General features: G+C 47.6%; 54 protein-coding genes (2 of these 54 cut by a window edge). 23 read left to right on the plus strand and 31 right to left on the minus strand.

The features are described 5' to 3' along the window. The 9 genes from ACY2RR_RS22575 to ACY2RR_RS22615 form a co-directional block, all read right to left on the minus strand. Positions 1 to 830: the 5' end (the start) of a cadherin-like domain-containing protein gene (locus ACY2RR_RS22575; protein ID WP_490110458.1), read on the minus strand. 1,993 nt of this gene lie to the left of the window's left edge; 830 of the gene's 2,823 nt are visible here — the first part of the coding sequence; it begins with the start codon at positions 828 to 830; the stop codon falls past the left edge of the window. Between the two features lie 177 nt (positions 831 to 1,007). Then, a complete protein-coding gene (locus ACY2RR_RS22580; RefSeq protein ID WP_490110459.1) occupies positions 1,008 to 2,456 on the minus strand; it encodes an HlyD family type I secretion periplasmic adaptor subunit in 1,449 nt (482 codons plus the stop codon). After that, positions 2,456 to 4,624 carry a type I secretion system permease/ATPase gene (locus ACY2RR_RS22585; protein ID WP_490110460.1) on the minus strand — a complete coding sequence of 723 codons (2,169 nt, stop codon included), beginning with the start codon at positions 4,622 to 4,624 and terminating at the stop codon, positions 2,456 to 2,458. The genes ACY2RR_RS22580 and ACY2RR_RS22585 overlap by 1 nt, the downstream gene beginning before the upstream one ends. A 160-nt stretch (positions 4,625 to 4,784) precedes the next feature. Further along, positions 4,785 to 5,339 carry a pilin gene (locus ACY2RR_RS22590; protein ID WP_490110461.1) on the minus strand — a complete coding sequence of 185 codons (555 nt, stop codon included), beginning with the start codon at positions 5,337 to 5,339 and terminating at the stop codon, positions 4,785 to 4,787. 59 nt (positions 5,340 to 5,398) lie between these two features. Continuing rightward, a complete protein-coding gene (locus ACY2RR_RS22595) occupies positions 5,399 to 6,241 on the minus strand; it encodes a prephenate dehydratase domain-containing protein (RefSeq protein ID WP_490110462.1) in 843 nt (280 codons plus the stop codon). A gap of 140 nt (positions 6,242 to 6,381) precedes the next feature. Then, the gene (phoU, locus tag ACY2RR_RS22600) at positions 6,382 to 7,122 is read right to left on the minus strand and encodes a phosphate signaling complex protein PhoU (RefSeq protein WP_490110463.1); all 741 of its coding nucleotides are present in this window, start codon (positions 7,120 to 7,122) and stop codon (positions 6,382 to 6,384) included. Between the two features lie 12 nt (positions 7,123 to 7,134). After that, positions 7,135 to 7,980, minus strand: coding sequence for a phosphate ABC transporter ATP-binding protein PstB (gene pstB, locus ACY2RR_RS22605; protein WP_490110525.1), 846 nt, complete (start codon positions 7,978 to 7,980; stop codon positions 7,135 to 7,137). A 160-nt stretch (positions 7,981 to 8,140) separates the two neighbouring features. Next, complete coding sequence (gene pstA, locus ACY2RR_RS22610; RefSeq protein WP_490110464.1) at positions 8,141 to 9,805, minus strand: phosphate ABC transporter permease PstA; 1,665 nt, start codon at positions 9,803 to 9,805, stop codon at positions 8,141 to 8,143. A 33-nt stretch (positions 9,806 to 9,838) separates the two neighbouring features. After that, positions 9,839 to 12,103: an ABC transporter permease subunit gene (locus tag ACY2RR_RS22615; protein ID WP_490110465.1), complete on the minus strand. Its 2,265-nt coding sequence runs from the start codon at positions 12,101 to 12,103 to the stop codon at positions 9,839 to 9,841. Between the two features lie 201 nt (positions 12,104 to 12,304). On the opposite strand from ACY2RR_RS22615, the gene ACY2RR_RS22620 reads away from it, so the two are divergent. Beyond that, positions 12,305 to 12,991: a DeoR/GlpR family DNA-binding transcription regulator gene (locus tag ACY2RR_RS22620; RefSeq protein ID WP_490110466.1), complete on the plus strand. Its 687-nt coding sequence runs from the start codon at positions 12,305 to 12,307 to the stop codon at positions 12,989 to 12,991. Here the strand turns inward: ACY2RR_RS22620 and ACY2RR_RS22625 are convergent. Next, the gene (locus ACY2RR_RS22625) at positions 12,988 to 13,584 is read right to left on the minus strand and encodes a glutathione S-transferase family protein (protein ID WP_490110467.1); all 597 of its coding nucleotides are present in this window, start codon (positions 13,582 to 13,584) and stop codon (positions 12,988 to 12,990) included. The two genes, ACY2RR_RS22620 and ACY2RR_RS22625, sit on opposite strands and share 4 nt — an antisense overlap. A 216-nt stretch (positions 13,585 to 13,800) precedes the next feature. On the opposite strand from ACY2RR_RS22625, the gene ACY2RR_RS22630 reads away from it, so the two are divergent. Beyond that, complete coding sequence (locus ACY2RR_RS22630) at positions 13,801 to 14,472, plus strand: hypothetical protein (RefSeq protein ID WP_490110468.1); 672 nt, start codon at positions 13,801 to 13,803, stop codon at positions 14,470 to 14,472. 9 nt (positions 14,473 to 14,481) lie between these two features. Here the strand turns inward: ACY2RR_RS22630 and ACY2RR_RS22635 are convergent, their stop codons facing one another. The 3 genes from ACY2RR_RS22635 to ACY2RR_RS22645 form a co-directional block, all read right to left on the minus strand. Then, a complete protein-coding gene (locus ACY2RR_RS22635; protein WP_490110469.1) occupies positions 14,482 to 15,087 on the minus strand; it encodes a hypothetical protein in 606 nt (201 codons plus the stop codon). Continuing rightward, positions 15,084 to 16,415, minus strand: a complete 1,332-nt coding sequence (locus ACY2RR_RS22640; protein ID WP_490110470.1) for a peptidylprolyl isomerase — start codon at positions 16,413 to 16,415, stop codon at positions 15,084 to 15,086. Before ACY2RR_RS22640 ends, ACY2RR_RS22635 begins: the two co-directional genes overlap by 4 nt. Before the next feature lie 82 nt (positions 16,416 to 16,497). After that, positions 16,498 to 17,517, minus strand: coding sequence for a phospholipase (locus tag ACY2RR_RS22645; protein ID WP_490110471.1), 1,020 nt, complete (start codon positions 17,515 to 17,517; stop codon positions 16,498 to 16,500). Positions 17,518 to 17,696: 179 nt separating this feature from the next. On the opposite strand from ACY2RR_RS22645, the gene ACY2RR_RS22650 reads away from it, so the two are divergent. Together ACY2RR_RS22650 and ACY2RR_RS22655 are read left to right on the plus strand one after the other, a co-directional pair. After that, positions 17,697 to 18,497: a MipA/OmpV family protein gene (locus tag ACY2RR_RS22650; protein WP_490110472.1), complete on the plus strand. Its 801-nt coding sequence runs from the start codon at positions 17,697 to 17,699 to the stop codon at positions 18,495 to 18,497. Positions 18,498 to 18,593: 96 nt separating this feature from the next. Beyond that, positions 18,594 to 19,763: a hypothetical protein gene (locus ACY2RR_RS22655; RefSeq protein ID WP_490110473.1), complete on the plus strand. Its 1,170-nt coding sequence runs from the start codon at positions 18,594 to 18,596 to the stop codon at positions 19,761 to 19,763. A 57-nt stretch (positions 19,764 to 19,820) separates the two neighbouring features. On the opposite strand, the gene ACY2RR_RS22660 is transcribed toward ACY2RR_RS22655, so the two are convergent. After that, complete coding sequence (locus tag ACY2RR_RS22660; RefSeq protein WP_490110526.1) at positions 19,821 to 20,801, minus strand: PstS family phosphate ABC transporter substrate-binding protein; 981 nt, start codon at positions 20,799 to 20,801, stop codon at positions 19,821 to 19,823. A gap of 325 nt (positions 20,802 to 21,126) precedes the next feature. On the opposite strand from ACY2RR_RS22660, the gene ACY2RR_RS22665 reads away from it, so the two are divergent. From ACY2RR_RS22665 to ACY2RR_RS22675, 3 genes are read left to right on the plus strand one after another with little or no spacing between them, the layout of a single operon-like run. Then, a complete protein-coding gene (locus ACY2RR_RS22665; RefSeq protein ID WP_490110474.1) occupies positions 21,127 to 21,588 on the plus strand; it encodes a TRAP transporter small permease subunit in 462 nt (153 codons plus the stop codon). Then, the gene (locus ACY2RR_RS22670) at positions 21,585 to 22,955 is read left to right on the plus strand and encodes a TRAP transporter large permease (protein WP_490110475.1); all 1,371 of its coding nucleotides are present in this window, start codon (positions 21,585 to 21,587) and stop codon (positions 22,953 to 22,955) included. The genes ACY2RR_RS22665 and ACY2RR_RS22670 overlap by 4 nt, the downstream gene beginning before the upstream one ends. Before the next feature lie 51 nt (positions 22,956 to 23,006). Next, the gene (locus tag ACY2RR_RS22675) at positions 23,007 to 23,438 is read left to right on the plus strand and encodes an acyl-CoA thioesterase (RefSeq protein ID WP_490110476.1); all 432 of its coding nucleotides are present in this window, start codon (positions 23,007 to 23,009) and stop codon (positions 23,436 to 23,438) included. Positions 23,439 to 23,473: 35 nt separating this feature from the next. Here ACY2RR_RS22675 and ACY2RR_RS22680 read toward each other — a convergent pair whose 3' ends face one another. Next, positions 23,474 to 24,133, minus strand: coding sequence for a fumarylacetoacetate hydrolase family protein (locus ACY2RR_RS22680; RefSeq protein WP_490110477.1), 660 nt, complete (start codon positions 24,131 to 24,133; stop codon positions 23,474 to 23,476). 87 nt (positions 24,134 to 24,220) lie between these two features. On the opposite strand from ACY2RR_RS22680, the gene ACY2RR_RS22685 reads away from it, so the two are divergent. From ACY2RR_RS22685 to ACY2RR_RS22695, 3 genes are all read left to right on the plus strand, one after another. Further along, positions 24,221 to 25,591 (plus strand): histidine-type phosphatase, encoded by a 1,371-nt coding sequence (locus ACY2RR_RS22685; protein ID WP_490110478.1) that lies wholly within the window; start codon positions 24,221 to 24,223, stop codon positions 25,589 to 25,591. Positions 25,592 to 25,636: 45 nt separating this feature from the next. Next, on the plus strand, positions 25,637 to 25,897 hold the full coding sequence (locus ACY2RR_RS22690) for a DUF4404 family protein (RefSeq protein ID WP_490110479.1): 261 nt from the start codon (positions 25,637 to 25,639) through the stop codon (positions 25,895 to 25,897). A 73-nt stretch (positions 25,898 to 25,970) separates the two neighbouring features. Then, complete coding sequence (locus tag ACY2RR_RS22695; RefSeq protein ID WP_490110480.1) at positions 25,971 to 26,282, plus strand: hypothetical protein; 312 nt, start codon at positions 25,971 to 25,973, stop codon at positions 26,280 to 26,282. A gap of 21 nt (positions 26,283 to 26,303) precedes the next feature. Here ACY2RR_RS22695 and ACY2RR_RS22700 read toward each other — a convergent pair whose 3' ends face one another. Then, positions 26,304 to 27,716, minus strand: coding sequence for an FAD-binding oxidoreductase (locus tag ACY2RR_RS22700; protein WP_490110481.1), 1,413 nt, complete (start codon positions 27,714 to 27,716; stop codon positions 26,304 to 26,306). Positions 27,717 to 27,890: 174 nt separating this feature from the next. On the opposite strand from ACY2RR_RS22700, the gene serA reads away from it, so the two are divergent. After that, on the plus strand, positions 27,891 to 29,120 hold the full coding sequence (gene serA / locus ACY2RR_RS22705; protein ID WP_490110482.1) for a phosphoglycerate dehydrogenase: 1,230 nt from the start codon (positions 27,891 to 27,893) through the stop codon (positions 29,118 to 29,120). Between the two features lie 79 nt (positions 29,121 to 29,199). Here the strand turns inward: serA and ACY2RR_RS22710 are convergent, their stop codons facing one another. From ACY2RR_RS22710 to nfo, 3 genes are all read right to left on the minus strand, one after another. Further along, complete coding sequence (locus tag ACY2RR_RS22710; protein WP_490110483.1) at positions 29,200 to 30,060, minus strand: GGDEF domain-containing protein; 861 nt, start codon at positions 30,058 to 30,060, stop codon at positions 29,200 to 29,202. 258 nt (positions 30,061 to 30,318) lie between these two features. Continuing rightward, positions 30,319 to 30,795: a YHS domain-containing (seleno)protein gene (locus ACY2RR_RS22715; RefSeq protein ID WP_490110484.1), complete on the minus strand. Its 477-nt coding sequence runs from the start codon at positions 30,793 to 30,795 to the stop codon at positions 30,319 to 30,321. Positions 30,796 to 30,851: 56 nt separating this feature from the next. After that, on the minus strand, positions 30,852 to 31,688 hold the full coding sequence (gene nfo / locus ACY2RR_RS22720) for a deoxyribonuclease IV (protein ID WP_490110485.1): 837 nt from the start codon (positions 31,686 to 31,688) through the stop codon (positions 30,852 to 30,854). A gap of 127 nt (positions 31,689 to 31,815) precedes the next feature. Between nfo and ACY2RR_RS22725 the strand changes: the two genes are divergently transcribed. After that, on the plus strand, positions 31,816 to 32,589 hold the full coding sequence (locus tag ACY2RR_RS22725; protein ID WP_490110486.1) for an SDR family NAD(P)-dependent oxidoreductase: 774 nt from the start codon (positions 31,816 to 31,818) through the stop codon (positions 32,587 to 32,589). Between the two features lie 96 nt (positions 32,590 to 32,685). On the opposite strand, the gene ACY2RR_RS22730 is transcribed toward ACY2RR_RS22725, so the two are convergent. The 3 genes from ACY2RR_RS22730 to ACY2RR_RS22740 form a co-directional block, all read right to left on the minus strand. Further along, positions 32,686 to 33,897, minus strand: a complete 1,212-nt coding sequence (locus ACY2RR_RS22730; RefSeq protein WP_490110487.1) for a hypothetical protein — start codon at positions 33,895 to 33,897, stop codon at positions 32,686 to 32,688. A gap of 123 nt (positions 33,898 to 34,020) precedes the next feature. Then, positions 34,021 to 34,371, minus strand: a complete 351-nt coding sequence (locus ACY2RR_RS22735) for a J domain-containing protein (protein WP_490110527.1) — start codon at positions 34,369 to 34,371, stop codon at positions 34,021 to 34,023. 87 nt (positions 34,372 to 34,458) lie between these two features. Beyond that, the gene (locus ACY2RR_RS22740) at positions 34,459 to 35,439 is read right to left on the minus strand and encodes a YbgA family protein (protein ID WP_490110488.1); all 981 of its coding nucleotides are present in this window, start codon (positions 35,437 to 35,439) and stop codon (positions 34,459 to 34,461) included. A gap of 535 nt (positions 35,440 to 35,974) precedes the next feature. Between ACY2RR_RS22740 and ACY2RR_RS22745 the strand changes: the two genes are divergently transcribed. Together ACY2RR_RS22745 and ACY2RR_RS22750 are read left to right on the plus strand one after the other, a co-directional pair. Next, on the plus strand, positions 35,975 to 36,994 hold the full coding sequence (locus ACY2RR_RS22745) for a hypothetical protein (protein WP_490110489.1): 1,020 nt from the start codon (positions 35,975 to 35,977) through the stop codon (positions 36,992 to 36,994). Positions 36,995 to 37,295: 301 nt separating this feature from the next. After that, positions 37,296 to 38,684: a tryptophanase gene (locus tag ACY2RR_RS22750; protein ID WP_490110490.1), complete on the plus strand. Its 1,389-nt coding sequence runs from the start codon at positions 37,296 to 37,298 to the stop codon at positions 38,682 to 38,684. Between the two features lie 63 nt (positions 38,685 to 38,747). On the opposite strand, the gene ACY2RR_RS22755 is transcribed toward ACY2RR_RS22750, so the two are convergent. Then, positions 38,748 to 39,488 (minus strand): class I SAM-dependent methyltransferase, encoded by a 741-nt coding sequence (locus ACY2RR_RS22755; protein ID WP_490110491.1) that lies wholly within the window; start codon positions 39,486 to 39,488, stop codon positions 38,748 to 38,750. Positions 39,489 to 39,598: 110 nt separating this feature from the next. Between ACY2RR_RS22755 and ACY2RR_RS22760 the strand changes: the two genes are divergently transcribed. Beyond that, positions 39,599 to 41,419, plus strand: a complete 1,821-nt coding sequence (locus ACY2RR_RS22760) for a diguanylate cyclase domain-containing protein (protein WP_490110492.1) — start codon at positions 39,599 to 39,601, stop codon at positions 41,417 to 41,419. A gap of 188 nt (positions 41,420 to 41,607) precedes the next feature. On the opposite strand, the gene ACY2RR_RS22765 is transcribed toward ACY2RR_RS22760, so the two are convergent. After that, complete coding sequence (locus tag ACY2RR_RS22765; RefSeq protein ID WP_490110493.1) at positions 41,608 to 42,495, minus strand: LysR family transcriptional regulator; 888 nt, start codon at positions 42,493 to 42,495, stop codon at positions 41,608 to 41,610. A gap of 104 nt (positions 42,496 to 42,599) precedes the next feature. Between ACY2RR_RS22765 and ACY2RR_RS22770 the strand changes: the two genes are divergently transcribed. Beyond that, positions 42,600 to 43,499, plus strand: coding sequence for an MBL fold metallo-hydrolase (locus ACY2RR_RS22770; protein WP_490110494.1), 900 nt, complete (start codon positions 42,600 to 42,602; stop codon positions 43,497 to 43,499). 84 nt (positions 43,500 to 43,583) lie between these two features. Here the strand turns inward: ACY2RR_RS22770 and pflB are convergent, their stop codons facing one another. The 3 genes from pflB to ACY2RR_RS22785 form a co-directional block, all read right to left on the minus strand. Beyond that, on the minus strand, positions 43,584 to 45,857 hold the full coding sequence (gene pflB / locus ACY2RR_RS22775; protein ID WP_490110495.1) for a formate C-acetyltransferase: 2,274 nt from the start codon (positions 45,855 to 45,857) through the stop codon (positions 43,584 to 43,586). Positions 45,858 to 45,979: 122 nt separating this feature from the next. Further along, positions 45,980 to 48,139 (minus strand): phosphate acetyltransferase, encoded by a 2,160-nt coding sequence (gene pta, locus ACY2RR_RS22780; RefSeq protein ID WP_490110528.1) that lies wholly within the window; start codon positions 48,137 to 48,139, stop codon positions 45,980 to 45,982. Positions 48,140 to 48,182: 43 nt separating this feature from the next. Then, positions 48,183 to 48,887 carry a helix-turn-helix transcriptional regulator gene (locus ACY2RR_RS22785; protein WP_490110496.1) on the minus strand — a complete coding sequence of 235 codons (705 nt, stop codon included), beginning with the start codon at positions 48,885 to 48,887 and terminating at the stop codon, positions 48,183 to 48,185. A gap of 447 nt (positions 48,888 to 49,334) precedes the next feature. On the opposite strand from ACY2RR_RS22785, the gene ACY2RR_RS22790 reads away from it, so the two are divergent. From ACY2RR_RS22790 to ACY2RR_RS22810, 5 genes are all read left to right on the plus strand, one after another. Then, positions 49,335 to 49,952 (plus strand): YigZ family protein, encoded by a 618-nt coding sequence (locus ACY2RR_RS22790; protein ID WP_490110497.1) that lies wholly within the window; start codon positions 49,335 to 49,337, stop codon positions 49,950 to 49,952. Positions 49,953 to 50,187: 235 nt separating this feature from the next. Then, positions 50,188 to 51,057 carry a hypothetical protein gene (locus ACY2RR_RS22795; RefSeq protein ID WP_490110498.1) on the plus strand — a complete coding sequence of 290 codons (870 nt, stop codon included), beginning with the start codon at positions 50,188 to 50,190 and terminating at the stop codon, positions 51,055 to 51,057. Then, a complete protein-coding gene (locus tag ACY2RR_RS22800) occupies positions 51,054 to 52,247 on the plus strand; it encodes a DUF4785 domain-containing protein (protein ID WP_490110499.1) in 1,194 nt (397 codons plus the stop codon). The genes ACY2RR_RS22795 and ACY2RR_RS22800 overlap by 4 nt, the downstream gene beginning before the upstream one ends. A 228-nt stretch (positions 52,248 to 52,475) precedes the next feature. Continuing rightward, complete coding sequence (locus ACY2RR_RS22805; protein ID WP_490110500.1) at positions 52,476 to 53,345, plus strand: hypothetical protein; 870 nt, start codon at positions 52,476 to 52,478, stop codon at positions 53,343 to 53,345. Beyond that, a complete protein-coding gene (locus tag ACY2RR_RS22810; RefSeq protein WP_490110501.1) occupies positions 53,342 to 54,538 on the plus strand; it encodes a DUF4785 domain-containing protein in 1,197 nt (398 codons plus the stop codon). Before ACY2RR_RS22805 ends, ACY2RR_RS22810 begins: the two co-directional genes overlap by 4 nt. Before the next feature lie 46 nt (positions 54,539 to 54,584). On the opposite strand, the gene ACY2RR_RS22815 is transcribed toward ACY2RR_RS22810, so the two are convergent. Beyond that, complete coding sequence (locus ACY2RR_RS22815; protein WP_490110530.1) at positions 54,585 to 54,752, minus strand: hypothetical protein; 168 nt, start codon at positions 54,750 to 54,752, stop codon at positions 54,585 to 54,587. On the opposite strand from ACY2RR_RS22815, the gene ACY2RR_RS22820 reads away from it, so the two are divergent. Further along, positions 54,694 to 54,894, plus strand: a complete 201-nt coding sequence (locus tag ACY2RR_RS22820) for a PAAR domain-containing protein (RefSeq protein ID WP_490110529.1) — start codon at positions 54,694 to 54,696, stop codon at positions 54,892 to 54,894. The genes ACY2RR_RS22815 and ACY2RR_RS22820 overlap by 59 nt on opposite strands. Here ACY2RR_RS22820 and ACY2RR_RS22825 read toward each other — a convergent pair. Continuing rightward, positions 54,832 to 55,203 (minus strand): hypothetical protein, encoded by a 372-nt coding sequence (locus tag ACY2RR_RS22825; protein WP_490110531.1) that lies wholly within the window; start codon positions 55,201 to 55,203, stop codon positions 54,832 to 54,834. The two genes, ACY2RR_RS22820 and ACY2RR_RS22825, sit on opposite strands and share 63 nt — an antisense overlap. Positions 55,204 to 55,680: 477 nt before the next feature. Between ACY2RR_RS22825 and ACY2RR_RS22830 the strand changes: the two genes are divergently transcribed. Continuing rightward, the gene (locus ACY2RR_RS22830) at positions 55,681 to 56,379 is read left to right on the plus strand and encodes a hypothetical protein (protein ID WP_490110502.1); all 699 of its coding nucleotides are present in this window, start codon (positions 55,681 to 55,683) and stop codon (positions 56,377 to 56,379) included. 12 nt (positions 56,380 to 56,391) lie between these two features. Here ACY2RR_RS22830 and ACY2RR_RS22835 read toward each other — a convergent pair whose 3' ends face one another. Both ACY2RR_RS22835 and ACY2RR_RS22840 read right to left on the minus strand, forming a co-directional pair. Then, a complete protein-coding gene (locus ACY2RR_RS22835) occupies positions 56,392 to 57,363 on the minus strand; it encodes an alpha/beta hydrolase (RefSeq protein ID WP_490110503.1) in 972 nt (323 codons plus the stop codon). Positions 57,364 to 57,443: 80 nt separating this feature from the next. Beyond that, positions 57,444 to 57,671 carry the 3' portion of a YgdI/YgdR family lipoprotein gene (locus ACY2RR_RS22840; protein ID WP_490110504.1) on the minus strand. The gene runs 6 nt beyond the window's last position, so the window shows 228 of its 234 coding nt (coding positions 7-234); the start codon falls outside the window, past its right edge; the stop codon is at positions 57,444 to 57,446.

Below are 57,671 nucleotides of genomic sequence, written 5' to 3' on the forward strand. Positions count from 1 at the left end.
GTTATGCCTGTTGCGCCAACAGCTGCTCCATTAATAGAAGTCACTGTTACGTTATTACTGCCAGCGTTGGCTACATCGCTAATCAAGCCCAAGGTTTCTGTAGAAATCGTTGCTGTATTTTCATCCAGAGCAACATTCAAAGTCTGCCCTTCAACAGTAAATTCTGGTTCGGGAGGAGGCGCTGAATATAAAGCCGTCTGCACAGGAGCAATAGGTCTGCCAGCAGGAACTTCGGCAGGAGTTTCTGTTTGAGGCTCGCTCTGCTGGTCAGCTGTTCTGCCACTCACACTTCGGCTGGCGCTGGCGCTGAAATCTCCAGATAAAGGCGTAGGCTTTATAACCCGAGGTTGGACTGCAGCAGTTTGTTCAGGAAAACTCTCAATAGGTGTCAGAAAATCTACTGCCGGGCTAAGAACGGGGGTTGAGCCGGAACCCTGCAACTCCAGAGTTCCACCTCCAGCATTAGCATCTCCTGAAGGCTGAGGGCTCGCCGTGTGACTCTCTCCATCACCATATTCATGGGGAGCCTGTTCCTGCTCATCAAAGGATTCCACAGGCTCTTCCGAATTATCAGGAGCGACCTCATTATCAGAGGATGATTCGAAAGAGGAATAAGGCGTTTGAAATGAGGTATTACTGCCTACAGTTGTCAGTTCACCATTCGCCATACGAACCTGAACCTGACTACCATCAACGGTTCTCACTGTTTCACCGGGAGCCAGAGTTGCTCCTGGCTCAAGCGGTACAAGGTTTCCGTCAGCAGTCTCAATAAAGGCTGCACCTTCTAAGCTGACAACAACTGCAGCATCACCGGAAGATTGTTGAGACATTTCTTCCCACCCCCTAACATCGAGAAGACTCCCTGCCAGACAGAACACTACGTTCTCTTCAAGCAGAGCCTATTTTCAGCCTAGAAGGTGGGGATACCTCTCTTAGTAGAGAAATAAAATTAATAAGTGCGGGGATATTTCTTCTGGTTATCAAAAACCTGAGCAGTCACGTTCAGCTCATCTCTCCGTCAGCGCGTTGTCGCGGGCTTTAAGAATGGGTTTTAACAGATATGAGAGTATGGTTTTCTTGCCTGTCACAATATCCGCCTGAGCGTGCATACCGGGGATGATTTCCAGCGGTTTTTCTTCTGTTCCAAGGTGATTACTCTTGGTACGAATCAGCACCTGATAGAAGCTTTCGCCTTCTTCGTCGGTAATCGTATCTGCGCTGATATGATCAACAACACCTTCCAGACCACCGTAAATCGCAAAGTCGTAAGCCGTAAGCTTCACAATCGCCCTGTCTCCTACCTGAAGAAAGGCAACATCCTTAGGATTGATCTTTGCTTCCACCAGCAAGGCTTCTTCTACTGGAACAATCTCAATCAAATCCATACCGGGCTGTACAACACCGCCAACTGTGGTGACATGGATTTTCTTGATAATACCCGTTAGCGGCGCACGCACTTCACGACGAGCCACCTGATCCACAAGCGACTTCCTAGACTCCGTAAGCTGGGCCAGTTTCACTTCCTGATCACGCAATTCTTCTTGAGCTTCTTCCCGGAACTTCAGCTCTGCTTCTCTTTCACGGCCTTTTTGCTCCTGCAATGTGGATTGCAAACGGGGGAGGCTTAACTCCGCTTCGTTAAGCTCTGAAAGAAGATCGTTCACCCGCTGCTCCAGCTGAATCATTTCAACTTCAGAGACAACGCCTTTTAAAGCCAGCGGCCGGGTCATGGAAAGTTCTTTCATGCCCAGGTCATAACTTCTTTGCAGGTGATCCCGGCGGGTTTCCATAGCCCGCACTTCCTGCTCACTCTGGCGGACCTTTTCCTTAACAATGTCGATTTCGGCTTCCAGACCTGCACGACGACTGTTGTAAAGTTTTAATTCACGTCGTTGTACTTTGGGGTATTCAGAAATTTCGTTGGGAAAAACCAGCTCTTTATCTTCTGCCAATGCCCTGAGGCGAGCGATAGAAGCCAGAACGCTCAGGTATTCAATTTCCGATTCCTGATAGGTCGAGTTGAAGCTGGTGTCATCAAGCATCATCAATGTCTGACCTTTCTGAACTCTTTCACCTTCCCGAACCAGGAGTTTTTCTAAAATTCCCCCTTCAAGGTTCTGTACAACCTGTAAACGGGATGAGGGAACGACCTTTCCTTCGCCTCTGGTTATTTCATCGATTTCTGCCCAGGCCGCCCACATAATGGCTATGGCCAGCGCAAGAAAACAAATAAAGATGAGTAATCGCCCCCCCTTCGGGGATTTCAGCAGCATCGCGGCCGAGGCGTCAGACATATATTCCAACTCAACTGCCGAAGCCTTTCGGGGAGGGCGACCACCCTTTGGAAACTGGGTTACAGGAGCTTTTTGCCCCTTGGGAACAGGTGGGCGTTTTTTCTTGCGCCCTCGTTTCGGGTCAAGCGGTATGGTGTTCTTATCAGATTTCTTGTCCGCCATCAGGAAATCCTCAACTTGCCTTCACGCAGAGCAGCAAATACCTGCTCTTTCGGACCATCGGCCACAACTCGCCCCTGATCCATAACTATCAGTCGGTCAACAAGCTCCAACATAGACGCTTTATGGGTGACCAGCAGCAGTGTTCTGTGCTCACAATACTTGCGCAAACTTTCCCGCAACCTTGTTTCTGTTGTGTTGTCCATTGAGCTACAGGGCTCATCGAGCACAATAATAGGCGCATCCATTAACATTGCCCGTGCCAGTGCCACACTTTGGCGCTGCCCGCCGGACAAATTCGCGCCACGCTCACCAACCTGCATATCCAGACCATCAGGGTGCCGATTAGCGAATTCCTTAACTCCCGAAAGTTCAGCGGCCTGCAGAATAGCGTTGTCATCCATATAGCTCACCCCAAGGGCGATATTCTCTTTCAGGGTTCCATACATCAGAGTTGAGTCCTGCAGAGCGCAACCGATGTTATGGCGAAGATCAGAAGGGTTAATCTGTCGAAGATCCACGCCATCAACCCGAACCGCTCCCTGTGCTGGCTGATATAGCCCAAGCAACATTTTCTCGACGGTAGTTTTGCCAGAACCAATACGCCCGATAATCCCGACTTTCTCACCAGCCTTAATGCGCAGGCAGACATTATTGAGAGCTTTAAATTCCTGCCCTGGATAGGAGAAGTTGACCTGATCAAATTCAATATCGCCCTTAAGAGTAGGGCGATGGGCAAATGCTTTACCTTCAGGGCGGTCTGAAGGCATTTTCATAATATCGTTCAGGGCATCCAGAGCGACCTTGCTCTGGTTATAGCGGGTGGAAAGGCCAGCAACCTGCCCCATAGGAGCAAGAGCACGGCCAGAGAGCATCACTGTGGCAATCAGTCCGCCCATACTGAGTTCACCGGCAGTTATCAGGTAAACCCCGCCAACAACCATTGCGATGGTTACTAGTTGCTGAACAAAGGCTGCGATTGTTCCGGCAGATGAAGAGAGCATCTTGCTCTTGATGCCCCATTTGGCGATATGACCAACATTCTTTTCCCAGCGAGCCTGCATATCACTCTCTGCCCGCGCTACCTTGAGGCTTTCAATGTTAGTAAGTACTTCTATCAGGGTGGCGTTCTTCTGGGCTGATGAGCGAACGGTTTTATCCACAGACCGCCTTAAAGGCCCTTGCAGGGCAAAGCCGTAGGCAGCAATCAACAGTGCGCCAATGGCAGGAACAACCGCCAGCGGGCCTCCAATAAAGCCAATAACCAGCAAAATAAACAGGGTGAATGGCAGGTCGACTAGAGCTGTCACGGTTGAGGATGTTATGAAATCCCTGATGCTCTCGAACTCCTGGATATTTCTTGAAAAAGAGCCCACAGACTGAGGGCGAGATGCCATGGACAAGCCCATAACTTTTTCGAAGATTCGAGAAGATAAAAGAATATCTGACTTTTTACCGGCAAGATCGATGAAATAACTGCGCATTAGTTTCAACACAGTATCAAAGGTAAATAAAATCAGAGCGCCAAAGGCAAGAACCCACAGGGTTTCTATCGCATTATTGGGAACAACCCGGTCGTAAACGTTCATCACAAACAATGGGCTGGCGACTGCGAATACATTGATAAGGAATGAAGCCAACAAAACATCCCGGTAAATTCGCCAGGATTGAGTAATTGTTCCCCAGAACCAGTGTCTGGAGCGGACTTTCAATGTTTCTGGAGTTCTGTCGTCGTACTGATACTTCTCTTTGATAAAGAATGTGTGGCCTTCATATTCTTTGGCCAGCATATGCAGTGAGACTTCTCGGGTACCGGTTCCAGCCTCCGGCATGATGACCCGGGCCTGGCCGCTTTTCTTGTCCAGAGCAGTCATTACGCAGGCTTTACGCCCTTTAAGAAGCAAAACTGCAGGTAGTACCAGAGGTGAAATACGTTTCAGAGAGGTTTTTACCAGCCGGGCAGAAAAACCACCACGGGAAGCGGCCCGCATAAACAGTTCAGCCGTTAAGCGCCCATCCTGAAGTGGCAATCCGTGCTTGAGGGCATCAGCACTGCTGGGACGCCCATGAATACGGGTAACCGTGACTAGACAGTCAAGTAAAGGGTCGAGATGGGTGGAACCATCCTTGGGAACAGACCAGTTGTTTTGAGCATCGGCTGAAGCAGACATAAGACCGATGAAACCTTTCCTGAGTACTCTAAAGGAAGACTAGGGGGATATATGCAAGAGAGGGGGAGATGGTGGAAATCACGTCATAAAGCAGTCATCGCTGCGGCAACCAACTGGCTGCCACTTCTGATTCAGCCGCAGCCGTTGACACTGTATACACTTAACTTCCAGGAACAGCCTGGGCAGTCACATCCACTCCGTCTACAAAAATGCGTACACCGCCTGTTCCGATGAGATAGTTATTCCTGCAGTTCGCTGGCAGGTATTTAGGATCGATCCTGATACTGGCATCGTGGTGGTAACCGCAGTGCCACTGCAGGCTGGTGCCATCATAGGTTGGGAAGAAAAGTACCCTTGTGCCGGGCTGCATGTCGGAGGGGAAACGGCTGGGTTCAAGCATAACCTGTAGATGGAATGCTGCGGCAGTTTCGGAGCACAGGACTCGATCTACATACTGATTGGTTATATTTTCAAAATCCACCCCAACATCACTGTCGCAAAAGCCAACCAGGGTATTGTTAACACTGTGATACTCCGTGGCATCGTTCACGCCTTTTTTGAGGATGGGGATAAGCTCTCCGGCAATTGCAGATCGTGCTGTGTAATCCTGATAAGCGGGAATGGCTATCGCAGCAAGAATCCCGATAATCGCCACAACGATCATTAACTCAATGAGAGTAAATCCCGTCTGTTTCACGGCATCTCTGTTATTCATAAGCCCCTCGTCCATGTTCGGCTACCAATCCAATATAGCAGCCATATATCACAGGGCTCTTACAGGGCCACAATCGCCTTTTCTTCAGCTTTGGAGATAACAGAACGAAGTTCAGCCTTTGCCTGCTCTTCTGATATAGGCACTGGACGTTCCTTTACCAACAACCGGCCAAACAAAGTCGTATTCTCAGAGCTGTCTTCAAGATTTCGCTCGGTAACCCGCAACCCTGGATAAATCTGTGCCAGCAGGCATGAGCCAACTGCCCCTGCACTCTCAGGCAGTTCACCCGAAGAAACCTTTGCCGCAGCTGATGATGTGCCGATTTCATCTGGAATTTCTTCCACCTTGTTTGCCTTAACCCATTGTTGAATCTGCAAAAGCGCAGACGGGTGTGACGAGACAGCCTTAAGCGGAACATTATTCTTTACTGCTGAAGTCGATCGCATCAGGCACATATGAATAGGCATTCTCACTGCGCCTGTTACTTCATCAACCTCAAAGCGAGTCATGGCTTGAACTGTCTGACCAATCAGGTGCCCAGGAACCAGGTCATTACGCAGAGCCACAAACGCTTCACTGTTATTTGCTACGGCTTTTTCAAAAGTGTCTGTTGGCTTACCTGAGAAACTCAGTTCTACATCCATTCGACCTTCAACCTTATTTAAATAACTGATCGCCTGATGATTAAAGCTTCCCTTCGATGTTTGAACGTAAACAACATTACGCTCTGCAAGTGCCTTTGAGGGCTGGCTGGCATAAAGAAAAGCACTGCCGGTAAGCAACACAGCGCATGCGACAGGCCAAACTCTGACTTTGCTATTTTGGTGAGCAGCTGGGCGCAACGCTTTAAAGCCGAAATACCTGCCCGTTACTGACTTCCCCAGAGAAACTACCTGTCTCATACGATTTTCCTCGTTTTATCCATAAAACGTAGAGGACACAGCGCTTTATTTCTCTGGCAAATGTGAGAGTACTGCTAACAACCTGTTTCCTGAAATAGAAAAGCCGGAACAAGTCCGGCTTTCAAGAAGTGCTGAAATGATCAGGCTTCAGTAGAAGAGCGGTCAAACACTTCAGCTTTCATACGCTTCAAACCGATATGGCGAACATCCGTACCCTTCACCAGATAGATCACATACTCGGCAATATTGCGGGCATGGTCACCAATCCGCTCAAGAGAGCGCAGAACCCACATAATGTTCAACACCCGGCTGATCGCACGAGGATCTTCCATCATATAGGTCACCAGTTCACGCATGGCGGAACGGTATTCACGGTCTACGTTCTTGTCTTCCTGAGCAACCGCCAGAGCCATATCCGCATCAAAACGGGCAAACGCATTCAAAGCATCCTGCACCATACGACGAACATGTGTACCGATATGCCGCGCTTCTACATAACCACGGGGCGCTTCACCATGTTCGGCAAGCTCCATAGAGAATCGGGCAATCTTGGCCGCTTCATCACCAATACGCTCAAGGTCAGTTGAAGCTTTGGTACAGGCGATAACCAAACGTAAATCAGACGCCGCAGGCTGACGGCGAGCCAGAATACGCGCCGCTTCTTCATCGATGGAAACTTCCATAAAGTTAACATCGTCGTCTTTTGCCCGAACGCTGAGAGCAAGATCACTGTCTGCTTCAATCAGTGATTCAATCGCATCAGAAACCTGCTTTTCAACCGCACCGCCCATAGCCAGAAGCTGGCTACGCAGCTCTTCCAGCTCAGAGTTAAACTGCTGGGATATGTGCTGATTCAGCTCGGAATTCATATCTACTGGCATTTTCGTTTCCTTTTAGCCGTAACGGCCAGTGATGTAATCCTCAGTCTTCTTCTCACGAGGATTGGTAAAGATGGTATCCGTGTCACCAAACTCAATCAGCTGCCCCATATACATAAAGGCCGTGTAATCAGAAACCCGCGCAGCCTGCTGCATGTTGTGGGTAACAATCACAATGGTGAAACGCTCTTTCAGTTCATTAATCAACTCTTCAATTTTCAAAGTAGAGATAGGATCAAGCGCTGAGGCAGGTTCATCAAGAAGCAGAACTTCTGGCTTTACCGCAATTGTTCGGGCAATAACCAAACGCTGCTGCTGACCACCAGAAAGCCCCAGTGCACTTTCGTGCAAGCGATCTTTTACTTCTTCCCACAGAGCTGCACCTTTCAGTGCCCACTCAACAGTTTCATCCAGAACACGTTTCTTATTAATACCCTGAATACGCAAACCGTAAGCTACGTTCTCGTAGATGCTTTTAGGGAATGGGTTTGGCTTCTGGAACACCATGCCAATACGACGACGCAGGTCTGATACATCCACTTTCTTGTGGTAGATATCCTGATCATCGTGCATCACCTGACCTTCTATACGACAGGAGTCCACCAGGTCATTCATCCGGTTCAAGCTACGCAGCAAAGTAGATTTACCGCAACCTGACGGCCCAATGAAAGCTGTTACACGTTTTTTAGGGATCGGCATATTGATGCCAAACAGCGCCTGCTTCTCACCGTAGTAGAGGTTCAGGTCTTTAATATCCAGGCAGGTTTCTTCCTGCTCCAGAGAAAGCTTCTGGCGGCCACGACCAAGATGGTCAAGGCTGATACCGTGGGTACGTGAGTCTGTTTCGGTCTCGGTTGTCATATCCGTGCTCTCTGGAATGGCCGTGTCCACTACAGCGATTTCTTCTTCCTGGGGCGCTTCTTCTCGAGCAATAGCTGCTTCAGTCATTATTCGCCTTCCTCTCAGATTCTGTTGTTATGACAGGCAGATGTCCACTACACACTGCCTGCCGTTTTCATTCTTAAACTTCTAATGCTTTGTATTTTTCGCGAAGGTGGTTACGAATTCCCACCGCCGAAAGGTTCAGTGCAGCAATGACAATCACCAGCAGCAGAGCGGTGGCATAAACAAGAGGCCGCGCTGCTTCAACGTTAGGGCTTTGGAAACCAACGTCGTAAATATGGAAGCCCAGATGCATGAACTTCTGGTCCAGATGCAGGAAGGGATAGTTTCCATCCAGAGGCAGGCTTGGGGCCAGTTTCACCACCCCCACCAGCATCAATGGAGCAACCTCACCAGCAGCACGGGCAACCGCCAGAATCAAACCAGTCATCATTGCCGGACTGGCCATAGGAAGAACTACGCGCCACAGAGTTTCTGCTTTGGTTGCACCAAGCGCGAGGCTGCCTTCACGCACTGAGCTTGGAATACGGGACAAACCTTCTTCCGTTGCCACAATAACAACTGGCAGAGTCAATAGAGCCAGTGTTATAGAGGCCCACATCAAACCGGGAGTACCAAAGGTCGGGGCTGGCAGAGCTTCCGGAAAGAACAGAGCGTCCATCTGTCCGCCAAGGAAGTAAACAAAGAAGCCAAGGCCAAACACACCGTAAACAATGGAAGGTACACCGGCGAGGTTGTTTACCGCGATGCGAATCACCCGGGTCACAAAACCCTGCTTGGCGTATTCACGCAGGTAAACAGCTGCGATAACACCGAAAGGAGTTACGATCACAGACATGATAATAACCATCATTACGGTACCGAAGATGGCTGGGAAAATGCCGCCCTCAGTATTTGCTTCACGAGGATCGTCAGCAATAAATTCCCAAACCTTGCTTCCATAGAATGCAATCTTGCCGCCTATACCCATGGCATTTGGCTGATAAGCGCGCACAATTTTGGAAACGTTAATATCTACGGTTTGCCCATCAAGGGTTTCAACCAGAACGTTATCGCGAGTAAACGACACATAAAGGTCACCAAGCTGCTTCTCCAGCACCTTGTATTCAGCGTCCAGTTCAGCGCGCTGACTGGCAATATCTGCAAGCGCAACAGGTGTTGCTTCATTACGCAGTTCCAAACCACGCTCTTCCAGACGCAGGCGCTCAAGCTTGCTGTTAATCGCACCAATATCTTTCTTTTCAATCTTATGGATTTCATCGTAGATATTCAGGGCACGATCCATACTGGCATTCAGTGCAGCCCAGGCTTCGGAGCCGGAAGCTACGACAGATTCACCTTCACGCACTTCTTTCAGGAACCCGTAGAAGTTACCCCATTCACGACGCTCAAGAGCAATGGCATCTTCCGGATACTGAACATTCTCCAGCCAAGGCTGAACAACCCAGGCAAAGTCACTGCCGGTCACATCACGGTTACCAACTTTCAGAAGCTGTCGTGTGACAAGTTCCTGGTTATCCAGTCCAGTAAAGCCCGCGTCTATAAGACGCTGAACAGGAATCTCTTCATCATCTGCCAACTGTCCCATAACTACACGACTGCTCTGGCCAGGCACCATGTAATCGGCAGTCATGATGGAAGAAGGCCAGAAGTGCCCTAAACCACGCGCTGCAATCAACGCTAGCAAACCAATGACCATAACGAGGCTGATAGATACAGCGCCAGCGTTCATCCAAACCCACGGTGAACCACTTTTAAACCAGCTTTTGACAGTTATTTTCATATCTTTATTACCGTCGTTCATTCTTACCGCAGATTAAAGGGAGCTGTACTTTTGACGCAGCCGGTGACGAACCAGCTCGGCCATTGTGTTCACAACAAAGGTGAAGACAAACAGCACCAGCGCGGCCAGGAACAGAATACGATAGTGAGAACTGCCCACTTCAGATTCCGGCATTTCTACAGCGATGTTCGCTGCCAGAGTGCGCATACCTTCAAAAATATTGGCATCCATAATTGGTGTATTACCGGTTGCCATCAGTACGATCATGGTTTCACCCACAGCGCGGCCCATGCCGATCATTACTGCTGAGAAAATACCGGGGCTGGCTGTCAGCAGAACGACCTTGGTCAGGGTTTGCCAGGGAGTTGCTCCCAGAGCCAGAGAGCCATAACTTAAATGTTTGGGCACACTGAAGATGGCGTCTTCAGCAATAGAGAAAATTGTGGGAATAACGGCGAAGCCCATCGCCAGACCGACTACCAGAGCATTCCGCTGGTCGTAGCTGATACCGAGATCGTGGGTAATCCAGGTACGCATATCGCCGGCAAAGAAAACACCCTCCAGAGTTCCGCTCATTGCCAGACACAACCAGCCAACACCCAGAACAACAGGGATCAACAAACCAGCCTGCCAACCATCAGGTACACGACCACGAATACTCAATGGCAAACGATCCCAGAAGAATGCAAACAGCAGCACACCAACAGGCATTAATAACAGCAGACTGAATATGGCGGGCAGATTATTTTCTATAAAAGGGGCCAGCCACAAACCAGCAAGGAAACCGAGAATTACAGTTGGCAGGGCTTCCATCAATTCGATAACCGGCTTCACCTTGCGGCGCATGGCTGGAGCCATAAAGTAAGCGGTGTATATCGCACCACAAATTGCCAGTGGTGCTGCCAGCAACATGGCGTAGAAAGCAGCCTTCAAAGTACCAAAGGCCAGAGGCATCAAACTCATCTTTGGTTCGAAATCATTGTTTGATGCTGAGGACTGCCAGATGTACTCAGGCTCATCGTAGGATTCGTACCAGACTTCTTCCCACAAAGCGCTCCAGGATACTTCCGGATGCTCATTATCCATGGAGAAGAAGGTCATGCCAGAAGAGGTTCCCAGCAACAGTGCATCAGCACGGGGAGCAACGCCAATGGAAGTCACAGCATCTTCGGCCACATCAACAGTCAGAACCTTGCGGCTGGCTGTGGTGTTATAAAGGCCGATAACGCCATCGCTATCCAGAGCAATAAAACCTTTACGACGATGTTCAGGAACAATCTGAACAATGGCGGCACTGCCTTGCTCAAAGCTGCGAATCTGAGTCAGCTTCTTTTTACCGGCTTCATTGCGCGCCATAAACCATTGGGTGATACGACCCTCACTGTCACCTGCCAACAGGGAAATACCACCCAGCAGGAATGTGAGATCGTTTACTGTGGCAGCATCCTGAGTTAACTCAATCACCTGCTCCACGGAAGGCAAGCCGGAACGGATATCAATCTGGGTCAGCGTATCTTTGCCAGACAACACATAAAGCCAGTGCAGATCTGGCTCCAGCAACAGGCTTCGTGCGCTTTCACTCACATATGGCAGAGTGACATCTTCACGCTCAAGGGTTACTTCCTCAGTAAGGAAGTCTTCTTCTTTGGTGAAACGCACCATGTAAAGCTCAGTTCCGCGAGAACCGGCCAGAATCAGTTGTTCTTCCGAATCTCTTACAGCGATCTGCTCAAGTGGCTTACCTTCAGCCAGAACAATAGCTTCAGCTCCGTAAGGATAAACAAGAGATGGAGTGATCAGGCGCTTGTCGTTTGGCCATGTAGTTTTGTAGTCGTGTTTGAAAATAATGGCCGAGCCATCTGACAATCCTGCCACCAGCAAACTTTCACCAGGAGCAGCGGCAGAAACAGAAACCACCTTTACACCAGCAGGAACTGGCAGTTGGCTTTTCAGTCTCTCAGAACCATTGATGGCATCGAAGAATAAAGCCTGACCATTGCTGTCGATTTGAAGACCAATCTCCGCCTGCTCTTCAGTCGTCAGATACAGGCTCTTTGCAGACGTTGCTGGCAGCACATAGCTGTGCTCAACCTTAACTTCCGCTGACTGGAAGAGTGGCATCACTTCATAAAGCAGATAGAAAAAGATCAGGAGAATTGCCGCAATAACGCCAAGGCCGCCCGTGGCAATGCCATAACGGGCGGTACGATCTTTCAATTTGCGCATGTTGCGATAACGCAGAATAGCCGGCGTGTCGAAGCTGACATCTGGTGCCGATTGCATACTTTGTTCGCTCATAGATTCTTGTTTTAGCCGGTTGAATCCTTTGTATGGGCGAACATTAACCGGCTTATATGACATTTATGTTACAGGGTTGTCACATTTCAACGTGATTCCTGTTACCGAAATGCTTCAGAGCAAAAACTAAACAAGGCAGTTGCCATATGATGTCTTTAATTTCAGGGAGTTATCCTGCAACCACCTTACGAGTTTTCTGTTTTGAACAGCCGCCAAAAGAATATTCTGAATCGTGTTGATCACCTTGGCTCCGCGAATATTAATGATCTTGCTGAACAGTTTGATGTGTCTATTGAAACCGTTCGCCGGGATTTGCGTCTGCTGGAAAAACAGGAACTACTGAAACGTTGCCACGGTGGTGCGGTCTCTCTTGCCGGGGAAGATATGGGGCGGGCTTTTGGTCATCGTCAGCACGAGAACGTAAAAGAAAAAACAGTTATTGCCCGTAAAACGCTGAAACATATCAACCGGGGAGACGTGATTATGATGGATGCCAGTAGCAGCAGCTGGTATCTGGCTAAAGAACTTCCCAATCAAATGCTGACTGTTATCACAAATTCCGTACGCATCTCATTTGAGTTGGTATCCAAGCCGGAAATCAGAACCATCACCATTGGTGGTATCTATTCAGAGAAATACGGTGCTTACCTTGGTTCTCTGGCTGTTGAGCAGATCTCCAACTTTCAGGCGAAGACATTTTTCTTCTCCTGTAATGGATTCCATGAAGAGAACGGCGTGTGGGACAGTAATGATATGAACACAGCCACAAAAAGGATGATGATGAAATCCTCTGAACAGTCTGTGCTGCTATGTGATAAATCAAAGTACGGCAAGACAGGGTTCGCAAGAATCTGCCATGCCGATGATATTGATCATATAGTCAGTTAATTCATACCGGTATAGCCGGGGAGCGCCTGAACTCTTTTTACCCAGGCTTGAATAGCAGGGTATTTATTCAGATCAAAGCCGCCTTCATGGGCAACATGGGTGTAGCCGTAAAGGGAAATATCAGCCGTAGAGATTTTTTCACCAGCCAGAAATGGTGTCTGCTGCAATTGCTGCTCCATAACACTCAAGGCTTTGTTACCACCTTCCTGAAGGTTCTCATATTCATCTTTTCGGTCTTCAGGCATACCAAGGTAAACATTGATGTAGCGCGCAACAGCAATATAGGGTTCATGGCTGTACTGTTCAAAGAATTGCCACTGCTGCACTTTAGCCAAAACAAATGGATCCTGCGGCAGGAAGTCTGAGCCATGAGCCAAATAATTAAGGATGGCATTTGATTCTGACAGACAACGCTCGTCTTCCAATTCAAGAAGTGGAATTTTTCCTGATGATGTTTTCCCCAAAAACTCCGGCGTGCGGGTTTCACCCTTCATAATATCAAGGGCAACCCACTCGTGGCGGATATCCAGAAATGAAGTCAGGAGCTTGATTTTGTAACAGTTGCCGGACTTGATATCGCCGTAAATTTTCATATTTCGCTCCACTTCTTAGTTTTATTGCCCTGTCACAGTGCCAGAGACATGCCTGTTAGTAAAACCAACTTTCTCCTGCAGTCTCAATCTTTTTGCTGTCAATCCCATTCAATATTCACAGTTATAGATTGCAGGGCTATGAACATATTTTCCCGATCGAACGGCACATCATTCTTCTCCTCTTCGAGACCTCCAGTTGAAAAAGAGATGGGAGATATGAGTACCACCAAAGAGCTAAACCCTGAAGAAGTCTTCCAAACAATGTCTGCACGGATTGTCGATGGTTCATTCTCTAACGGTGTCAGTCGGGCAATGTTCCAATCTGCTCACGATATAGTTCGTCTCGAAGATTCATCGCCATCAGAAACCGAAAAGGCTCTTATTCCCACTCTCACAGAAGTGCTCACAATAAATGGAGAGCGAGTAGCACCTCCTCAAGGTTTTTTCGGTTACATTCGAGGCTGGAGCGGCGCATTTAAAGATGCAATAAAGAAACAGTTCCCTGATTTGCCAGACAGCGTTGTAAATGCGGCTGTAGATAATTTAGTGCATCAATACCCTATCAAGGTAAATGACCATATATGCCGCTGGTGTGAACAGAATATTTTACAGGTGCTTCTTCCTACAAACCGAAAGACACTTATCCCAAACGCTCTGATTAAAGAAGTTAAACTGAACCTGGATCCTAAAAGGCCTGATCGCTTGCTTATACAGCATGAGTTGCACTTTATGCCTTTATTGCAAGGCTCACGACGAGCACAGAAAATATGCGATCAGCAATGGGTGAAGGCTATGTGCACTCTGGGTATCTCAGAACGGGATAACACTGTATGTTTCGAAGCAGTCGCTGCAGCCAGCATAGATTCAAAAGGTTCTCCTGAGCAATAGCTCCCCGCTTTATCCATCCTTTTGCTCAGGGTCTAACTTTCCGAGTAATAGTTGCTGTGCTGCTTTCAACTTCTCAAGCTTCTCTATCCCCTCTTGCAGTTGCTCTTCGTCTAACCCAAGCTCCTTGGCTTCTTCAATCGCTTTTTCAATTTCAGGAATACGTTGAGCCGCAGCCGCAACAAATGCTCTTTGCACCTGCTCTTCATTCTGCTGTTCGTAGGACTGATAAAGTTTCGGGTCAGCCAACTCTTCAGCAGTGGGCAACTCTCGCTCCCATTCATCTTCGTAAATACTTGGTGAGCGACTGTCGCCGTTCAGGCGAGTGAACTGCAGAGAAGATACAGCCTGTTGATCAAAGCTGTAGACAGGCTCCTGTGTTAAGGCAGGGGAAGGAACATCTTCAGGCTTCTGATTTACAGCCTTCTTAGGTTCAACCTTAGCTGATGTAGGTGTGTCTGAAGGAAGCTCGGTATCAACAACCTCAATATTATGACTTTGCTCGTTATGCACTGATGCAAAAGTTTCTGGAAGCTCTGGCTCCGTTGATACGTTCAAAGCTACAGCCAAAGTCACGATTAAAGCAGCACCTCCTGACAAGAGGATTACCCGACTCATAAGCTGCTGCCCTTAATTGCTGGATTTATCTGAACAGAATTTTTCTGTCTTAATTCAGCTATCAACTGACGATAGTGTTGTTGTGCTTTTTCCAAAGCAATTGCACGGCTGGCTATATAACGAACCGTTTCACTCTCAGGGTTGTGGAAGCCTGTTTTCTGCTCATCAATCAACATGATTTCCCAGAATGGTTCTTCCCCAGGGCTGCGAACTGGGCGGGAGACTTTGCCTGGGGTTTGCATAAAGGCCATGCTTTCCAGCCAGTCCGGCGACTTATTGCTGCGTTTCAACCAGCCCATATCACCCGCTATGTCTTCGCCTTTATCTTTTGCCTGTGAATACTTTTTCACAGCAGCAGAAAAATCCAATCCATCTTTTAGCTGTGCATACACGTCATCTGCTTGCTCCTGGCTTGTCAGGCGAATATGCCTGCCTTTTACTGCGGTAAGGTGTTCAAACTCAGTTTTATTTTTCCCGTAATAATCTTTGATCTCATCAGTTGTTACTGAATCAACCCAGCGCTGCAGACCTTTGTTATCGCTGTGCATTACGTTGTAAAGGCCAAGCTCTTTCTGCAGTTCTACTTTTGCCAGCCGATCACGTGCAGCATTCTCCAGGGTCTGAATATCCTGAGTTGTCATGCCAGACTTTTGATGCAACCACCACAGGCTAAATCGTTCTGCCAGCTCCAATCTGGTTTGCCTGCTCAAATAAGCCGCTGTGTTTTTGGTAAGAGCAATTTTTCCCTGAATATTGAGTGATTGATAAATATCGAAGAGGCTAATCTTGCCTGCGATATCAGCAAACTGGTAATCCACAACCGCAACAGCTTTCATCTGCTCCAGCTGTTCCTTTGAAGCGCTATACCCCAGAAGAGACTGATTACTCAGAATTGTTTTTGTCTGATTTGCAGCATCCTTGTAGTGAGCTGTTATCAGACTTTCAAATCCGTCCGGCTGTTGTTCCAGCCATGTTTCCATATCCTTACCAAACAACTGTCTGGCAAGGCCGGCCATACTGTTCTTGATAGTTTCCTCAGCGAGAAAGCCTACCGTTTCATTCGTTTCTGCTGGCTGACTATTTCTCGACAGCGTAATCAGACGATTATCAATCAGCTGATCAAGCATCTTCTCCCGAGTCAGGGTGAAGTCTTTCTTTTTAATACGATCGTAGAGAATTGAGAAACTACGTGAGGATATCGGGCTACCTTCTACAACAGCAACAAGCTCTGGTGTCTGAAGGTCGTACGTTACACTGCCAAACGTCTGCAGGGGCAGGGCAGTCAAACATACGGCAATTGTTGTTCTTATTATTTTCGGGTACTTCATACATCATTCCCAATCACAATGCTCTAAAGGAGAAGGACAGGGCCATATTACCTGTCCTTCTATAACTTTAAAGAAGCAGAGTTTAGAAACGCTCAGCAGCGTGATTAAGAAGGTGCACGGTCATTGCTATAGCATGGGGAACAACTTGTTTCGCCACATTCACACGATCTCCGTGATCCTTGCTGCTAAGAACAATTCCACCATTCTGGTAGGAGTACTCACCGCCTTGAGTGAGCATGGGTCGAATCTCAGGATTACCCGGCACCGGAGGAGTAATATCCAGCAGTGCATCTTTTACCAACTCGAAATCCCAGAGGTTCTCTTTATCGTAGTAATCCATTACCCAGCTTTCCCAGCCAGCATGGTTATGGGCAGAAGTCACCCAGGTATGGTGTGGCTGTAGGAGATCCGTTGTGTGCAGAGCAAAGCCAAGGGTTTGCGCTGAAGGACGTTGCCAAAACTGGTTGTACCAGTACTGGCCAAGGTTATCGAGAGGTTGGAAGGCGGCCTCATCAAAATCCTCGTACATATCTTTGTTAGAATAACTTTCCAGACGATAGTTAGCCTCAGTAATGCCATAGCTGTTGTATTCGGAATCTTCCCGTCCGAACCAGCCACGCATTCCGCCTTTACCATCATCCAGGTGATCGTTATTCAGCCAGCCTGCCAGCATATGATCTTCAAACCCGGGGTTTGGCATCAGGCTGTAGTTATAGCCACCACGGTCGTTACCGTGAACATCCTGCCCGCGTGAAAAGTTCTGGAAATGCCACCAGGCCGTGTAGGTAGCAACAAAGGAACCAATTCCCCAGACTGGGGCCTGCACACAGTCGCCAGTAATAGCGCCACAGATGTAGGTATCTTCAAAGTTATCCACATCGAAGGCACCCTGGCCAACAGCATCAGCGAACTGATCTATCGAATAGCCTGCCGCATTCGCAGCAGCTTTCAGCCTGTTGTAATTGGTTGTGTCCGGGTTTGCCGCCATATAGTTAACGGCATCAATAACAATGCGCTTATGGGTTTCTTTCTTGAAAGCTAAAGCACTTGAGGAGCTAACGGCCAAGGTGATAGCCGCAGCAGCGAGGGTAAGACTCTTCATGAACAACACCCTGTTTTTTGTATTTATAGGTCAAGGTCTATTCGATTATACAAACTTCAGCGTTTATTGTTATTGACTGATATGACGCAGAAGCTGGGGTAATCAGCTCAGCAGCTCCCGGTCCCAAAAGCTCCTTCTGCTAGACTCCCGTCTTCACTTTCCCTACAAGGGCTCTCGCTTTGAAATCGGTTTGCAGTCGGTTCCTGTTGTTAGCATCTGTAGTTTCCGGGTCATCTTTTGCCGCAGATCTTACAAATGGCGTTGAGGTGATTTCGTCACCAGCCTATGAAGAAGATAAAGGGCGTTGGGCTCTGGGGCTTGGGCTGATCAACATCGACTGGGCTTACAAAGATGTTGATGACGAGCTGACACCTGCTCCAATTGTTCAATATGAAGGTGGCAAACTGTTCGTTCGGGGCTTCCGGATTGGTTATGAGTTGTTTAACCAGGAAAACTTCTACCTTGCACTGCTTGGTGAACGTGGGCTTCATACTTTTGATGATAAAGATTCACATGAGCTGAGAGGCCTTGATGATCGCCGCTACAGTTACAACGTTGGGTTGCATGGTGGGTGGAAAACACCATTCGGAAACCATATCCAGCTCGCAGTGCTAACCGATGTCAGCAACACCCACAACGGTTCCTATGCCAATCTCAGTTACGGACATATGTTCGGATCATTAAAACAAGGGTGGACACTCACACCTGAGATTGGCGTGAACTGGATGAGCAACAATTACACAAATTATTATTTTGGTGTCAGTGCCAAAGAACACGCCAAAACAGGTATTAAAGAGTACAACGCTGGCAGTGAATACAATCCTTACGTCCGCTTAAGCGCAAGTTATCGAATCACTAAAAAAATCGGAATTATCGGTTATGTGGCATACCGCCGGTTAAGCGATGAAATTTACGACAGCCCAATGGTGGGTGAACGCCACACTGTAACCACCTTCATTGGCGGCATCTATCACTTCTGAGTGAACTCCCAATAGTGTTAGAACAGCAAACAGTGTTGTCATAGATATCACACCAGCCCTTAGACAAGATGGACGATTTCAATCTGAGGGCTTCCCATGGAAACCGAATCTGTAGCGGGATACAGAAGCAGCAGTAACCCGCAACTATCCAATCCGACAAAGCAGGAAGCTCGCTACAATTTCTGGGAGGCGGCTACCTGCCCGGGTAATTGCCATATACAACAGGGTGACCAGCATTCTCATACTCCCCACAGACCATGGAAGTCTGCCAGCCAGTTTGTAGTCGGCAACCTCAATGAAAGGTTAGGGCTTATAGACACGCTGAGTAGCTCTTTAACAGACACGGTTCTAGTTACAGACCTCTCAGGACCAGAAGATGTTGAACCTTTGCTTGATGATCTTATGCTGCAGATATCTGACTTGCAGGATGCACTGCAGTCACAGTACCCCGACGATGCAGAGCGAATTGCCATTCTGGAAAACTGTTTAATAAATTGGCAAAAGAACATTATTCAAACACTTGAGGAGAAGTATTCCCCCGAACTGTTAGAACAGCTGGATAACTGCCTTGAAGAGAACTTCCAAATTCTGATTCTCAGTATGAAGGAAACAAAGCACGAACCTTCGGAGGATTCAGACGAAAGAGTCCACTCTAGTGAAAATCATAAGCATAAATCCAAGCGCCGTCACCACAGATCAAGAACCCACCGAACGCCAAGGTTTTATATCCAGCCACAAGAAAGTGTTCAGTGCAGTCGTCACGCGATCAATGCGTTTCATCAAGAAAGCATTCTTCCGTATCACGAGCAGTATGAAAATATGGAAGCGCTTAAGATGTATAACGTTATGCAAGGACTTGAAGCACAAACTGGAAAAAACCGCCCTCTGGTTATGTTCCAATACGCTTTGACTGCCATTGACCGAGATGAGCAACACGCACCACTTCCCTATAACAGACCCAACCCTACATGCTTCGATGATATGCCTGTTAAACGTCTAGTGCTGTCTATAACTGGCCATCATGTCTGCTTTGTCAGAGGGGAGAACGATGAGTGGTACTTGCTGAATAGCTTGAGAAAGCGGGCCAAGAAAATGAACCCATCCGCATACATAGCAAAGCATCGGGAGTTCTATTCTGAGGAAGAGATCTTAAGAATGAGCACTACAGAACAGGGGAATAACCCCGCTGTTGCTGTTATATGTGAAGACATCGGACAGCCCTACGATGAAGGTGAAGGTGTACGTATAGGGCGCCCCACCCAATAAAAACAAAAGGCCGATGTCAGAGACACCGGCCTTTTGCCTTCAACTGTTTGAACCTAATTACAGACCCAGAGCAGCCATTTGCTTTTCAACAACCTTGGAAGGCAGTGGGATGTAACCATCCTTCACAACAACTTCCTGACCTTGCTGAGAGAGAACCAGCTTAAGGAACTCACGCTCGATTGGAGCCAGAGGCTTGTTAGGCTGCTTGTTCACGTACACGTACAGGAAACGAGACAGTGGGTAAGAGCCGTTTACAGCGTTGTCTGGATTAGCTTCTACGAAAGGAGTACCAGCTTTCTTGGTCAGAGGTACAGTACGAACGCTGGAAGTCTTGTAACCGATGCCAGAGTAACCGATACCGTTCAGGGAAGCGGATACAGACTGAACAACAGAAGCAGAACCAGGCTGCTCGTTTACGTTGTTCTTGTAGTCGCCCTTACACAGAGCTTTCTTCTTAAAGTAACCGTAAGTACCGGATACAGAGTTACGACCGTACAGCTGAACGTCACGACCAGCCCATGGCCCACTCAGACCAGCATCGCCCCAGGAATTGATAGCTTTGTCGTTGCCACACTTCAGAGTTGAAGAGAAGATCGCGTCAACCTGAGCCATGGTCAGACCCTTGATGGGGTTATCCTTGTTTACGAATACTGCCAGAGCATCGATAGCAACAGGAACGGCAGTAGGCTTGTAGCCAAACTTCTTCTCGAATGCAGCCAGTTCCTTGTCCTTCATCTTACGGCTCATTGGGCCGAGGTTAGAAGTACCTTCAGTCAGGGCAGGTGGTGCAGTAGAAGAACCAGCAGCCTGAATCTGGATGTTTACGTTAGGGTAAGTGCGCTTGAAGTCTTCAGCCCACAGAGTCATCAGGTTAGCCAGAGTATCTGAACCAACGCTGGACAGGTTACCGGAAACACCGCTGGCCTTAGTGTAAGTTGGGATGTCTGCATCCACCTTACTGGCTTGGGCGTTGAAAGAGACGCTGGCAGCTGCCAGAGTCAGAGCAGTCGCCATACTCTTCAGAGAGAGTGACTTCATAATCATTGTTAGCTCCCAGTGTGTTTGTCTGTTTTTATGTACATCTTGATACGGGAATCAGTATCAGCACCTTTGATGACAAATATATGAATGGTTTGTTACAGAAATACTACAGCGGAAAAATTGCGAGAGTTGAGGGCACTTATTCTTCCAATTCACCTTAAACACTCTGGTAACTAGCAGTATACTGCGCCCCATAATAATAACGAACATGCGGAGCGTTTACGTGTCAGCGTTTTCACACGGTGCCCGACAAATCATAAGATCTATTGATAATTTTACAGAAACGACCGGCCGCCTTCTTTCCTGGTTAAACATCGCACTTATGATCACAATCTGCGCCGTGGTCTTTATTCGTTATGTGCTGAATCTCGGTTCCATCGCTCTTCAGGAACTGGCTGTTTATATCCATGCAACCATCTTCCTCGGAGCCTGTGCCTACACATTGCGGCACGATGGCCATGTACGTGTCGATATTTTTTACAGAAAATTCAGCCCTCGTACCAAAGGCTTGATTGATGCCAGTGGCTCAATCCTGTTTCTGATACCAGTTTGCCTGTTTATCGGGTTTATGAGTTGGGAATATGTTGAAAGATCCTGGGCTTTAAAAGAAACCTCTCACGATCCGGGCGGCCTACCGGCAGTGTTTCTTCTGAAGAGTTTGATTCTGTTTCTGGCTGGCACGCTTCTTATTCAAGGTGTCGCCGAGTTCCTGCGCGGTTTGCTGGCTTTTACCAATCACAAAACACCTGAACACCCTGAAAAACATCTGAAGGAGGCAGCATGATGGAATACATGCCTCTGTTTATGTTTGCCGCCATCTGCCTTGTTTTGATGGCAGGTTATCCGGTTGCTTTTTCTCTGGCAGGTACAGCTCTCGCTTTTGCCGGATTCGGAGTCTTAACCGGTACCTTTGAAGCGACTTTCTTCAATGCTCTACCCAGCCGTTTGTTTGGGGTAATGACAAACCAGACTTTAATGGCTGTTCCGTTGTTCGTACTTATGGGCGTGATGCTGGAAAAGTCCAGAGTTGCAGAAGACCTTCTGGATAATATGGCCCGCCTGTTTGGACGCCTCCGTGGTGGGCTGGGGGTTTCTGTAACTCTGGTGGGAATGCTGCTGGCCGCCAGTACCGGTATTGTTGGTGCCACAGTTGTGACCATGGGACTGCTTTCTCTGCCAACAATGTTGCGCAGAGGGTACGACCCTGCTTTAGCGACCGGAACAATTTGTGCAACCGGTACACTCGGGCAAATCATTCCTCCATCAATTGCACTGGTTCTGCTGGGAGATGTTCTCTCCAGTGCTTATCAGCAGGCTCAACTGAAGCAGGGTATCTTTTCTCCCGACACAGTATCCGTTGGTGACCTGTTTGTTGGTGCCCTGATTCCCGGGCTGATTCTGGTAGCGATGTACATTACGTATCTACTTGTTATCAGTTTCTTGAGGCCTGAAAAGTGCCCGCCAGTGGATGAGAGTGATCTGGAGGTTTCACTGTCTGGCCTGCTGAAAAGCCTTGCTCCACCGATGGGTCTGATTGCTGCAGTACTGGGTTCAATTCTCACAGGTATTGCGACTCCCACCGAAGCTGCTGGTGTAGGTGCATTGGGCGCCAGTCTTCTAGCTCTTATTAAACGTCAGATTTCGTTTGCCCAACTTTCTGATGTTGTCACCAGCACCACACGCATTACCTGTATGGTGTTTATGATTCTGATTGGAGCCTCTATTTTCTCACTGGTATTCCGAGGATATGGCGGCGAAGAACTCATTCATTCTCTCTTTGAAAGCCTGCCCGGTGGTGTGTTTGGCGCCACTCTGGTTGTTATGCTGGTGATCTTCGCACTTGGTTTTATTCTCGACTTTATTGAGATTACTTTTGTAGTAGTTCCCATTGTTGGCCCTGTATTACTGGCAATGGGGCTTGACCCTGTATGGCTTGGCATTATGATTGCCATAAACTTGCAGACATCATTTTTGACACCACCCTTCGGGTTTGCGCTGTTTTATCTGCGAGGCGTCGCCCCGGAGACAATAAAAACAACAGATATTTATCGTGGCGTGGCTCCGTTCATTGTCATTCAGCTGATCCTACTGGGACTACTGGCTGGCTGGCCGGAGCTGGCAACATGGTTGCCAGACAAATTGTATGGGTAACCCTGCGGGGTTCCCGTAAAGGTATGAATAATTACAAGAATGAGCCTGCCTATGCTTGCAACAGAATCAAAAGAGTTAGAGCTCGACCTCCTTTCCGATGAGGAAGATATTAATCCTGGCCCAACCGGCGAGCTGACACTACAAATCCCGGCTATGCCTCGGGATACCAACCCAGACAATGATATTTTTGGTGGCTGGGTAGTTTCTCAGATGGATATGGCTGCCGAGATTACAGCCCGTACTGTGGCTAAAGGTAGGGTAACCACAGTAGCAATACATCAGCTGACATTCCTTCGTCCCATTGAAGTGGGAGACATGGTTAGCTGCTATACCACCGTCACCAATGTTGGCAGCAGCTCGATTCATATAGAGGTGTGTGTGTGGGTTCGCACGGCTAAAGAGCAAGAGCCACAAAAGGTGACTGAAGGCACTTTTGTATTCGTGGCTATCGACGAAAACCGTAGAACCCGACGCATTTCTTAAAGCACTAAAGGCTTACTGCTCATTCTCCACGCACATTAGTTAATGCGCGTGGAACACTCCAGCAATCCCGGAATTGAAGCCTGAAGCTGCATACCAGACTCCAGCGTTCCTACTCCAGCCGGAGTACCAGTGATCACCACATCACCAGACTCCAAAGTAAAGTAGGTACTGATATAGCTAATCAGTGGGGCAACTCTGGTCAACATCTGAGCACTGCTACCATCCTGGCGAAGCTCTCCATTGATATGCAGCTGCACAGGAATATCATTCCAATCTTTGATTGTTTCTACTGAAGCGAATGGCGAAATAGGGCAGGAACCATCGAACGCCTTAGCTTTTTCCCAAGGATGTCCCTTTTCCTTTAGCTTGCTTTGAAGCTCACGCAAAGTCAGATCAAGGGCAACACCAACTCCTGCAATTCCAGATACAGCATCGTCTTCAGATACAGAAGTCAGCTTTTTACCAATCAGAATCGCAATTTCCGTTTCATAGTGAACGCTGCCAAAGCCAGTTTTAAGAGTAATGTCCTGCTCCAGAGGAGCAATGGAAGAAGCAGGTTTCATAAACAGGAGAGGTTCAACAGGAATGGGGTTATTTAATTCTTTGGCGTGATCAGCGTAATTGCGCCCTACGCACACTACCTTACCCACAGGAAGTCCAACATTTTCCCCATTTAGCCATGTGTGCTTGTACATTTTTCCCCCTGCCAACATCTGAGATTCAAACAATCTTCTATTCTGTGCGGATCTTTTTCTACGGTCACACCTTCTGGAAGTCACAGAGTGAAGTCAAGGCACATCTATACCCTACTGGCACTATTCCTTCTGTTCCCCCAACTATCAGAAGGTAAAGTTAATAACTGGAAAACATTTCTCGGGCATTACAGTCCCTACCCAGATCCAAAGAACGATAAACTCCCATCACTTGAGGGATACTATCTTCTCAGCCAGATACATATTTCACGTCATGGCTCCCGTTATGGACTCTATCCAGATCAAGTCCAGGAGCTGTACTCCACTATCCATAGTATTTTTGCTCAGGGGAAACCAACTCCATCTGGTCGCCAGTATCTAAAGCAGGTTGATGCATTTACAAACTGGTGGAAAACCCCACCGGATAAGCTCGCCACCCTGACACCTATAGGTTTTCAGGAACAAACTGGCATAGCTGCTCGAATGGCAGAACGAATAATTGAGCAGAAGCAGTTTGCTGGCCAGCAGATACGGGTTCATTCCATAAACTCCGGTATGAAACGAACCCTAGAAAGTGAAGCGGCTTTTTTATTCGGTTTAACAAAAACATTTGCCACCCTGAGCGAACAGCCGGTTCAGATCAGTAACCGTCACTCCTACCAGGACACAGATATTACCAACCCGCCTTTCTACTACGACTACAAACCTTATGGCCACAAAGTAAAAGCTATTGGCATTAAGATAATTGAAAAGTTGTGGCATAAGCCGCCACCTCAATTATTTCAACTTTCAGCAGACTTAGTGAAAGGTTTAAGTAACAAAGATTCTATAGCTTTGGTTCAATCACTTTATAGTTTATGCAGGCTCGATTCACCACAGGGGATGCGCTGGCAGCTGTGTTCACCTTTTGAAGAGTTTGCAAAGTCGAACGATAATGCTCAGCTTTTTTCCTTTCTTGAAGACATTACCCAGACCTACAGTTTTTACAGTCTTGGCCCTACTGTTGAAACAAGAAATGCCATTTACGGCCTCGGGTTACCTGTACTGCAGGATTTCCTGCATGCTTCCCAGTCAGCAATCAAAGATCCCGATTCAGCTCCACACATAGACTTGCGCTTCGGCCATGATTCAACGCTTATTCCTTTTATGACAGTCCTTGGGATTGTGGATTCCAGCGGAGATAACTCTCAACGTCAGAAGTCATTTTCAGCCTCCATCCTGACACCAATGTCGTCTAATATTGTCTGGCAAATCTGGCGTAAAGGATCAGACATTCAAATGCTCATGCTGGTGAACGAGACTCCCGCACACTTTCATGTACCAGGCTGCCAAAAGAACATGTTCTGCGACTGGGATACTCTCAGGGAGTACTACTCCCAAGAAAGGTTCCAAATTTCAAAACTCCACCAGATAATGCAGGAAGTCACTGCTCTTTCCTCTCAGGAACCTGCTGGTCTATGATGGGAGTGCAAGGCAACGGAAAGTTGCCGCTAATGGAGAAAAACCATGAGTGAAGAACTTCAGGTCAGAATCCAGGATTTACACGATATGCTCGAAGGGCAGCCGGTTGATGAATGCACTGCGGCCTCTTTAAAACAAATCACTACAGAGCTGCAGCTGGCACTAGCGCAGGCTGATGGCACCATTCCCCAGGAATCCTACAACGAAGAGCTTGAGAAAGAAGCTTTGCGTTTTGCCGAAGATCATCCAGCTATTGCTCAAGCTGTACGACAGATAATGAATACTTTGGGAAATATCGGCATCTGACATCTTCAGGTGTACAAACGAACAACTGCTATGCTTTCGGCTCTGCATTTATTCGCCGATGAGATGTTCAGACATGTCTGACGATATTGCCTTCAAGATCCAACTTGGCTTAATTCTCCCAAAGCTTAAAAGTCAGGTTTCCGGGGAGCTAGTTACTATTCTCCGGGAGCTGGTACAAATAGTCAGTGCAGGCCACCTTGACGATGAAGAACCTGTAAACATAAATCAGGTTAAAGAACTCTTTATGAAGGATCTGGAAATCCTTCTGGATAAAGATATCTTTCCGGTTATTGAGAGAGAACTAGCTCCTGACGTCGAAGAGGCACCAGAAGAAAACAATACTGAAGAAAATGATGGGGCTGAAGAGTCACCAGAGCCTGAGTAACTCAGGCTCTTCGAGTACCCTCTATAACTGATCAAATACCTTGCCCGGGTTCATAATCCCGCTCGGGTCAAAGACCTTTTTGATTCCTCTCATAAGCTCGATTTCAGCTTCACTACGGGTGTAAGTCAGATAATCCTTTTTCAAAAGCCCTACGCCATGCTCAGCAGAAATTGAGCCGCCATAACGCTGAACAATTTCAAAGACCCATTTACTCACACGGTTGCACTGTTGCAGGAACTCGGTTCGATCCAAAGAATCCGGCTTCAGTATATTCAGGTGCAAATTGCCATCGCCAATATGACCGAACCAGATGATCTCAAAATCCGGGTATTCACGGGTAACGACGCTATCAATTTCAGCAAGGAACTCCGGAACCCTGGAAACTACAACGGAAATATCGTTTTTATAAGGCGTCCAGCGAGAAATGGTTTCACTGATATCCTCACGGCAGCGCCACAGATTCTCCAGCTGAGAGAGACTCTGGCTCATAACACCATCCAGCACCCATCCCTGCTCCATGCAATATTCAAACAGTTCCATGGCGGTGTCTGACACCGATTCACTGGTGCATTCAAACTCTAACAAGGCATAAAAAGGTGTTGGGGTTTCAAATGGGCGGGGAATACCGCTGTGTTCAATAACCTTGCTCAATGCCTGCTCAGAGAAGAATTCAAACGCTGTCAGGTCAATCTTCTGCTGGAAGTTTTCCAGGATGGACATAACCGCATTCATATCCTCAGCACCCAGCATTAACACTGTCAGATCCTGAGGAGGGCGAGCCAAACGCATAGTGGCCTCAACAACGAAGCCCAATGTCCCTTCACCGCCAATAAACAGCTGCCGTAAGTCGTAACCGGTATTGTTTTTTACCAGTCCACTATTCAGCTCCAGCAGTTCGCCTGTTCCGGTCACAACTTTCAAACCAGCAACCCAATCACGGGTCATGCCGTAACGAATAACTTTAATACCGCCAGCATTGGTAGAAATATTGCCACCCAGCTGACTGGAACCACTGGAAGCGAAGTCCACCGGATAGAACAATCCCTGCTCTTCAGCAAAATGCTGCAATTGCTCGGTAATCACTCCAGGGCCACACACAACGGTTCTGTCTATGGCATTGAAATCACGAATCGTATTCATCCGATCGAACGCCACAACAATTTCACCGTTAATAGCTACCGCAGCAGCACTTAACCCCGTACGGCCACCAGACGGCACCAGTCCAATATTATGTTCACGGGCAAATCGCACAACGGCCTGAACCTCTTCAATAGAAGCAGGCAGCACAATAGCTAGTGGTTTTGGATCATGGAAACGGGTCCAGTCCCGCCCGTATTGAAGAAGAGAATCATCATCGGTCAGTACACGGGGAGTCTGTTCGGAAGCTTCTGACAGGGTGGCTTCGAGAAGGCTCACTAACTGCTCTTTATTCATTCTTCTGTGCTGCCTGTTACCGGTTTGCTGAGTGACTTCGGCGCCATTGTACGCATTTACCGAAGTTTTTTCTTTGATCGGCGATAATTTCCGGGAATCCCTATGGTAGACTTGCCATCCCGGTTGAGGGGCCGGGGCTATAAATACAATCAAACGCAGTCAGGAAAAGTGAGCATGGCCACAACTTCACTCGAAAAGGGCAAAATCCGTTTTTTGCTTCTTGAGGGCGTTCATCAGTCTGCCGTGGATTCACTGCAGGCCGCCGGGTACAACAATATCGAGTATCTGAAAACATCCCTGCCGGATGCAGAGCTCAAAGAAAAAATCGCCCAGGCACATTTCGTTGGGATTCGATCCCGTACCCAGCTGACTAAAGAAGTCTTTGATGCCGCTGAACGGTTGATTGCTGTTGGCTGTTTCTGCATCGGAACCAATCAGGTTGATCTGGCTGCCGCTACCGAGCGCGGAGTCGCTGTATTCAACGCACCTTATTCAAACACCCGCTCAGTTGCAGAACTGGTGCTGGCAGAAGCCATTATGTTGGCTCGCGGTATTCCAGAGAAAAATGCACTGGCTCACCGCGGTGGCTGGCTTAAGAGTGCTGCCAACTCATTTGAGGTGCGTGGAAAAACACTAGGCGTTATTGGCTATGGCAACATTGGCTCCCAGCTGAGTGTTCTGGCAGAGTCGTTGGGTATGAAGGTTCTTTTCCATGACACAGTAACTAAGTTGCCACTGGGTAACGCATCTCAGGCTGACTCCCTGGAAGAGCTGCTTGCCAAGTCTGACATTGTGTCTCTGCACGTTCCTGAAACGGCCGCAACCCAATGGATGATTGGTGAGAAAGAACTGGCAACTATGAAGAAGGGCAGCATTCTGATTAATGCTTCCCGTGGTACCGTTGTGGATATTGATGCTCTGGCAGCATCTTTAAGAGATAAGCACCTGCTGGGCGCAGCGATTGATGTATTCCCGGTTGAGCCACGTTCAAACGACGATGAGTTTGTATCACCTCTGCGGGAGTTTGATAACGTAATTCTGACTCCACACGTTGGTGGCAGTACTCTGGAAGCTCAGGCCAACATTGGTAAAGAAGTTGCGGATAAACTGGTGCGATACAGTGACAACGGAACATCCCTGTCTTCTGTAAACTTCCCGGAAGCATCTCTGCCTACCCATGAAGGAAACCACCGTATTCTTCATGTGCACCAGAATATTCCTGGAATTCTTAGCCGCATTAACCAGATTTACTCTGACCAGGGCATCAACATTACCGGCCAATATCTGCAGACCAATGAAAAAGTTGGTTATGTGGTAACGGACCTGGAAGCTCACCACAGCGCAGAAGCGATTGCCAAGCTCAGAGAAATTGAAGGAACGATTCGCTGTCGAGTGCTGTATTAACCAGTGAATGTTATTTACTTAAAGATACTGCTGCTAAGGCAGTATCTTTAAGTCTCCTAAAAACTACATAGGTAAGTATTTAAAATACGATGACAGGTACATTCGTGGCATTCTGCCCATGATCCTCTGCTTTGTCTTTGTGCATATACATCCTTTCATCTGCACGATTTAACGACTCAGACAGATCATTTGACGCTTCACAGATACCATAGCTGAACTTAATTCCCAGCTCGTCTTCTACTTCACTCTCAAGGGGCCGGATAAAAGAATAAACGTCAAACTCGTTTTTTTCTTTAAATAGAATGACAAATTCATCCCCACCAACTCTGACAAGCTCTCCATCACCCTCCAATTGGTTCACAATTTTTTCAGCAAACAGCTTCAGGGTTCTATCGCCGGCACCATGCCCGTGCTTGTCGTTAACACTCTTGAAGTCATCCAAATCCATATAGATAACTGATGAAAAATCGGAATTATATTTATCTATTGTTTTGTTTATAAAAACTCTATTACGGCACCCTGTCAGAGGGTCTATCAATAAATGTTTTTCAAGCTTGTTCTTTAACTCTTCAACCTGTGTAATCTTTGCATCCTTCTGAGCGCACAATCGCAAAGCTGCAACGACAACCAGAGGAAAGGCAAAAACATCACCAACAGGTACCACCAGCTCAATAAAGGGATACTCAACTTCAAAGAGATCAGCCGCGGTCAAAAGTGCATTGAACCACAAGGCAGAGACAAGAAAAAAACTCCGATAATAAAAGGCTATGAGGGAGAAAAAAGCAGCGAACAACATTTCGCCAACATCTAAGAAAAACTCTTGAAAATCGAGTGCTTCATGACTGTTTGATATCGCTGAGAATGATATAAAAACGCCCAAGATAATTGTACACAACAGAGATAAAGAGACTGTTTTTATAAAAAATGCATTATCGTTCAAAGCACGTACCTTAAAGGCATTATTCCCTGTCAAATGTGTAAACAATTAACCTGCTACTGACCAGATATACACACAAGACGATGCCTTAATTAATAATCAGGTAAATCAGGATACCAACTATCAAATCCAAAAAAATACAGATTTATCCTTAGCCACAGTCAAAGTTATTTTTATTAATTTTTCTTAATTACAACTTAAACACCATATAAAAAACGCCATAGAGCTTCCTCTATGGCGTTTTTTATAGATCAATTGAAATCAATGCATATATTTTTCTTTTAATGCAGGCCAAGCCTTATTGGCTTTATCGATATGCCCTTCGTAATCTTTCATCCAACGTTTATTAATAGATGGGTTGTGATTCAGATAAAGCTCACCATCAATTATCTTCCAATGCTGGGGGCTCCCCCGGTAAAGCATACTTTTTTCTGACACGGCCCAGGCACAATGGCCACCATACTTGGGGGCGTACTTTTCAGGATTGGCTTTAAACATTTGCCGGTGCTCTTCGTTGACAAAGCGCCAATTCACGCCAGCCCATTCCCAGGAATACTTCCGCTTCCCTTTTACAGCTTTTCCCATAGTGAAATAAGCCACCGTATCGAAACCACCGACGGCAGCGTTGCCCATAAAGGTTGTGTAGTACTCGCTGGTAGCTGCATTAGCGCTACCAAAAAAGTCTGTAAAAACAAGAACAAAAGCCAGAAGTGACGATTTCCAACCCAATGAGATCACGGCTATTCCTCCATGAACAACACCATACCCTGAAAGAATAGCCTGTCAGAAACCCGTCATTCGCTGGCTAATCGGTACAGAGCCTGGATTTCATCGGGCCAAATTGTCTCATCGATAGTTTCCAGAACCATGGGAACATTGTTAAACCGAGGGTCTTGCATGATATAGCGGAAGCACTCCCAGCCTATTTCACCTTCGCCCAGACTGTGGTGCCGATCCTTTCGGGAACCAAGCCCGCCCTTAGAATCATTAAGGTGCATGCCTTTCAGATACTTAAAACCAACCAGACGCTCAAATTCAGCAAAGGTTTGCTCACAGGCTTCATGGGTTCGAAGATCATAACCCGCTGCGAAGGTATGGCAGGTATCGATGCAAACACCCACACGACTCTTATCTTCAATCCCATCAATCATTGCGGCGAGCTGTTCAAAATTCCAACCCATATTACTGCCCTGACCGGCCGTATTCTCAATAACGGCAATAACACCTTCAGTTCGATCCAGTGCAAGATTTATAGACTCCGCCACTTTCTCGGCACATTCTTCCTCACTGATGGTTCGTAAATGGCTGCCAGGATGGAAATTCAGGCGGTCGAGCCCCAATTGCATGCAGCGCTCCATCTCATCGATAAAAGCATTGCGGGACTTTTCCAAAGCTTCCGCTTCTGGATGCCCAAGGTTTATCAGGTAACTGTCATGGGGAAGAATCTGTTCCGGAGCAAAACCAAACTCTTCACAGCGCTCTTTAAACAGTTGAATATTTTTTTCAGTCAGAGGTTTTGCATTCCACTGGCGCTGATTCTTGGTAAACAGGGCAAAAGCGCTCGCGCCAAGCTTGTGCGCATTTAAAGGTGCATTCTCCACACCACCAGCAGCGCTTACATGAGCACCCACAAACTTCCTTTCGGCCAATTCCAAAGACTCCAGACATGGTTTAATAGATGGTTATTATGCCTGATCTCATTTGGCTGGTTATCCGTAAAGCCTGTGAACCATTAACAATTACAAAAAGCACGCAGATATGGCCAAAGCATCTGAACATGGAAAGACTGCCTGGATTATCGGGGCAAGCACAGGAATAGGTCGGGCCCTAGCCCTCAAGCTTGCCTCAGGCGGACACCGCGTTGCTGTCAGCGCCCGTTCCGCCCAGCCACTTCAGGAGCTGGCAGCTGAGTCTGCCAATATGGCCGGAGAGATAGTTGCTGTCCCTCTTGATGCCACCAGTCTTGAACAGTTTCAGCATGCTGCCCAACAGGTTGAAAAGATTCTGGGAAGTGTTGATACCGTTCTTCATAACGCAGCAATTTATAAGCCCATGCCTCTAAAGGCATTTACTGCTGCCGAAGCGAATCGCATCTTTTCTCTCAACATTGAATCTGTGACTAATGGTCTGGATGTTTGCTTGAACTCCCTGAATACAAAGCCACGGCAAATCATTGTTACCACTAGTCCATCCGGTTATCGCGGGATGCCCGGAGGGGGAGCGTATGGTGCAAGCAAGGCTGCACTCATAAACCTTGCAGAAGGGTTTCATGCTGAATTGAAAAATCAGGGCATTGACATGCGGATCATTAACCCCGGTTTTGTTGAAACACCACTGACCAGCCAGAACCGCTTCCGCATGCCATTTCTTATGCCCGTAGATAAAGCCGCCGGACGTATTGAGAAATACTTCTGGAATGGACCATTTGAAATCTATTTTCCAAAACGCCTTATATGGCCCCTTAAAATTATGCGCATACTTCCCACTGCATTACTACTCAGGCTTTCAAGGAAGCTGACTCCACCAGACTAAGATCTGCTGTTCATTGCGACACCTGAAAGACAAAAAGGAGGATACAGAAAAATCCGTATCCTCCTTCACTCAAAAGTAGTCTTTCGTATTCACAGGCTATTGGCGAAGCCTTCTCCCCATATTCCTTTTGTTCATTTCTTCTAAATGCTGCAAAACGTTATCCACCATTTCAGAGCAGGGGAAGAAGAAGTCCGACAGCTTAATGGTTGCACCCACAACCGCTGCACTGGCAGCAGCGTAACCTACGATCAGGGCGAGGTGGTTTGCCCATCTGGGAACTATGTGTTGCTGAATGACATCGCTCCCTTGTTCTTGCAACAACTGCCAGCCACATACATGGTTGATGATGTGCAAATTGTGGGAAGTATCGGAAACCATCGCCCCATCAACGAATTCGTTTGAATCTATCAATGCAACCAAACTGTTGAATACACTGGCAGTGAGAACACTGCACACATCTTCAATGTATTTATCAAAATGCAGGGGGGCTTCTTCGCTGGCTTCAGAAACAATTTCTAAATCAATTACCTGTTGGTTTTCATCTTTACCCAGATAAGCTTTATAGCTCTTGAAACCGTTCTTCTCTGAAATAACAAATCGGATCTGGGTGAGCTGGGCACGATCCATGGCCGATGCTAATCGTGCATATGGAGCATTGTCACTCCCAACAACAGAACCCTCTATACGACTGATTCTCACGACAGTTTCTTTATTTCGATCTACCGCCTCTCGAGAACTCACTGTCAGGAGCAACAACTCACCAGCAGGGCCAGATAACGGCTTATGGTACCAACTGTTATCCGCCATTAAATAAGCCCCTCCAGCAGCTCCCCCAAATATTCCTACTAGACTTCCAGAATCACCCATCATCGCGTGACCAAGGCCAATGCCAAAGAAACTGGTAGCAATACTCACCAACCCAGCCTCTTTGTAATGTTTCCAAAGACCTCGTACGAGAGGCCCTGCAGCAAGTGCACCTCCCGCCGTTAAGCCACTTACTACCCCTAAATCTTTGAGGCCGGAACCCTCTTTTACTTTGTGATAACGATATCCTGTCAACGCCATCACTCCAGCAGCTGCGGCATGTGTGCCCACTTGAGATAGGAACCAGCTTTTCTCACTGGAGTGAATACCTTCAAAAAGAACTACTTTGTTTCCAGCTCGCATAACCAGCCCTTCATCGGAGCTGTAAAACCATGAGGAGTTTTTTTGATTAACTTCTAATTCTGGAGTCGGGCCTGCTTCTGCCCAGGAAATAGCAGCAAACCCAAGGAGAAAAACCAGCAAAAAACCTTTTAATTGCTCCATTACATCATCCCGTTATTCAAATCAGCATGATGTATAGACGGTTTTATAACTGGTGGATGAGGGATTGTGTAACAAGGCTTACAATGTAATTCTCAACCCCAGCGCCCAGAGTATTGAGGTTTGTTACCCTCCATCAGAAGGGCCAGCAGTCGGGGCAGCTCTTAGAAGAGTCTGATAGGCTGTTTCTATTTCTTTAAACTTTTCTTCTGCCCACACTAGTCGGTCAGGATTTTTATCAGGATGAAATACTCTCGCTTTTTTAAAATACGCTTTCCTGATTTCGTTACCAGTGCTTCCTGCAGTTACATCAAGAATTTGCCTTGCCTCATTGGCCTCATCCCGACTGGAACTTGGAATATAAGTCGAGCTTTTCCACCGCCTTCTTTCTCGCTTTCTACCCTCGTACTGATGTTCTCCAGGCTGATGGTGCTGCCTTTTCCTCTGGTTCTTTTGGAAGAACCAGAAGAAAATGATCCACCGTAGTCCGGTTTTGGGTCTTCTTTATTTACCGCAAAAGTAACATCTGTGCGCCATCATAAAGCAAGAGAAACAGCGAGAGGCTTACAATGTATTTCTCAACCCCAATTCCTCGGGATATGGCTTCAGATAAATTTGATCCTTCACATACTGGCTGCCATGGATGTTAAGAAAGTGGCGAAGCATAGTGACAGGAACAATTAACGGAATCATGCCTGTGCGGTACTGCTCAATAATATCCAGCAGCGTCTGCTTCGACTCATCACTCAGGGTTTTCTTCATATAGCCCAGCAAATGAAGCAGAACATTGGTGTGGGTTTTCCTGTTCGCTTTGCTGCGCAGAGTTTCCATAAACAGCGATATATATTCTGCCGCCAGCTCTTCTACCGGCTTTTTTTTACCAATAGATACCATTTGCCCCAGCTTACGGTAATTCTGAGGGCTATGAGCCATGATCAAATATTTATAGGCTGAGTGAAATGCCACTAAACCGGCGTAGGTTGGTTCATCACGCATGTCCTGTTGCCAGCGATGCCAGGCAAAAACCCGGGCAAAGAAGTTATCTCTTAGAACCGGGTCGTGGAGTCGGCCTTCTTCTTCAACAGGAAGAAGAGGAGAGGTTTCCATCAAGGTGCGGGCAAACATTCCCGGTTCGCTACGTCCTAAAGGATGCCCATTCTCGTGATAGACTTTTACGCGACTCATTCCACAACTGGGAGACTTTTGCATCAGGATATAACCGCTGATATCCCGCTCCATAACCTTTGCTGTCTCTCGCCCAAAATCAGCCAGCTTATCAGTGACATCAATATCCGGGTGGTCTGTACCAACGACTCTGTAGTCGCCTTCCGCATCTCCTACCAGACGTATAGGTTCACGGGGAACACCCAGGCCAATCTCAACTTCAGGGCAAACAGGTTTCAGGTGGAAAAAACGAGTGAGGCTGTTAGCAACAAAGCCAGAGCGCTTATGGTCTCCGTTATAACGGACTTTCTGGCCAGCCAGGCAAGCACTGATGCCAAGGGTAATTTCTTTTTCCGGCTCTGAGCGTTCGACTATAGCCATGATTATCTGCCTCCCTATCTGCGCACTTCTCTATGATATAGGAATTATAGAAACGCCGTTCGTTAGCACAGCTTTCCGTTTGGTTAATTAACTTACTTAGCGCCTTAAGAAGTTATTGCCCAAATATACGAAAAAAGAAAACAACAGGTTCATTATTACAAACAAAATAAGAACTAAAGCTTCATTTTGCTGCCAGTTAGGGTCTCTGATTATAAACTTTGAGGTAAACCCAATGGCATGCCCGGTAGATAGCTCACGTAAAAGAACTCACCTCCCGCCCGAAGGGCACAGCCTTGCAACCGCTTCCAAAAGGGCGGATCTGCAAGTTACCTACAGAGCTCCCAGCGGCATTGTATACAGTATGAAAGCTTGTGATGTTTCTGAGGAAATGCTCACGTGCAGCAAGTGTACAAAAAATGAGGCCATTGCCCAGTTCAAGACAAGCTGCCCAGATCATCCTCGTACATGTGCAGCCTGCTTCTTTAATAACACGACTCATGCCAAAGACAGATGTATAAGCTGCCCACTCCCCACCTTGAAGAATATCGATGAGTTAAGTGAACCTCTTGATGCATTACTGTCACCAAACGCTCAAGGTATGCAAATCGACTGTAGCCAGTGTCAGCAAGCATTCACGCTAAATAGTTCAGAGCAGGCAGATTCACTTGCAGAAGCAGTTGCCTATCACGAAGACCAAACGCCACATACCGCATCCTGCCCAAATAAAGGTTGTACTTTCACCCTTCAAACCCACTTGAAAGAGTACATGAAACAGCATCGTTCAACCTGTGAATACGAAGACTCAACTCATTGTGGACTTCATGGCTGCACATATTTCATAACACCACAAAAACAAACAGAGCATTCTGATCAATGTGTAAAACTCCCTGTGCAAGTGAATGGTGTGGCAACAGTCGCGGGAGCCAAAGATGCACTACGTTTGCTCATCATGATGACAGAGAAACAGCCACAATCCCGAGAGGCAAAAGTATTTATAAAACTTCTGGAGACTTACAAAATAGATTTCCAGGAGCTCATCAATATGCTGTTTCTTAATCAAACAGATGTAGATAGTGCTGTTGACCCTAAAATCAGAAGTCTTTACAGCCGGTTGGGGAAGATCAGTCCTGAGCAGGAAGAAGTGCAAAAAGCAGCGGAAGTAAGAACAACCGTTTTGCAAAAGACTATGCTGAGCAGCTCAACCATCGCACCAAGGTTGAAAGCCATCTCCGGCCTTTCCGCAATGGATGAAACAAGATTAAAAGAACTTGAGTCTCTGATTTCACCTGCACCACAAGCCTCAGCAGCCCCATCACACCCTGAAGCCAGTTCCAGCTCTGAAGATAATGAAGAGCCACATCTCGATGCTCGCCTGTTACTGGGAGCTTTGATGGGTGGAATGCTAAATCAAGCACCATCATCGTCCGCCCCTGGCATTCAAATTCGGATGACAAGACATATCTTCATGGGAAATTCTCTTTTTCAAATTTCATCTTCAATGAGTCTACCTTTTAATCTGGGAATGAATGAGTCCGATGACTCAGATGAAGACTAAGAGAACCTAGACACAGCCTACGGGCTGTTTGACTTGAGTCAGTACGCTAGAATATAACCACAACTATATTTTTAGCGTACTGGCTAAGCTCACAGAATGGTCATGCGACACAAGAATCCCATCAATATTAATGCAAGTGTGAAGTGGTTCGTCATCGACGAGTCCCGCGCGGCATTCCGTCTGCACTTTTGATTTCCAGTCAATCGACTGACTAAACCCAGCTTATCAATTCAGCGCTGCTCCTCACTGTATTCAGAACTTGGCAGCGGACTACTGATACTTTGAATTTATGGAAATCAAAATGAAGCGTATCCCTGAACCTTTCCGCATTAAAATGGTTGAGCCCATTCGCATGACCACATTCGAAGACCGGCAAAAGGCTTTGATTGAGGCTGGCTACAACCCCTTCGCGCTAAAAAGTGAAGATGTTTATATCGATCTGCTGACCGATTCTGGCACCGGTGCCATGAGTGATCGCCAGTGGGCCGGGCTTATGATGGGCGATGAGTCCTATGCAGGCAGCCGTAACTTCTTTAATGTGGATAAGCAGGTTAAAGAGCTGTTTGGTTATGAATACACTATTCCAACCCATCAGGGTCGGGGGGCCGAACAGGTCCTGTTCCCTTGTTTGATTGAGCGAGCCAAAAGCGACAAGCCTGTTTTCATTTCCAATTACCACTTCGACACAACTGCCTGCCATGTTGAGTTAAGTGGTGCTAAAGCCATCAATACCCTGACTCCGGAAGCACTGGATACAACGTCTTACTACGACTGGAAGGGCAACTTTGACCTGGCAGCTTTGGAGAAAACCATTAAGCAACACGGCGCAGAAAATGTTGCGGGTGTGATTATAACTGTCACCTGCAACAGCTCTGGTGGCCAGCCAATCTCTATGGCGAATATCAAGGCGACCAGTGACATTGCCCGCAAAAACAAGATCCCTGTAGTTATTGATTCTGCCCGTTTCTGCGAGAACGCCTGGTTTATCAAGCGTCGTGAAGTTGGCTATGAGAATAAAACCATTAAGGAAATCATCGGCGAGATGTATTCCTACGGCGATATGCTCACCATGTCTGCCAAAAAAGACCCAATGGTAAACATTGGTGGCTTGCTCTGTATCCGCGACGATAAAGAGTTATTTCAATCCTGCCAGATTCGCTGCGTACCTATGGAAGGTTTTGTAACTTACGGCGGCTTGGCTGGCCGTGATATGGAAGCTCTGGCGGTTGGCCTGCAAGAGGGCACCAATGAAGAGTTCCTCAGCTACCGCATTGGTCAGGTGGAATATCTGGGTGAGCGTTTGCGAGAAGGCGGTGTACCTATTCAGTACCCAACTGGCGGTCACGCCGTGTTTGTAGATGCGAAGTTATTGCTGCCACATATTCCTGGCCATCAGTTCCCTGCACACACTTTGGCTAATGAGCTGTACCTAGAAAGTGGTGTTCGTGGTGTAGAAATTGGCTCTCTGCTATTGGGTCGTGATCCGGAAACCGGTGAGCAGAAGCCTTCTCCGCTGGAGTTACTACGCCTGACAATCCCTCGTCGTGTATACACCAACGATCACATGGATTACATCGCCGATGCACTGATTGCGGTTGCGCAAAGAAGTGAACAGATTAAGGGTCTGGAGTTTGAATACGAACCTCCTGTTCTGCGGCACTTTACTGCACGCTTGAAGCCTATCGCTTAATAGCGTTCAGCCCGGAGTTAGCTCTCCGGGCTACTCAACTCCATCTTTGTCAGAATGTTGGAATTATATTTTTCTGCAAACATAATTCGCATAAGGCGAGGCAAGCCTTTCATCTTTCCAGTTGTAAGGATCACTTTCACAACCCAGCGGTAAGCGATGCTCCACTATGGTAAAACCAGCCTCTTCCAACGAACGCCTATGTTCTTCTTCCGGCCAAAAACAATCATCGAAAGTCAGTTCAGTATTCACCATGTGCATTTTCACAACATCCCCACAAGCTGGTGACTGGGGTTTACTCCACTGATTCTGAAAGAAGTACCAATTCCGAAAGGGATCAAAAGCTTTATCTGACAATGTTGCAATAACAAGAAAACCACCAGGCTTAAGAACCCGAAAGCTTTCACGCATCACATCATCAAACTCTTTCCGCTCTGAAATAGTAAGGAGCACAAAAGTACTTAAGACCAAATCATAGGTATTATCTTGAGCCGGAACGTGCCCCTTGTTCATAAGCTGGAATGGGGTATCTGGATTTTTCTCTTTCGCAATGGCCAGCATATCCTGGGAGATATCCACCCCTTCCACTGAGAATCGGCAGCCTTTCAACATGCCTGTTCTATTGCCGGCACCGCAGCCATAATCCAGAGCCAAACCACCTTGGGGTAGATACTGTTTCAAATACTCAGGTATATCACGTACAGCCAGATAGCTGGCGCCATTATCAATCAATTCGTCGTACAGATTTGCTATCTTGCCTTCAAATTTCATCGTGTCCCCCACATATTGCCAGATAAAAATAGCCAATAAATGGCAACAAGCTGGGGCCGATAAGAGAGGATGACAGTGGCGTAATGAATAAGTTATCCACGCTGCCTACACTGATGTAATCACCAATTTGATGAGACCTCTGACTGATGACTATGGATAGTCTCTGGTTACTGGTATGTATTCTGGCACTTCTGTTTATGCAGCTGGGCTTCTGTCTCCTTGAAGCTGGCTATGTTCGCTCCAAGAACATCGTTAATGTTGTGATGAAAAACGCCGTTGATCTGAGCGTCACACTGTTGATGTTCAGCCTTATTGGCTATGGCCTGATGTTTGGGGAAAGCTATGAGGGTGTTATCAGCCTGCCAGAATTTGATTTTTATCAGAGGTTTCTGCTTGAAACACCGACTTCTGATCTGGCAATAAGCATTATGCTCTACGGCCTTTTCTGTGCGACAGCAGCAACGGCTATTTCGGGAGCTGTCGCAGAGCGTATGACCTTTCTCCCGTACCTTATTTGCGCTGCAGTTGTTGCAGTACTGCTTTTCCCTCTTGCCGGGCACTGGGCCTGGAATCAAGGTGGATGGCTCTATCAACTAAGTTTTATAGACTTCTCAGGTGCCTGCGTTGTTCATGTATTGGGAGGGGCCGCCGCTTTGGCAGCCGTTCAGCTGATCGGCCCCCGTACAGGCCGCTTCGACACGAGTGACTCTTCTGATGCCACCTTCCGGCCTGAGAATATTCCTTACGTGGCCTTCGGCACTCTCATTCTCTGGATCGCCTGGATGGGCTTTAATGGCGCAGGGCACCAGACTTTTGATGATAAAATCCCAGCAATTTGGTTGAACACGCTAATTTCCGGAAGTTCGGCCATGATGGCTGGCATGGGCATCAGCTATGCACAAACAGGCCGGGCCAATGTATTGTTTATGCTGAATTGCGGTCTGGGAGGGTTGGTTGCCAGTACTGCTGTCTGCCACCTGATAACACCTATGCACGCTATTGTTCTCGGAACAGCAGCTGGCTTTGTTGTGTTTACCAGCGGCAACTGGCTGGAATCTCTTAAAATCGATGATGTGGTTGGCGCTATACCAGTCCATCTGGGTTGTGGAGTTCTCAGTGCAATCTTTGCCCCTCTTCTCGTCGCCACTGACTTCTATGACTTTATAAGGCAGTTCGGCGTGCAGATAGCTGGAGCCTTCTCTATTGGCCTCCTAGGGTTTGGTGGAGCTTACCTGTCTCTAAAGCTGCTAAGCCTGTACGTGCCGATAAGAGCAAGCAAAGAGGATGAAGTGGTTGGTCTTAATATCTCCGAGCACAATGTCCGCACTCCCATGATGGAGGTTCTGGATCACTTGAACGCACACTCCGCCAGGGGCCGTTATGATCAACCTATTCCGGTCAATTCCCAAAATGAAACCGGTCATCTTGTCAGGTTTTACAATGCTCTCATGGGCAAAGCCAACAAGCTTTATCTGGAAAATCGTCAACTCAAGCAGCAGCTTTCAACGCCGAACGACAATGACCCTCTCACTCAAAGTCTGACCCGCAGAGTCTGGCTGGACAAACTTATTCTGGCCCATCATGACTGCCATCATGATGCTCTTGTCACCGTTATTATTTTTGACATCAAAAACCTGAATCATATCAACAAGAATTACGGAGAGTCCGTTATGGCAGGAGTTCTCCAGCACACCGGCCTGGAGATAGGAATGCTGCTGGATCAGGACAGCTCTATCGGTCGTCTGAAAGACGGAGAGTTTGGAGTTCTGCTGCGAAACGCTTCGACATCTCAGGGCGAGGAGTTAGCGAAGAATATTGAAGAATCTATCTATCGCTTTCCGTTTATCTTCAATGATCGGGCAATCAGGGTTGAAGTCGAGTCTCTCATTCGATCCCCCGCCTCGAACGACGATATAGAAGCGTTTTTATTTTCAATGGAGCAGGACATCCAAAAAAAAGGCCGTTAAGCACTTAAACAAAATTATCAGCGACCTTTTCCTTAGGACAAAGCCTGTACCTGACATAGTTTCAGTAAAGGTATGGGTATCTACGTTAACGCAAATGAAGGTTTTTTTTGCATTGCTCATAGTGCCTGACTAACTGGTTCGTGGTGCTAACGCTGTTTTACAGGGTGAAAACTTATTCAGCACTGCAGCTATATATCAACCCCATCAAAGTGCCACACTAGTGCATCAATTAAGACTTGAAGCGCTGTTGAACGATGTCTCCGGGAACGATAGATGCCATAAACTCCTAAAGTCTTTGGCTTCCAATCAGGGAAAAGTTCTGCCAACTCTCCACGCTTTAAGTATTCCTTAACACTGCGGTAAGGCAGAAAAGCTATTCCCATCCCGGAAAGAGCGCTCTTCAACAGTACTTCAGATTCATTAGCACTGAAGTTACCCTGCACAGAAACAGTCTGGTGTTCGCTGCCCTTATTAAAAGACCAAAGCCCTCTAAAGTACGAGTACGTTAAGCAGTTATGATTTTTTAAGAAATCCAGTGAACCGGGAGTTCCTGCTTTTTTCAGGTACTCTGGAGAAGCGCAAAGTACAGAATGGCACTCCCCTAAAGGGCGAGCTATGACATTTGGATCAAGATCATTGGTTATGCGGATAGCAAGATCAATTCTCTCTTCAACCATGTTGAAGACCTGATCCCCCACAACCAGCTCAACCGAAACTTCCGGATATTCGGTTAAGAACGTTTCCAAAAACGATACCAATACATGCTGGGCAATCATATGGCAGCACCCCATACGAACATGACCGTGAGGTATTGGGTTAACTTCCTCCCCAATATCGGGAATATCTTCAGCCAGTTCCAGTAGCTGTATGCTGCGTTCGAAGACTCGCTCTCCTGCAGGAATCAGACTGAGAGAACGAGTCGACCTGTGGAGAAGACGAGTACCAGCCCAGGTTTCCATCTGGGCTAGATAGCGAGTCACCATTGAGCGGGACATACCCAAAGCGTTGGCTGCTGAGGCCATACTCCCTTGCTCAACAATGGTTTTGAAAACCTGTGCCGCTGTCACTCTATCCATTAATTAGACCGATCGATGCAACAAATCAATGCGGATAGTAGTGTTTTTCCACTGAAATAAGAAATATACGATCCCACTCACAATAAACAGCGTGAGATCATGAAATGTTGCATAAGATTCGTCCGGCCCTAACCACAGCACTTCTCTCAGTTGGAATTCTGGCTGGCTGCGTCGCAACACAGCCTGCTCCAGTACAACCGTTGAAAGTTGATGTATTTAATCCAGGAGAAGCCAGTATTTTTCCTGTGTCGTCCAGCTTGATCAGCGGTGAAAGTGAAGTTTTACGGGTTGATGCCCAATTCCAGCGTAATGATGCACAGACTGTTATTAACAAGATTCAGGCTAGTGGCAAAAAACTAACCGCAGTTTATATCAGTCATTATGACCCTGACTTCTACTTTGGCCTTGACCTGATTGCTGATAATTTCCCAGGAGTGAAGTTTTATGCGACTCCCAGCACAGTAAAAAAAGTACAAGCTTCTGCCGAGCCCAAGCTCAAGTTCTGGGGACCGATTCTAAAAGAAAATGCACCATTACGACTGGACCTTCCTGTTATTTCTAGCGACTCCAAGTTCACAGTCGATGGCCAGAGTGTGGAAATTATCGGCCTAAACAGTCATGACCCCAGCCATACTGTTCTTTGGATACCCTCTGCGAAAACCGTTACTGGCGGCGTACCTGTCTATGAAAACGTGCATGTGTGGATGGCTGACAACCAGACTCCTGAGTCCCGTCAGAGCTGGATGAAAACTCTTGATATGATTACAGCGCTGAATCCAGAAACAATTGTTCCCGGACATTTTGTTGGAGAAAGCCCAATGGATGTGTCTGCAATAGAGTTTACCCGCAGCTATGTGCAAACCTTTGAACAGCAAGCAGCACAGTCAGATAACAGTGCAGAACTGATTGAGCGAATGAAAAAGCTCTACCCCGATTTCAGCAACACCGGCGACCTTGAGTTAAGCGCAAAAGTTGTGATGGGCGAAATGAAGTGGCCTCAGTAATTCACTTTTAAATTTCACCCTATCGAGCACAAAAAAAGCCGCTGAGAAAACTCAGCGGCTTTCCTTTAGGACAGAGCCTATACCTTACATAGTTTCAGTAAAGGTACGGGTAATAACGTCCATCTGCTGTTCGCGAGTCAGAGAGTTGAAACGCACAGCGTAACCGGATACACGGATAGTCAGAGAAGGATACTTGGAAGGGTTTTCCATTGCGTCCTGCAGCATTTCCTTGTTCATAACGTTCACGTTCAGGTGCTGACCACCTTCACGCTCTGCTTCGTTGTGGAAGTAACCGTCCATCAGGCCAGCCAGGTTCTTCTGACGGCTGTTGTCGTCCTTACCCAGCGCCTTAGGCACGATGGAGAAGGTGTAGGAGATACCGTCCTTCGCGTACTCAAATGGCAGCTTGGCAACGGAGCTCAGGGATGCAACAGCACCGCTGGTATCACGACCGTGCATTGGGTTAGCACCAGGACCGAAAGGCTGACCAGCACGACGGCCGTCTGGAGTGTTACCAGTCTTCTTACCGTATACCACATTGGAAGTGATAGTCAGGATAGACTGAGTAGGCAGTGCGCCACGGTAAGTCTTGTGAGACGCAACCTTCTTCATGAAGCGCTCAACCAGGTCACAGGCGATGCTGTCAACGCGGTCGTCGTTGTTACCGTACTTTGGATATTCACCGTTGATTTCAAAGTCAACAGCGATGCCGTTCTCATCACGTACTGGCTTAACTTCGGCGAACTTGATAGCAGCCAGGGAGTCAGCAGCGATAGACAGACCAGCGATACCACAAGCCATGGTACGGAATACATCACGGTCATGCAGAGCCATCAGCGCAGCTTCGTAGCTGTACTTGTCGTGCATGTAGTGGATGCAGTTCAGAGCAGCAACGTACTGAGCAGCCAGCCAGTCCATTACGTTGTCGAACTTATCCATAACTTCGTCGTAACCCAGAACGTCAGCAGTAATTGCGTCAGCCTTAGGAGAGATCTGAGTCTTCAGCTTCTCATCAACACCGCCATTGATGGCGTACAGCAGAGCTTTACCCAGGTTGGCGCGAGCGCCAAAGAACTGCATCTGCTTACCAACAACCATTGGAGATACGCAGCATGCAATAGCGTAGTCATCGCTGTCCATGTCTGGACGCATCAGGTCGTCGTTTTCGTACTGGATGGAGCTGGTGTCGATGGAAACCTTGGCACAGTATTCCTTGAAGCCCTGAGGCAGCTGTTCAGACCACAGAACAGTGATGTTTGGCTCAGGAGATGGGCCCATAGTGTACAGGGTGTTCAGGAAACGGAAGCTGGTCTTGGAAACCAGAGTACGACCGTCCATGCCCATACCAGCAACAGATTCAGTGGCCCAGATTGGGTCGCCGGAGAACAGCTCATCGTACTCAGGAGTACGGAGGAAACGCACCATACGCAGCTTCATTACGAAGTGGTCGATGTATTCCTGAGCGTCAGCTTCAGTGATGGTGCCGTTTTCCAGATCACGCTGGATGTATACGTCCAGGAAGGTAGAAACACGACCCAGAGACATAGCAGCACCGTTCTGGCTCTTAACCGCAGCCAGGTAGCCGAAGTAAGTCCACTGAACAGCTTCTTTCGAGTTGGTAGCGGGACCGGAGATATCGAAACCGTACTTGGCAGCCATGGTCTTCATGTCGCCCAGAGCACGGTACTGGTCGAAGATCTCTTCGCGCAGCTTGATGGTGTCTTCAAGGTTTTCACCGGAAGTCAGCTTCTCTTCCAGAGACGCGTGCTGAGCAGCCTTGTCCTTCATCAGGAAGTCGATACCATACAGAGCAACACGACGGTAGTCACCGATGATACGACCACGACCGTATGCGTCTGGCAGACCAGTCAGAACGCCGGACTTACGGGCAGCACGGATGCCAGCGGTGTAAACGTCGAATACACCCTGGTTGTGAGTCTTGCGATACTCGGAGAAAATCTTGTTGGTATCTGCGTCCAGTTCACGGCCGTAAGCTTTGCAGGAACCCTCAACCATACGGATACCACCGTTTGGCATGATGGCACGCTTCAGCGGCTTCTCAGTCTGCAGACCAACAACAGTTTCCAGATCCTTGTCGATATAACCAGCATCGTGACTGATGATGGTAGAAGGCATCTTGGTGTCGAAGTCTACCGGCGCGTGAGTGCGGTTTTCTTCCTTGATACCTTCCAGCACGTCAGCCCACAGCTTGTCGGTAGCATCGGTAGCGCCAGCCAGGAAGCTGTCGTCACCTTCGTATGGGGTGTAGTTCTTCTGGACGAAGTCACGAACGTTAACGGAATTATTCCACTCGCCGCCAACGAAGCCTTCCCAGCCACGGATGTTTTCAGTAGTCATTGTATTTGCCCTCGATCGCCGTCATAGCAGCGTCATAAGTCAGGGAACGAGTCACCAAAACGCCAGTGCCGTGAAGCATCCTCCCGCTTCCGACACCGGTCATCCCGGTAACTGAAAATGTTTTATGCGCTCTTCGCGTCTTCTTCAGCCTTGGCCTGGATCGCAGTCAGGGCAATGGTATAGACAATGTCGTCTACCAGAGCGCCACGGGACAGGTCGTTAACAGGCTTGTTCAGGCCCTGCAGCATAGGACCAACGCTCACTACGTTGGCGCTGCGCTGTACAGCCTTGTAAGTGGTGTTACCGGTGTTCAGGTCAGGGAAGACGAACACGGTCGCACGACCGGCAACGGTGCTGTCTGGAGCCTTGCTGCTGGCAACAGATTCAACAGATGCTGCGTCGTACTGCAGAGGACCATCGATTTCCAGATCTGGACGACGTTCCTGAGCGATGCGGGTTGCTTCACGAACCTTCTCAACATCAGCACCCATACCGGAAGCACCAGTGGAGTAGCTGATCATGGCAACGCGAGGCTCAACGCCAAATGCTGCTGCAGAGTCAGCACTCTGGATAGCGATATCAGCCAGCTGCTCAGCAGTTGGATCAGGGTTAACGGCACAGTCGCCGTACACCAGAACCTGTTCAGGCATCAGCATAAAGAAGATGGAAGAAACGTTGCTGGCCTCCGGCTTGGTCTTGATAAGCTGGAACGCAGGGCGGATGGTGTTAGCAGTGGTGTGAACAGCGCCGGATACCAGACCGTCTACATCGTCTTCTGCCAGCATCATGGTGCCGAGAACAACTGTATCTTCCAGTTGGGCTTCAGCCATAGGGGCTGTCAGGCCCTTGCTCTTTCGCAGCTCAACCATAGGATCGATGTACTGGCCACGTACTGCGTCCATGTCCATGATCTCCAGGCCCTCAGGCAGTTCAATACCATGTGTGTCTGCAATGCTGCGAATAGTATCTGGATTACCCAACAGTACACAGTTTGCAATGCCACGCTCCTGACAGATAGCAGCAGCTTTAATAGTACGAGGCTCGTCGCCTTCTGGCAGGACAATACGCTTGTTAGCAGCCTGAGCCTGACGCATCAGCTGGTAGCGGAACGCGGGGGGAGACAGCCGCTTTTCGCTGGTGGTGGCGATCAGGCTTTGCAGAGCATCAACATTAATGTGGTCAGAAACTGCCTCCATCACCTGCTCAACACGCTCCAGGTCATCGGAACGTACAGCCGAGCTCATGCGATCCAGGCGGGTTGCCGTTTTGTAGGAGCCATCTTCCACCATAATGACTGGCAGGCCAGATTCACCCAGAGACTTCTCTACCAAAGCCTGAATACCTTCTGCAGGCTTAACACCACCGGTAATAAGCAGACCAGCCAGAGGAACGCCATTCTGCGCAGCCATACAGGAAGCCAGAATCACATCGTCACGGTCACCGGAAACAACAACAAGAGCACCAGGCTTGAGCAGGTGGCTCATGTTGGCAGCGGTACGTGCACAAAGCACGCAGCTGGTTACACGACGCTTCGCAAGTTCACCAGCGAACAGAATTTCAGCATTTAGATCATTCGCAACATCTTTGGTACGAACAGCCGACAGTTCGCTGCGCCATGGGATGTAACCCAGAGGAAGAGCAGCTACTTTCTCCAGCCCTGGCAGGGCATTACAGGTATTTTCACCACCCAGCTCGTCGAAAGCCTCAGTGCTCAGTTTGTTCAGAACGTAGCCAAGAATGTTCTTGCCGTTCAGGCCACCATAGTTGTCTGCAGCAATGTTCAGCTGATCAACGGTATCACTCAGGCTTTCACCTTGTTCAGCCTGACCTACCAGAATAACTTTGGCGTTCAGGTTTTTAGAAATTTCAGCATTCAGGCGGCTCATGTAAGGAGCATTGCGGGTAGGTACCATACCTTCAACAATGACAACATCAGCACCATTGCAAACACGGTCAAAGCTGCTGACGATCTCTTCCATCATGATATCGCGCTTGTTGGCACCCAGAAGGTCTTCAGCACGGCTGAAAGGGATAGGGTCTGCTGGCTGCTGAGAAATTGTGCGGGCCATTTCCACAGAGTGCTCAGGACCGGCAATTTCGGTCTGGGCGATAGGCTTGAAGAAACGTACACGACAACCCAGCTTGTCGAGGGCGCGAACGAGTCCAAGGGAGACAGAAGTCAGACCAACACCATAATGTGTTGGCGCAACGTAAAAGGTATGCATGATCTCTCGGGTATCCGGTATATAACCCACTAACTCAGGCTCAGACAGGATCACCATCTGAGCCACCTGAATTCCGGGGAGGCTGGCTGTTAAGTAAAGCTCAGCCTTCTCCGAGCTTGCGCTGGCGTATGTAAAGATAAACCGTGTGTCGGGAGACACCCAGTTTCCTTGCCACCATTGGCACACTTTCTTTGATGTCGAAAATGCCTTTATCAAATAAAGACATAATGATGTGCTTGTTTTTCACTTTGTTAGACAGCTGCTGATTGCTGTTAACTTCAGCGATTGTGCGATCAACTGTACTTTCCACCAGATCATCAACACTGGAGGGGAAGTTTCCGGCAACAGGGGGGTTGTTCATTCCCTGAAGGACGAATGCCTGCAGGAAGTCACTGGCCGGAACACTCATATTGATGTTAATGCACAACATGCCCACTGGCTGGCTGCTGCTGTTACGAATCACCATACTGGTGGATTTGAACAGCTGGCCATCCTGGGTTTTTTTGCAGGCGTGGCGAATATCACTGCCTTCCTGCAAAGCAATTTCGTGAAGCTGCTTCAGAGCTTCTTCGGTAATTGGGCTATCAACGTCTCGACCAGTTGCTATGCCGTTAGCAATTTTCACAACGGAACGAGCAGGGTCTTCCAGTGAGTGCAGGGCTACTTCACAGAAAGAACCAAAAACACTGGCGATGCCGTCTACCACTGTTTCCATGGATCGGATAATTTTACGATCGTCATCGCTAAAGGCGCGACGCCACAAGGAAACATCTTCGGGAACGGCTGCTACTGCATCTTCAATCATCGGTTAAGCCTTAAACCCTGAACAACAGGAATATCGGGTTTCTATATGACTCTATTCCGCATAATTTTTCGTTGAAGAACAATGCAAACAGTGCGAATGAGCCAAGCGAGGACAGTTCTCAATTTGCGCTCAACTATAGTTGAAAGAGTTGAAATTGGGATTGTTGCAAGTCAATAGACTTTTAATTTTTTACTTCGAGTTGAACATGGAAAGCTGTACTTTTTACTTATTGTCACTACCTACCTTTCAACTCACCAGAGGAAAATACCTGCTTACTTTTTGATCACACATCTGTAAACAGGAACAGACAAGTTTAAACCCCGGTAATCTGGTGGGTGTAAACATGCTGCTCTAACAAGCCAAGTCTAAGACAATACTCCAGTTATCATTTACAGTTGCGCTATTACTGCTGACTCTATTGCAAACCTCAAATTCACCAAGCCATCAATGACACCAGACTCCTACCTGATCCCAGCCAAACTGGCTGAAACAGAAGAAATCATTAAGAAAAGCCGCTTTATTACCTACATTGCTCACACCAGTGGACGGAAAAAAGCGCAGGAGTTTATTCAGTCGATTCGACAGCAGCATCCAGATGCCAGACACCACTGTTGGGCTTTCGTTGCGGGCCCACCAAATGATGCTCAGCAGTGGGGATTCAGCGACGATGGTGAGCCATCAGGTACTGCTGGAAAACCCATACTGGCCCGGCTTTGCGGTTCCGAGATTGGGGAAATATGCGCCATTGTCGTACGTTATTCCGGTGGTATAAAGCTGGGAACGGGAGGGTTGGTACGCGCATACGGCGGTGGTGTTGGCTCGACTCTCGATGAGCTTAAAACAACTATAAAAATCCCGCAGTCTGAGCTCGTCTTAGAGTGCAGTTATGAACAGTTGAATGGCGTAAATCATATTCTTAAACGACACAATGGTGCTGTTGTGAGTACAGAATACGGAGCCAGCCTGACTCTTGTCCTCTCACTTCCAAAAAGTGATCTGAAAGAATTCACTGGTGACCTCACCAGTCACTTTAAAGGTGCGTTGCATCTTTCTGCCACTGAATAACCGACCTAAACATCGAACTTTCCCCGTAAGCCAGTCGTTTATCTTGAGCTCATTATTGGCCTCATCTTTTATACCGACTGGCAAATCTGCTCATTTTTTAAACAGAACTACAACTATTTCACACTTTTCAGGTTGTAAAACAACCAAAACTTGCAGTTTGTGTAGCATCCTCCGTCACATCGGCCAAATAGACCGATGAAAATAAACACAAAAAAGACACACAAGAATAATTACAATGAAAAAGCTACTTCCTGCACTGGCGTGTTCGCTGACTCTCGCCTCTATGGCGGCTCAAGCCAACACTGGTATTGCTTTTGTTCACGGCACGGGCAAAAACACTGACGCCTTCAATGATTACTGGACAGGCGAGTTTGTTAACTCTGTTAAGCAAGCTCTTCCTGACGGTAACAATTTCACGGTTACCAACTGCGACTTTGGCCAATTCATGTGGCACGAAGACGCAGCTGGATGTCTGGCGGGTCAGCTGACCAGTTTTATCCAGCAGAAAAATATCACCGACCTTATCGTTATCACGCACTCAAATGGCGGTAATGTGATGCGCTGGATCGAGTCTAACCCAACGATGGATGCTCGTTACCCTGGGATTATTAACTCTCTGAGTCAGGTAATTGCACTGGCACCTTCCAGTCTGGGAACGCCCCTTGCAGATGCCGTTCATCAGGGCAATAACTTTGAGCAGATTCTTGGCGAGTTTCTTGGTTATGGCTCTGATGCTGTTAAACAGCAACAGGTTGGTTGGATGGCTAACTACAATGCACAGAACCTCTATGGAACAGCTGGCAGACCTTCACTACCCAAGCCTTTTAAAAATGTAGTGGGCTCAGATGTTGATTCAGCAGTCTGGGATTCTGACAGTTACTGCGGCGGCTATCAGTATCAACTGGCTCTTGAAACAACCCAGAACTGGCTAGACAGCTGTTCAGATGGGTTCCTGAACTGCTCCTCTCAGGCTGGGGCCGGCAGTGTACTGTTCTACGACAAAACCCGGACTAGAGGCAACGAGCCTCTGAGCCATCATCAAAGCCGCCGAAAATGTTTCAATCTGGACACTGTTTTACGCAGCGAGATTCAGGCCAGCCTATGAAAACCTGCTCTGCACAAACTGTAAAGGCAGTTCTATGTGCAGCAAGCCTGACAGGGGTGGCATTAGCCACCTCTGTTTCTGCTGCAGATATTGCCCAGCCACCCTCGCCCATCATTACAACTGAAACTGCCACAATACATATGAGCTTTCCTGAGAGTGGACAGTTCTGGAGTGGTTCCAGCAAGGAACAATCTTTAGTCAAACTGAAGAGTGATGAATACTGGTTCCGTATTTCAGGAGAGGATCTCAGTCGAGGTGTGAATCTTGATATCAGCCATCCTGGTGCATTAGTACGAATCACTGCTCTGAAAAATGACAGAGGGCGCTCGGTTCCAATCAACCCTGAAGAGCTGGAAGTTTATCGTGGGGAACAACATCAGAAAAAAGCCATTGTCAGCATCGTAACGGAAGAGCAGCTTTCTGCCAGTACGATATTTCAGGGATCCGCAGCTTTTCGCTTAAATGAAAAAACAGGAACCGGCCAGCTGCAACTGCAATCCACTCAGCGCCTTGTGGATGACGACCAATACATTATTAATGTAAAAGAGAAAGGCAGTAATCAGATCCTGCACATGTCATCCAGCCAGCTGACTCTTTTTGCTGGTGATACCCTGCGCTTTAATGCGCAGATCAAACAGGAAAATACCGCACTCGAAGATGTGGACTATCAGGCTTATCTCCTTAGCCCGAATGGGCAGACATACAACCTCACCCTTTTAGAAGGTGACCAGGGACAAATTCAAACCCTGCTGCCGGCAACAGTTGCTGCTACAACTCCAGGAGAACTTTACGAACTCTACCTGAACGCATCTTCCGGTAAGAATGAACAAAGAGTCAGGCGAACAACCAAACTTCCCTTTTCTATCGCATCACCAACGGCCAGATTAGAAAGTGTTATTCCTGTGATGAGTGGAGGCACTGCCGCAACTGTTCACCTGAGCGTTTCTTCTGAAGGGCGCTACGGACTTCGGGGAACAATATACGGTACAGATGCAGACGGGAAATTACGCTCTATTATGCGTAGCCATTCGGCTTACTGGCTGGATGCTGGCGGGCAAAGTATTGACCTTGCTTATGATGAAAACCTTCTTGAAAAAAGCAATTTGCAACCACCCTACAAACTTCGCGAACTTGTATTGATGGATCAAAGTAAGTTGGCTGTGCTGCATAAACAGCCAATTGCTGAATAATTTACCATTGAGTTCCTGATATGTTCAGGAGCTCAACAATTCTGATTTTCTTTGTTATCCAAGCAGATACATTTGTCTTCTCATCACAGATGCCAGAAAAAACGTTTTCAGTTTTTGTACTTTTGCTGGCAACTGCTAGTTTCAAAATTTGTAGTACTCGGCGCTGCTTAAGGGAATAAGCGGTTTGTTGCCAGGCGGCCAAATTAAAACAAGCCAAGATACTTACGAATGAAAAAACTACTCTCGATACTGGCAGGTGTTCTCACACTCGCTACATTCTCCGTGCATGCCAATACAGGCATTGCCTTTGTTCACGGAACCAGCAAACAAACCAATGCCTACGATGATTACTGGACAGGCGGTTTTATAAATTCAGTAAAACAGGGACTGCCCAATGCCAGCAATTTCACCGTTGTTAATTGCGACTTTGAGCAGTACATGTGGCATCCGGACGCTGCTGGTTGTCTTGCAGGGCAACTGACCAGCTTTATTCAGCAGAAGAACATTTCCAATTTGATTGTGTTAACACACTCCAATGGCGGCAATGTTATTCGCTGGATTCAGTCGAACCCCACTAGCGACTCCCGTTATCCGGGAATTATCAACGCTATCAGCCAGGTGATTGCACTTGCGCCTTCGAGCCTTGGTACACCTCTGGCTAACGCTGCAACTCAGGGCTCCATGTTTGAGCAGTTGATTGGATCTTTTCTCGGCTATGGAACAGACGCTGTAAAAATGCAGCAGACAGGCTGGATGGCCAACTACAACGCCCAGTATCTCTACGGAACGTCTGGCCGCCCAAGTCTGCCGAATACATTCCGCTCCGTTGTGGGTTCAGACGTAGAGTCAGCGATCTGGGATAGCGACAGTTACTGCGGTGGTTACGCCAGTCAGGTAGGGCTCGAATTTACCCAGAACTGGCTTGATAACTGTTCCGACGGTTTCCTGAACTGCTCCTCACAAGCGGGAGCTGGCAGTGTATGGTTCTACGACAAGAGCAGAACAAAAGGTAAAGAACCTCTCAGCCATCAGCAAAGCCGTCGTACCTGCTTCAACCTGGACAAAATTCTGCGCAACGAGATTCAGGCCAGCTTATGAAAATACTTACCGCACACTCAAAGCTAATGAGCTGGGTTCTGTGTGCAGTAAGTTTTACAGGGGTGGCTTTAGCCACCTCTGTTACTGCAACAGATATAGCTCAACCTCCGGCACCAGCTGTTACTAATGAAAAGAAAACCATTCATGTAAGTTTTCCGGGTAATGGCGAACTCTGGCAGGGAAGTTCGCAGAAACAACAGATCAATCTCAAAAGTGATGAGTATTGGTTTCGGGTTTCCGGAGAACAGCTTTCAAAAGGTGTTGAGCTGGATATCAGCCATCCAGGAGCATTGGTTCGGCTTACATCGCTGGTTAAAAACTCCAAACGTGCCATATCTATTAATCCCAAAGAGCTGGAAATCTATAAAGGCTTCGAGAAGCAGGAAAAAGCAATTGAAAGCCTTGTCACTGAAGAGCAATTATCCAGCACTAATATCTTTCAAGGCTCCTCAGCCTTTCGTTTTAATCCAAAAGCAGGAACTGGCCGATTTGAACTCAGATCATCTCAAAGGCTTGTTGGGGATGACTATTACGTTATCAATGTGAAGGAAAAAGGCAGTGACCAGATTCTTCACCTGTCAACCAAAGACCTGACTCTGTTTGCCGGAGAAACCTTTAACTTTGATGCGTTGATCAAAAAAGAAAAACAACCCATCATTGATGCCGAGTACCAAGCTTATCTTGTGAGTCCTTCCGGGCAGATTTACGATTTGAGCCTTCTGGAAAACAACCAGGGTCAGTGGCAAACACTGCTCCCTTCCAACATTCAATCTCTGACTCCCGGTGAACTGTACGAGCTATTTCTGAATGTGACTGCCGGTGAAGAAGATCAGTTGGTAAGGCGTTCTGCAAAATTGCCTTTCTCGCTTGCTTCGCAGACCGCCAAATTCGAAAACATCATCCCGGTTATGACTGCCGGTGTAGCAGCAACCATCAACCTGAATGTTTCCAAAGAAGGGCGCTACGGTTTAAGAGGTTCTATTTACGGCACCAATGCCGAAGGGAATCTGGTCTCCATTATGCGCAGTCATTCAGCTTACTGGCTTGAGGCTGGTGGGCAAAGTATCGACCTTGCCTATGACGAGAGCATACTTGAGAAAAGTAATCTGCAACCGCCCTACAAGCTGAAAGACCTTGTACTGATTGATCAGGGAAAACTGGCCGTACTACACAAGCAATCGCAAGTGGATTAACTGGCAGGTAGGCCTTCTGTGTACAACACTAAAGGCCTGCTTTTAATCAGAGATTCACCATGTTCCCCGCTGCCCGCATGACTGATATGCATGTTTGCCCCATGCAGACACCGGCCTTACCTCCCATTCCCCATGTTGGCGGCCCGATAATGCCAATGCCCAACACTGTTTTGATAGGCAATTTACCGGCAGCAACAGTAGGCCAGCCATGCATCTGTGTTGGCCCTCCCGACGTTATTCTGACAGGAAGTTTCACCGTTCTAATGTGCAATATGCCAGCCGCCCGAATGACGTCACCCACGGCTCATGGCGGCACGGTTGTGATGGGCTGGCCCACTGTTCTTGTCGGAGGCTGATACTGAGGTAACTACACTGAAAGGAGTCAGTGCCCGTTGTACCTGAAAGACATGGAGGTTGTTGTGGGCTTCTTTTCTAACATTGCACATGCCATCGGCATAAAAAATACGGGCTTTGGGCACAAGGTCCACGCCAATGCCGATCCGGTTTCTGGTCATAATCGAGGCAGAGATGTCCGGCCAGTTCCTGCACAACCTTACTTTCAGCAGCATGTTTCTATCAATCAGGGTGGTTTTTCCCAGCAGGTATCTGTTGATATCTACAGCCGTTCCACACGTTCCGCTCCACCACAAAGTTATTTCAATCAACCGCAGGCGGGATACCCTCAGCAGCAGTCGTATGTGAATCTTCCACCGAATACAACTTACTCAACACCAAGATTCACAGTCTCACATTATTCATCGCAACCTTATACACCTGCCCAGAACTATGCGCCTAGCCAGAGCTATGCCCCTGCGCAAAACTATGCTCCTAACTATGGTTATGCGCAAAACAATCTGGGCAGTTGGCCGGCATTCTCACAATTCCAAAACGCCCAGTGGACAGTGCTATCGCCAGGGCAGAGTTATCATTCCAATGGGTTAACAGTCACTAATCACAATCCTTATTACTCTCAACCGGCCAGAACGCCTGCGCCTCAACAACCAAGAACAAACGTCCAGAGCAGCCATACTCAGCAAAATCCTGCGCCGGTTACCCAAACCAATTCAAATAAACCAGTTGCTGCACCTTCAACTCCGCCGCTATTTGAACGGCCCACTGTTCCACCTCGCCCCGGAGCAAAAGTGCAAACAAGTGTACCGAGCAAACAAGACGAAAATGCTCCCATAACTCAAAAGCAGTTGAGTTCAGCTAAAGAGGCTCTTGGCATTCCTCCTGAGCAGGAGTTATCTAAGGAGGCTTTAAAAACAGCAGCAGATGCTGCGCTTGAAAAGCTTTCTTCTGATATGAAACAACTACAGGAAGAACAAAGTTTTCTTATTAGGGATATGGCTAAAACACCAAAAACAGATGAGTTACTGGAAGCAAAAGGTCTCCCTCCTGAATCCATTGCTCGTATGAAAGATGATCGTAAACTCAAGATGGCCAGCCTTATTCTTAAAGCGAGAGGAAATACAATTCGAGAATCTCAGCAATTATTAGCCTCCGCGCTAAAAAGCCCCAGTCGTGTAGAACCTTCTAAGCAAGATATAAATAATGCTTTGGAGTTGTTCAGTATTCCAAAAGATCAGCCACTGACCAAAGCTGTTTTGGATGATGCCTATGAAGATGCCATTGATGATTTATCTCACTTCATAAATGCAGTTCGTACTGGAGATAAGCAAGATTTAGGCGGTTTTCTAGAGCAGGCAGAGTTAACAACGGAAGCCAAACTTGACCGCATGTCCGAAAGCGATATGCGAGCCATGGCCAATCGCTACCTTGATAAAAGACACGATGCCATGGATAACGCCTTCCAGTTACTGAAAAGACTGGTGAAGTAAGCTCGAAGAGGTTTACAACTTGCTCAGCAACCAGCCCATATAGCGCTGACGAATCTCTTCGCTTTCATTCACCAGATGGTGCTGCCCTTCCGGGATATAAAACACATCCACTGACTTATAAAGGCGCTTGTAAACCGGCATGTTATGTCGCCAATCCACAGTTCCGTCCTTCTGCCCCTGAATGATCAAGGCATCAAAGCCACAAGGCTTGACAATAGATTCAATCTTTTTAATCCACCGGCTCATAGCTCCAACCCAGCCCACGGGAAGAATCCGTGACTGCAAAGGCTCGTTAGCAAGAAACTCCAGAAACTCGCGATCGTTGGAATTATTTGAGCGGGATCTTGGAACACTGCTCATAAACCGCCGAACCAGCTGATATTGGATTCGCCCCCAGCGCCACAAAACAGGTCGCACCAATGGTGCAAACAAAATCACCTTATCGATGGGATATTCATCTCTGGAACAGCGCTCGCCTGCCAGAAACTCTGAAACTATCGCGCCCCCCATACTCTGACCACTGAGATGAAACGGCTTGGGAAGGTCAGCATTTTTACACCAGTCGAGACACATTCTGAGAACGCGGGTGTAAGAACTGAAAGAATCAATATTGGCACGATCACCACAGGACAAACCGTGACCTATCTGATCGTATGTAAAAACGGAAAAACCCTGCCCCAGATAAAAGCGAATGATGTGACCGTAAAGACCAACATGGTCAAAGTAACCATGAAGAAGAACAACAGTTCCTTTATCACTCTTATCAGAGCCCTGTCTCCAAAGGTGGCAGGAAATTTTCAGTTCACCGGACTGAAGAAAACCACCGCTGTAGGAAATCTCCTCCGAGATATCAGAGAACTCTAATCCGTAAGCCTGCAAATAATACGCCCGACCATCTTCAAACTCCTTTGGAAAAGGAGAAAGCGGCTGCATATTTTTACGCAGCAGTTCCAGTTTTTCACCGTCAGGAATGGCTCGTGGCACAGGTCAGTTTCCAGAAGTTTCAAAGGCTTCCGAAAGTATACTTTTGTTCTGTGTTGTACCGCACCCTGTCAGGCCATGTTTTATTTACTGTGGATGCTTTCAATCAAATCCCGATTCAGCTCCATCTCTCTGCCATCAGGAGTTTTGAACTCATAGAAACCGGTGTCGTCATCGTAATCAGGCTGACCTGTGGAGATAAACTCCCGGCCATCTTTCAGCTTAATCACATGAGGCGTTGAGCAGGCGGTGAGAAACACAGAAGCCAGAATCATCCCGGCGGGAACACATTTCACAAAACTGTCGAAACC

Source organism: Parendozoicomonas sp. 2304DJ65-17, from assembly GCF_058148445.1.

Excerpts from the sequence above, each read along its gene's own strand:
- ACY2RR_RS22580 (WP_490110459.1), bottom strand. The coding sequence starts at position 2,456 with ATGGCGGACAAGAAATCTGATAAGAACACCATACCGCTTGACCCGAAA.
- ACY2RR_RS22585 (WP_490110460.1), bottom strand. The coding sequence starts at position 4,624 with ATGTCTGCTTCAGCCGATGCTCAAAACAACTGGTCTGTTCCCAAGGAT.
- ACY2RR_RS22590 (WP_490110461.1), bottom strand. The coding sequence starts at position 5,339 with ATGAATAACAGAGATGCCGTGAAACAGACGGGATTTACTCTCATTGAG.
- ACY2RR_RS22595 (WP_490110462.1), bottom strand. The coding sequence starts at position 6,241 with ATGAGACAGGTAGTTTCTCTGGGGAAGTCAGTAACGGGCAGGTATTTC.
- phoU (WP_490110463.1), bottom strand. The coding sequence starts at position 7,122 with ATGCCAGTAGATATGAATTCCGAGCTGAATCAGCACATATCCCAGCAG.
- pstB (WP_490110525.1), bottom strand. The coding sequence starts at position 7,980 with ATGACAACCGAGACCGAAACAGACTCACGTACCCACGGTATCAGCCTT.
- pstA (WP_490110464.1), bottom strand. The coding sequence starts at position 9,805 with ATGAAAATAACTGTCAAAAGCTGGTTTAAAAGTGGTTCACCGTGGGTT.
- ACY2RR_RS22615 (WP_490110465.1), bottom strand. The coding sequence starts at position 12,103 with ATGAGCGAACAAAGTATGCAATCGGCACCAGATGTCAGCTTCGACACG.
- ACY2RR_RS22625 (WP_490110467.1), bottom strand. The coding sequence starts at position 13,584 with ATGAAAATTTACGGCGATATCAAGTCCGGCAACTGTTACAAAATCAAG.
- ACY2RR_RS22630 (WP_490110468.1), top strand. The coding sequence starts at position 13,801 with ATGAGTACCACCAAAGAGCTAAACCCTGAAGAAGTCTTCCAAACAATG.
- ACY2RR_RS22635 (WP_490110469.1), bottom strand. The coding sequence starts at position 15,087 with ATGAGTCGGGTAATCCTCTTGTCAGGAGGTGCTGCTTTAATCGTGACT.
- ACY2RR_RS22640 (WP_490110470.1), bottom strand. The coding sequence starts at position 16,415 with ATGAAGTACCCGAAAATAATAAGAACAACAATTGCCGTATGTTTGACT.
- ACY2RR_RS22645 (WP_490110471.1), bottom strand. The coding sequence starts at position 17,517 with ATGAAGAGTCTTACCCTCGCTGCTGCGGCTATCACCTTGGCCGTTAGC.
- ACY2RR_RS22655 (WP_490110473.1), top strand. The coding sequence starts at position 18,594 with ATGGAAACCGAATCTGTAGCGGGATACAGAAGCAGCAGTAACCCGCAA.
- ACY2RR_RS22660 (WP_490110526.1), bottom strand. The coding sequence starts at position 20,801 with ATGAAGTCACTCTCTCTGAAGAGTATGGCGACTGCTCTGACTCTGGCA.
- ACY2RR_RS22665 (WP_490110474.1), top strand. The coding sequence starts at position 21,127 with ATGATCACAATCTGCGCCGTGGTCTTTATTCGTTATGTGCTGAATCTC.
- ACY2RR_RS22670 (WP_490110475.1), top strand. The coding sequence starts at position 21,585 with ATGATGGAATACATGCCTCTGTTTATGTTTGCCGCCATCTGCCTTGTT.
- ACY2RR_RS22675 (WP_490110476.1), top strand. The coding sequence starts at position 23,007 with ATGCTTGCAACAGAATCAAAAGAGTTAGAGCTCGACCTCCTTTCCGAT.
- ACY2RR_RS22680 (WP_490110477.1), bottom strand. The coding sequence starts at position 24,133 with ATGTACAAGCACACATGGCTAAATGGGGAAAATGTTGGACTTCCTGTG.
- ACY2RR_RS22690 (WP_490110479.1), top strand. The coding sequence starts at position 25,637 with ATGAGTGAAGAACTTCAGGTCAGAATCCAGGATTTACACGATATGCTC.
- ACY2RR_RS22695 (WP_490110480.1), top strand. The coding sequence starts at position 25,971 with ATGTCTGACGATATTGCCTTCAAGATCCAACTTGGCTTAATTCTCCCA.
- ACY2RR_RS22700 (WP_490110481.1), bottom strand. The coding sequence starts at position 27,716 with ATGAATAAAGAGCAGTTAGTGAGCCTTCTCGAAGCCACCCTGTCAGAA.
- serA (WP_490110482.1), top strand. The coding sequence starts at position 27,891 with ATGGCCACAACTTCACTCGAAAAGGGCAAAATCCGTTTTTTGCTTCTT.
- ACY2RR_RS22725 (WP_490110486.1), top strand. The coding sequence starts at position 31,816 with ATGGCCAAAGCATCTGAACATGGAAAGACTGCCTGGATTATCGGGGCA.
- ACY2RR_RS22730 (WP_490110487.1), bottom strand. The coding sequence starts at position 33,897 with ATGGAGCAATTAAAAGGTTTTTTGCTGGTTTTTCTCCTTGGGTTTGCT.
- ACY2RR_RS22740 (WP_490110488.1), bottom strand. The coding sequence starts at position 35,439 with ATGGCTATAGTCGAACGCTCAGAGCCGGAAAAAGAAATTACCCTTGGC.
- ACY2RR_RS22750 (WP_490110490.1), top strand. The coding sequence starts at position 37,296 with ATGAAGCGTATCCCTGAACCTTTCCGCATTAAAATGGTTGAGCCCATT.
- ACY2RR_RS22760 (WP_490110492.1), top strand. The coding sequence starts at position 39,599 with ATGACTATGGATAGTCTCTGGTTACTGGTATGTATTCTGGCACTTCTG.
- ACY2RR_RS22765 (WP_490110493.1), bottom strand. The coding sequence starts at position 42,495 with ATGGATAGAGTGACAGCGGCACAGGTTTTCAAAACCATTGTTGAGCAA.
- ACY2RR_RS22770 (WP_490110494.1), top strand. The coding sequence starts at position 42,600 with ATGTTGCATAAGATTCGTCCGGCCCTAACCACAGCACTTCTCTCAGTT.
- pflB (WP_490110495.1), bottom strand. The coding sequence starts at position 45,857 with ATGACTACTGAAAACATCCGTGGCTGGGAAGGCTTCGTTGGCGGCGAG.
- pta (WP_490110528.1), bottom strand. The coding sequence starts at position 48,139 with ATGGTGATCCTGTCTGAGCCTGAGTTAGTGGGTTATATACCGGATACC.
- ACY2RR_RS22785 (WP_490110496.1), bottom strand. The coding sequence starts at position 48,887 with ATGATTGAAGATGCAGTAGCAGCCGTTCCCGAAGATGTTTCCTTGTGG.
- ACY2RR_RS22790 (WP_490110497.1), top strand. The coding sequence starts at position 49,335 with ATGACACCAGACTCCTACCTGATCCCAGCCAAACTGGCTGAAACAGAA.
- ACY2RR_RS22795 (WP_490110498.1), top strand. The coding sequence starts at position 50,188 with ATGAAAAAGCTACTTCCTGCACTGGCGTGTTCGCTGACTCTCGCCTCT.
- ACY2RR_RS22800 (WP_490110499.1), top strand. The coding sequence starts at position 51,054 with ATGAAAACCTGCTCTGCACAAACTGTAAAGGCAGTTCTATGTGCAGCA.
- ACY2RR_RS22805 (WP_490110500.1), top strand. The coding sequence starts at position 52,476 with ATGAAAAAACTACTCTCGATACTGGCAGGTGTTCTCACACTCGCTACA.
- ACY2RR_RS22810 (WP_490110501.1), top strand. The coding sequence starts at position 53,342 with ATGAAAATACTTACCGCACACTCAAAGCTAATGAGCTGGGTTCTGTGT.
- ACY2RR_RS22820 (WP_490110529.1), top strand. The coding sequence starts at position 54,694 with ATGCCCAACACTGTTTTGATAGGCAATTTACCGGCAGCAACAGTAGGC.
- ACY2RR_RS22815 (WP_490110530.1), bottom strand. The coding sequence starts at position 54,752 with ATGCATGGCTGGCCTACTGTTGCTGCCGGTAAATTGCCTATCAAAACA.